Below are 55672 nucleotides of genomic sequence, written 5' to 3' on the forward strand. Positions count from 1 at the left end.
GTCTGCACGTCCAGCGCCGAGAGCGGGTCGTCGAGCACCACGACGCGGGCGCGCCGCTGCTGCCCCGCCCTGGCCAGCACCGCCCGTGCCAGCGCGAGCCGCTGACGCTGGCCACCGGACAGGCTCAGCCCCTGCTCCCCGATCCGGGTGTCCAGCCCCCACGGCAGCGCGTCGACGAACTCGGTCGCCTGGGCGACCTCGAGGGCCGCTCGCACGTCGGCGTCGGTCGCGGCCGGATCGCCGAGCGCGACGTTCTCCCGCACGCTCGCCGAGAACAGCACGGGCTCTTCGAACGCCACGGTCACCAGCGAACGCAGATCCGCCAGCCGCAGCCGCCGGATGTCGATACCGTCGATGCGCACCGCACCGCCGGTCACGTCGTGCAGTCGCGGAATGAGCCCGAGCAGCGCGGTTTTGCCGCTGCCGGTGGCACCCACCAGCGCGACCGTCTCCCCGGGCCGCACCACCAGCGAGATGTCGCGCAGCACCGGCTCCCGCGCGTCCGGGAACGCGAAACGCACGTTCTCCAACCGTAATTCGCCGGTGACGCGTTCGGGCAGCGGCACCGGGTCGACCGTGTCGGTGATGTCGACGGGGGTGTCGATGATCTCCCAGAAGCGGTCGGCGGCGGTGCCCGCGTCGTTGAGTTCGGCGAGCAGGAAGCCGGTCCAGATGATCGGCCACTGCAGGAACGTGGCCAAGGTGACCGTGCCGACCACCGCGCCCAGCGATATCGTGCCCGACACCACCGAATACGCGCCGAACCCGAGCGCGAACACCAGGATCAGCTCCGACAGCGACACCATCGCCGACCACAGGGTCGCATCCAGACGCACCTTCGCCAACTCGGTCTCGCGCAGGGCGCGGGCCTGCGCGGCGAACTTCGCACCGAAGAACGGGCCGCGTCCGAATGCCTTGAGCACGCGGATGCCCTGCGCGGCCTCCTGAGCCGTGGTCGACAGGTCGCCGGCCTGATCCTGCGACCGCCGGGAGGCGACCGAGTAGCGTCGCTCGAAGCGCGCGCAGACCGCGGCGATCGGCACCGCGGCCACGGCGTAGACGAGGCCGATCTGCCAGCTCATCACCGCCAGCACCACCAGCCCGACCGGGATCACCACGGCGTGGATCACCAGAACGGGGCCGGCGAATCCGATGAAGCGGCGCAATCGCGCGAGGTCGTCGACCGCGCGGGAGAGCAGCTGCCCGGCTTCCCAGGCGTCGTGGCGGCCGATCGAGCGCGCCTGCAACGCGGCGAATATCTCGGCGCGCATGGTGGTTTCGAAGCGGGTCGCCGGTTCGGCCAGCAGCCAGCGCCGCCCCCAGATACCGACGGCCTCGATCACCCCGAGCACCAGCACCGCGCTCACCGGCACCAGCACACCGCCCAGGTCGCCCGCGGCGATCGGCCCGTCCACGATGCGGGCGACGACCAGCGGCGTCACCACGGCGGTCAACATCGCCAGCACCGACATCGCGGTGGCCGCGACGAAAGGCACGCGGTACGGCCGCAGGTAGGGCCGGAACCGTAGCAACGAGGTCAGCGCGCCGCGGGAACGCTCCCGCGGCCCGGGTCTGTCGACCTCCGCGGCCTCGGCATTCTCCTCCACCGTGATGGACACGGTGATCCCCCTTTCCGATGACTCTCAGCGCATTTCCCGGCGCTCCCCGCACCGGCGAACCTCAAGCCTGTCACCACCGCCCGCCCGAGCCAACCGATTTTCCACAGGGCGGGCCGCGGCGACCGCCCTGTGCACCACCGGCCACGACCCCGGCCGCCACCGTTTCGACGCCGTGCCGCCGGGTATCTGCGGATCGACCCCGGCCGCGCCCGACGCGCCGGGCCCGCACGGATGAGAAGGCATAATGGTTTTCGGCAACACTTCGGCGGCGTCCAGCACGGACCGCATCGCCCAGCACCCCACCTTCGAGCGATTCGCTCGCGCCGGCTTCGTCATGACCGGCATCGTCCACCTGATCGTCGCCTATCTCGCCCTGCGCGTGGCGTTCGGTGGTGGCGGCACGGCCGACCAGTCCGGCGCCATGGCGCAGATCGCCGCCGCCCCGGGCGGACGGGTCGTGCTGTGGATCGCGGTCGCGGCGTTCCTGCTGATGGCGCTGTGGCGGCTGGCCGAGGCGGTGTTCGGCAGCGCGTCCAAACCCGACCACGACAACCGTCGCAAGGAGGCGATGCGGCGCGGCAAGGCACTCGCGGTCGCCGTCGTCTACGCGGCGCTGGCGCTGACCGCCTTCACCTTCGCGCGCGGCGGCGGCAAGTCGAGCAGTGGCGAGAGCCAGAGCCTCACGGCGCGGTTGCTGGCGAACACCGCGGGCAAAGCGGTCCTGATCGCCGCCGGGCTGGTCGTGCTCGGGGTCGGCGCCTACTACGTCTACAAGGGCGTCACCGGAAAGTTCCTGAAGGATCTCGACACCGCGGGCCCCGCCATCCGCCGCCTCGGCACCGCGGGCCACATCGCCAAGGGCCTGGCCATCGGCGCGATCGGCGCCCTGCTGATCCTCGCGGTCGCCCAGTCGGACCCGAGCAGGTCGGCCGGGCTGGACGGCGCCCTCAAGACATTGCTCGCCCAGCCCTACGGCGTGGTGCTGCTGGTGCTCGCGGCGATCGGCATCGCCACCTACGGTCTGTTCAGCTTCGTGCAGGCCCGCCACGCCAAGATGTAAGCGGCCGAACGGGTTCGGACGCCGACATACCCGAGCCGCATGGTCTTCGGACGCCGGCCGGACGCTCCCTGGAGCGGACCGGCCGTCGGCTACTCTCGGGGCATCCGCCGTCCGAGGAGTCGCACCGTGTCCCAGTCGCCCGTTCGGAACCCCTACGGCACGCCGTCCACGTCCGGCCCTCGCCCCATCAGCCGGTTCCAGCAAGTCGTCAACGCGGTCGTGCGCACGCTGCTGCGCGCGCCCGTCCTCGGCCCGGTGGTCGGTCGTCGCCTGCTGATCCTGCATGTGGTAGGTCGCAAGACCGGCCGGGTGTTCGACATCCCGCTGGCCTACACCCGCCATGACGGTGCGCTGCTGATCGGGACCGCGGTGCGGCCGTGGGTGCGCAACCTCCGCCCGGGCACCCCGGTGCAGGTGTCGATGGGCGGGCCCCGCCGCACCGCCGAGGCCGAGGTGTTCACCGACGAGGCCGAGGTGATGCGGCTGTTCGAGATCATCGCGCGCGACAATCCGCGCAATGCCGAGTACAACGGCATCGGTTTCGCCTCGGACGGCTCCCCGAACAAGGCCGACATCTACCAGATTTGGCGGGCGGGCGGCGCGGTCATCCGCCTCACCCCGCGCTGACCGCCGGTCGGCGCCCTCGTGCGGTCAGTTGCCCAACGCGCGGAATCGGCGCACCGCCAGGGGCAGGAACACCGCGGTGATCAGCAGCGGCCAGAGCACCGCCGCCGCCACCGAGTGCGCCGAGATCCACGACGCGCCACTCCACCCGGGATTGCCACACAGCGCGCGGACCGCGGACGCGGTGGCGGACAAGGGATTCCAGTCGGCGATCGTGCCGAGCCAGCGCGGCATCGTCGCGGTGTCGACGAAGGCGTTGGACAGGAACAGCAGCGGCCAGACCAGCACCTGCACGACGGCCACCGATTCCGGCCCGGCGACGACGAGCCCCAGGTAGATGCCCACCCAGAGCAGGGCGAACCGCAACATGAGCAGCAATGCCACCGCCGCGAGCGCGTCACCGAGGCCGTGATGCCACTGCCAGCCGACCGCGAGCCCGGTGCCGACCACGACGGCCAGCGCGATCACGGTGTTGAGCAGGTCGGCGGCGCACCGGCCCGCGACCACCGCGGCGCTGCTCATCGGCAGGGAGCGGAACCGGTCGGTGACGCCCTTGGCGGCGTCGGCGGCGACGGCCGCCATGGTCGACTCCAGCCCGAACAGCATGGTCATCGCGAACATGCCCGGCATCAGGTACTCGTAATAGCGTCCATTCCCCGGTGTTTCGATCGCCCCGCCGAAGAGTGTGCCGAACATCAGGATGACCATGACCGGGAAGAGCCAGCCGACCACCACGGTGGCGGGCCGATTGACCCAGTGCGTCAGGTTGCGGCGGGTGATCGTGCGGATGTCGTCGATCATCCCGGAGGTGCGGGGGGCCAGGCTGGTCATGCGGGAACCTTTCCGTGCCGGGTCAGGTGAAGGAACACCTCGTCGAGCGACGGGGTGCGGACGTCGAGATCGCGCGGGGCGAGGTCGGCGCGGCGCAGCACGTCGGCCAGCGCGAGCACACCCTCGGCGCGATCGAGGACGGGGATGCGCACGGTATGGGTGGCCGGGTCGGTGGTCACCTCGCCGCACGCGAGGGGCCGGGCGAGTTCCGCCGCGTGCTCGGCGGCGGACGTGTCGTCGAAGGTGGTTTCCACCCAGTCGGATCCGACGCGCGACTTCAGCTCGGCAGGTGTCCCGGCGGCGATCACCCGTCCCTGGTCGAGCAGCGTGATGTGGTCGGCCAGCCGGTCGGCCTCCTCCAGGTACTGGGTGGTCAGCAGCACGGTGGTGCCCGCGGCGACGAGTTCGGTCACCGCCGCCCACACCTGCAGCCGCGCGGCGGGGTCGAGCCCGGTGGTCGGTTCGTCGACGAACAGCACCGGCGGAGTGACGATCAGCGCGGCAGCCAGGTCGAGACGGCGGCGCATGCCACCGGAGTAGTCCCCGACCGGCCGCTTCTCGGCCGCCGCGAGGTCGAAGCGGTCGAGCAACTCCGCGGCGCGCCGGGCGGCCGCGCGCGGGCCGAGGCCGTTGAGCCGGCCGAACATCACCAGGTTCTGCCGCCCCGAGAGGATCTCGTCGACCGCGGCGTTCTGGCCGACCAGCCCGATGCGCTCGCGGACCCGCACCGGATCGCGTACTACGTCGTACCCGGCCACCCGCGCGGTCCCGGCGTCGGGCCGCAGCAGCGTCGCGAGGATGCGCACCGCCGTGGTCTTGCCCGCGCCGTTGGGTCCGAGCAGCGCGCACACCGTGCCCGCCGCCACAGTCAGGTCGATGCCGTTCAGTCCGGTGCCCGCGTCGGCGCCCCGGTAGTTCTTGCGCAACCGGCTGATCTCGATCGCCGGATCGGGATTCTGCATTCCATCACTCCTTCGAACGGTACTTTGTACCGTACTAAGTACGGTACAGCCTGTCGAGGGGTGGCGCGCAGGGAATGGAGAATGTGTTCCGTGGCAGCACCGAAGAACTCGTCCGATCCGGCCCGCACCCTCACCCTGTTGTGGGGGCTGCATCCGAAACCGGGTCGCAAAGGGCTGACGGTGGCGACCATCGTGGCCGCGGGGATCGAGGTCGCCGACGCGGAAGGTTTGGACGCGGTGACCATGCGCCGGGTCTCCGAACGACTCGGTGTCGGCGCGATGTCGCTGTACACGCACGTGCCGGGCAAGACCGATCTGGTGGAACTCATGCACGACGCGGTGCTGGCCGACCTCTACCGCGATCCCGGCGAACCCGCGGCGGCCGGGGACTGGCGCGCCGGGCTGACCCTCGTCGCCCAGCGCAATTGGCAGCTCTACCAGCGGCATCCGTGGCTGTTGGGCCTGATCGGCACCCGTCCGGTGCCCGGACCGCATTCGATCGCCAAGTACGAGGCCGAGCTGCGGCCGCTCGACGGCCTCGGCCTCGGTGACATCGAAATGGACGCGGTGCTCACCTTGGTGCTCACCCACGTACAGGGCACCGCCCGGCTCGCCGCCACGTCCGCGGCCACCGCCGCGGACTCCCAGCTCACCGATCCGCAGTGGTGGGACATCACCGGCCCGATCCTGGACCGCCTGTTCGACCCGGCGAAGTTCCCGGTCGCCGCGCGCGTCGGCGCCGCGGCGGGTTCGGAACACAACGCCGCGGTGGACCCCGACCACGCGCTCGGTTTCGGCCTGGAGCGAATCCTCGACGGCATCGCCGAGCTGATCGAGCGGCGGCGGGAACAGCCGTAGCCGCGCGGCGGCGGGTCACGAACGACCGACGCCCCCGGCGCGCGCGGCGTCGGGGGCGTCGGTCATGTCGAGTCAGCCTTTGACCAGTTCGACGGTCGGCTCCTCGATCTCCTCGGGCTCGTCCGGCGCCTCGGCCCGGTTGGGCAGCAGCACCGCCATGACGATGACGATCAGCGCCAGCACCGCCGAGACCAGGAACGCCAGCCGCATGCCGTCGAGGTGGGCCAGCGTCTCCTCGGTGCCGTTCTCGATCAGCGTGGTGCTGCGCGCCGACATCACCGTGACGACCAGCGCGGTGCCGAACGCGGCCGCGACCTGCTGCAGGGTGCCGAGCATCGAGCTGCCGTGCGAGTACAGGTGCTGGGTGAGCGACCCCAGGCCGAGGGTGAACACGGGCGTGAACGTCGCCGCCAGCGCGACCATCAGCAGGATGTGCAGGGCCAGCAGCTGCCAGTACGGCATGGTCATCGAGATCTGGGTGAAGCCGGCGAGCGAGGCGGCGATGCCGAGCGCACCCGGGATGACCAGCGGGCGTCCACCGAACCGGTCGTACAGGCGGCCGATCGTCGGGCCGAGCAGGCCCATCGCCAGACCACCCGGCATCACCAGCAGGCCGGTGGCCAGCGGGCTCAACCCGCGCAGGTTCTGCAGGTACAGCGGGAGCAGCATCATCGAGCCGAGCATCGCCATGAACGCGATCGACATCAGCACCAGCGACTTGGTGTAGGTACCCGACCGCAGCACCCGCAGATCGAGCAGCGGGCCGCCGCGCCGCTGCAGGCGCAGCTGGCGCAACACGAAGGCGGCGATCAGGGCCGAGCCGACGGCGACGATCAGCGCGGGGGTGGCCAGGCTACCGGCCTCGAACCGGCTGAGCCCGAACACGAGTCCGCCGAACCCGAGCGCGGCCAGCACCACGCTCACCACGTCGATGCTGCCCGCCTCGGGCTCGCCGACGTTCTCCAGTCGCCGCAGGCCCAGCCAGGTGATGATGACCGCGATCGGCAGCACGAGCACGAAGAGCCAGCGCCACGAAGCGATCTGGAGCACCAGGCCGGAGATCACCGGACCCATCGCCGGCGCCACCGAGATGGCCAGGGTGACGTTGCCCATGACGCGGCCACGGTCGTGCTCGGGCACCACCGTCATCAACGTGGTCATCAGCAGCGGCATCATCACCGCGGTGCCGACGGCCTGGATGATGCGGCCGAGCAGCAGCACCGCGAAGGTGGGAGCCACCGCCGACAGCGCGGTGCCGAACAGGAACACCCCCATCGCCGTCGTGTAGGCGACGCGGGTGGGCACCCGTTGCAGGAACCAGCCGGTCGTCGGAATGACCGCGGCCATGGTGAGCATGAACGCCGTGGACACCCACTGCGCCGCCCGCTCGGTGACCCCGAGATCGGCCATCAGCCGCGGGATCGCGTTGATCATGATGGTCTCGTTGAGAATCACCACGAACGTCGCGAGCACGAGCACCCGGATGACCGTCGGTGTCCGTCCTCCCGTGACGGGTGCGGATGGATGGGCGGACATCGGTTACCTCCGGGGCAGGGTCGTGGGCAGGACTGCGTCGGCCGATGCCGAGCCGCCGCGTCGCGCTCCCGGCATCACAGGGATTGAGACGGGGACTACTGCTCGAACTCATCGGGCGCGCGTCAGTATTCCGCGCGGCACCGACACAGTTCACGTGGTTTTTCCGGGTTCCGGCACTGCCCTAGGGCACGAATCCACTGGTCAGATGCTTCTCAGCGCCAGCGCGTCGGTTCAATCGTGACCTCGGTCACTGCTGGGACACGGCCGGACCCGGCCACCGGAAGGTGCGCATGTCGTCGGCCACGCCGAGATCGAGCCAGCCCCGGCGGCGGAAGAAGGCGAGGGCGGGCAGGTTCGCCAGGTCGACGTAGGCGCGCCACCCCGCGGCCGGCGGGTGACCTGGCCAGCCGAGCGCGGCCTCGAGCGCGAGGGTGGCCAGGCCCTGGCGGCGACGGCCGGGGTCGACGGCGAGCGCGGTGACGGTGTGGTCGTTTTCGGCGTGGCCGTCGGCCCACACGCAGCCGATCGAGGCGACGGGGGCGCCGTCGAGTGCCACGACGAGTTCGACGCCGGTGTCGTCGGCGAGCACGTGGTCGAGCCACTCCTGATCGAGGGGGCCGAGCTGTTCGTTCAGTGTCTCGTCCGCGTACCACGCCGACAGCCACGGCCAGTCGGCGCGGGTGAACTCTCGCACGGTCGGATGCGCTGCCCGCATGCCTCGTACTCTATGTGCCGCCCTGCCCGGGCGGAGATTCGGCGGCGAGCAGATCGGCCAGCAGGGGCGTCGTCGGCTGCGCGAGCAGGCGGGCGGGCGGGCCGAGATCGACCAGGCGGCCCGCGTCGACGAGCGCGACACGGTCGGCGCGGTCGAGTTGGCCGGGGAGGTCGTGGCCGATCGCGACGATCGCGGCGCCGGTGCGTCGGCGGTAGGCGTCGAGGTGGCGGTGGATGCGCGCCGCGGTGGGTTCGTCCAGCGCGGTGGTGATCTCGTCGCACAGCAGGACGCGGGGCCGGGCCAGCAGGGCGCGGGCCAGGGCGGCGCGCTGGAGTTGACCGCCGGACAGTCCGGCCGGGCGGCGCAGCAGCTGCTCGGGGCGAGGCCGAGGTCGGCGAGGGTGTCGGCGGCCTCGGCGCGGGCGGCGTCGCGGGCGAGCCCGCGCAGGCGGACCGCGGTCGCGGCGACCTGGTCGAGCACCGGGCGGCGGGGGTCGAAGGAGGACGCCGACTCCTGCCACACGTACTGCACCTGCGCGATCTGCGCCCGAGAGCGCCTGCGCAGCACCGGCAACGGCTGGTCGTCGAGCAGCACCGCGCCGTGCCGCGGGGCGACCAGCCCGGCCATGCAGCGGGCGATGGTGGATTTGCCCGCACCGGAGACGCCGAGGATCGCCAGCAGTTCCCCGGCCCGCACCGCGAGGTCGATCTCGTGCAGGATCCGGCGCCGATGCAGGGTCACCGTGACTCCGCGCAGCCGCAGCACCGGGGCGGACGGCGCCGCCGTGGGCTTCCCGCCGGGCTCGGACGCCACCGGCTCGGGCGGCAGCTCCTCGACGATCCGGCCGCCGTGCACATACAGCGTCCGGTCCCCCGCCCGCTCGGCCACCGGATCGTGGGTGACGAGCAGGATCGCCGCGCCCTGCCCGCGCAGGGTCGCCAGGCTGCGGAGCAACGCCGCCCGCGCGAGCGGGTCGAGCCCGACGGTCGGCTCGTCGATCACCAGCACGTCCGGCCGCACCGCCAGCACCTGGGCCAATGCCAGGCGCGCCCGCTCGCCGCCGGAGAACTCGAACGGGTAGCGCCGCAAGACGGCGTCACGATCGGCATCGGCCACGTCGAAGGCGGCGGTCGCCAGGATCTGCGCGACGCGGGCGCGCCGCTGCGCCCGGGGCAGGCGCGGCCGTTCCAACCCGACGAGTTCGTGCAGTGCCGCGCCGACCCGGCGCGCCGGGTTGAGCGTGGCGGCGGCGTTCTGCGGGAGATACCCGACGCGGATCTCGCCGCGGTGCCGGATGTCCCCGGTGAGCTGCACGCCGGGCTGCCGCACCCCGGCCACCGCCGCGGCGATCGTCGTCTTGCCGGCGCCCGAGGGCCCGAACAGGGTGACGATCCGGCCCGCGGGCAGGGCGAAGCCGATGTCGTCGAGGATCGTCGCCGCCCCCGCGCGGGCGCCGAGCCCACGCACCTCGATCAACGGTTCGGCGACGCGGGTCATGCCGATTTCCCCGTTCGCACGGCGGCGCGCACCGCGAGCGTGCGCGGATCGGCCAGCAGGTCGTCGCACAGCAGGTTGATGCCGACGATCAACGCCACGATCAGCCCGGCGGGCAGCGCCACCGCCCACGGCGCGGTGGTGAGCGCGTCCTTGTTCGCCGCCACCGACACCGCCCAGTCGGTGGAGGTGGTGTCGAACCCGAGACCGAGGAAGTTCGCGGACGCGAGGAAGTAGACCGCGACGGTGAACCGCAACGCCATATCGGCGGCCACCGGCCTGGCCATCTCGCGCGCGGCGTAGCGGCCGTAGCGGTACGCGCGGGATTCGCCCTGCATCCGCAGCGCGTCCATGACGGGGCCGTGCACCACCGAGCGGGCGGCCATCCGCACGAACCGGGCCGTCGGGGCGACCAGTGCCAGTGCCACCGCCGCCGCGATGGCGATCTCGGATCCGCGGGTTCGGATGGCGGCCACCATGATGATCAGCAACGAGGGCAGGCACAGCAGCACGTCGATCGGCCGCATCAGCAGCTCGTCCAGCCAGGTCCGGTCGGTCGCCGCGGCGGCCACGCCGATCAGGAAGCCCACCAGGTAGGCGAGCAACACCGTCGACACCGCGACCAGCAGGAAGGTGCGCCCGCCGGACAGCGCCGCGGCGAGCACGTCCCGGCCGAGACGGTCGGTGCCGAACGGCGACCACACCGACGGCCCGAACGGCGCCTGCCGGGTGCGCGGCGCGCGGTCGGCCAGCACCGGCCCGGCCAGGGCGACCAGCACCGGAATCGCCACCAGCGTGCCGGCGAGAGCGCGACGCGGGCTCATCCGCGCCTGCCCTCGGCCGACCGCGGCACCATCCGCTCCCCGAGCACGTCGATCACCAGGTTCAGCACGATCGCCGCCGTGCCGGTGATCGCCACGATCGCCAGGACCACCGGCTCGTCCCGGTTGCCGATCGCCCCGATCAGCTCCGACGCCAGACCGGGCACCACGAACACCGCCTCGACGATCAGCACGCCCGACAGCAGCCCGTCGCCGGTGCGGCCGAGCTCCTGCATCGCCGGCGCCAGCGCGTTCGGCGCGATGTGGCGGGCCAGCAGCGACAGCCGCCCCACGCCGAGCCGCCGGGCCTGCGCGATGTAGGGCTCGTGCAGCACGTCGATCACCCCGGCCCGCACCAACCGCACGAGCGGGGCGGCCACCCGCGCGACGATCACGATCAACGGCAACACCAGGTACTCCGGGTGCCGGAGCACGGTGTCGGCATCGGCGCCGAGAAACGTCGCGGGCAGCAGATCCAGATCGATGGCCACGTAGCTCACCAGCAGCACCGCGAGCACGAAATCCGGAACGGAGTCGAAGCCGATGCTGACCGTGGTGATCGCGCGGTCCCGTCGCGAGCCGGGATGCAGCCCGGCGGCGAATCCGGCGACGACGACCACCGGCACCAGCACGGCCAGTGCCAGCACGGCCAGCACGGCGGAGGTGCGCAGCGGCCCGGCGACGAGGTCGCTCACGCGCGCACCGCTGGCGTAGGAGGTGCCGAAATCGCCGGTGGCGGCGTTACCCAGCCAGGTCAGGAAGCGCTGCACCGGCGCGACGTCGAGGCCGAGCAGTTCCCGCGCCACCGCCCGCTGATCCTCGCCGAGGACGTCGTTGCTCTGCACGTCGGCGGCGTCGCCGGGCATCAGCAACGACAGCCCGAACACCAGGGCCAGCAGGATGCCCAGCTGAAGCACCCCGATCCCGGTGCGGCGCAGGACGAATCGGGCGAACGGCGGCACCGGCTACCGGATCCCGACGACGACACGGTCGTCGCCGTACTGCCACACGATGCCCGCCTCGGCGAAACCCTCCGCCCGCGCGAACTCGACGTAGTCGTGCACGCTCGGCCGGTCGTGCACGGTGTGCTCGAATCCGCCGTCGCGCAGCCGCACCAGCTCGGCCAGTTCCGGCGCCGCCGCCACCGCCGCCCACCATGCCGCCCAGTCCTCGGCGGCGGCCGTCCCGACCCGCTCGGCGCGCCGCCGCGTCAGCGCCGCCCCCAGCGTGTCCAGGCGGGGGCCGCGTTCGCCTTCGTAGAGGTGGTCGCCGTTGACGAACACCCCGCCCGGGGCCAGCATGTCCGCGCAGGCACCGATCAGCGCGCGCAGCGGTTCCCGGTTCATCCAGTGCAGCGCGGTGGTGCTGACGAACGCGTCCGGTGCCCGGTCCAGCTCCAGCCGGGCGGGCCAATCCGGTTCCCGCAGATCGGCATCGACGGTGCGGAACCGCGACGAGCCCAGGGTGCGTTCGGCCAGCGCCAACAGCAGCGGGTCGGCGTCCACGCCCACGACCGTCGCCTCGGGGAAGCGGACGAGCAGCCGATCCGACAGCGTGCCCGGCCCGACACCGAGATCGACGATCAGCGGATCCGGCCGCCGCACGATCTCGGCGAGCACATCGCCGATCACCTCGAACCGCTGCTCGCGGTCGGGCATGTAGTGCTCCTGCTGACGGTCCCAGCGCCGCACCCAGTACCGGGCCCGCTCGATGTCCAGTTCGCTGGTGGTCATCGCGCGGTCACCCCGTCGAACCTGGCCCAGCCGTGCGAGTTCGGCACGGCGGCGGGAACGTCGCGGAAGCCGGACCTGGCCGCGCTGTGCCACAGGGTACTGGCGAAGAACACGAATCCTCCTCGGTCGTGCACTATCTCGTGCATCGTGCGATAGATCGCCGCGCGACCTTCGGTGGCCGCGGTGGCCTGGGCGCGGACGTAGAGGGCGTCGAACTCGGGATCGGCGAACCGGGTGCGGTTCTGGGGCGCGTCGGTCAGCAGGCGCGAGGCGAAATGGTTGGGGATCGGCAGCGGGCCGGACTGGCCCATGGTGAGCGCACCGGTCTGCATCGAGTCGGTGTAGTAGGTGTCCTTGGAACCGATCACCACCTCGACGTGCACCCCGCACGCGGCGGCCTGCTCGGCGAACAACCGGGCCGCTTCCACGAATCCGTGCGCGACCGGTGCGGTGAACAGATCGAACCGCAGGTCACGAACCCCGGCGCGGTCGAGCAGCCTGCGCGCTTCGTCGGGATCGTAGCGGTGCGGCTCCAGTTCGGCGTAGTACTGGTAGCCCCGGCCGAAGACGTCGCCGGCCACCTCGCCCTGCCCTTCCAGCGCGACCTTCACCATCTCCTCGCGGTCCACCATCCGCATCAGCGCGCGCCGCACGTCGGGATTGTCGAACGGCGGCCGGTCGGTCTTCATGGCGAAGAAGTAGATACCGCTGCCGGGTGTCGAGGTGAGCTCCACGCCGCGGTCACCGCTCAGCACACGGGAGGCGGCGGGGCCGAGATTGTCGGCGAAATCGACCTGTCCGCTGCGCAGCGCGTTGAGCCGCGCGTCCGCCTCCGCGCTGACGATGCGCAGCTCACCGATGGCGGGCGCGCCGTCCCAGTAGTGCTCGTTGCGGGTCGCGACGAATTGCCGTCCCGGCTCGAAGGATCGGAACACGAACGGCCCGGTGCCCACCGGCCGGTCGAAATCCTGCGCGCCCGCGGGCACGATCTTGGTCCCGTACGCGGACAGGGCGATCAGGAAGTCGAAGGCGGGGCGGCGCAACGCGATCTCGACGGTGCGGTCGTCCACCGCGCGGCACGCGGGCAGGTCCACCTCCGTCAGCGAGGACGCCGCCACGAACGGGCGGCGTTGCGGCGGGCCGAGCACCCGCGCCAGCGTGGACAGCACATCGTCGGCGACGAACGCCCGCCCGTCGTGCCACCGCGCCTCGCGCAGGGTGATCCGCCAGCGGGTGCCGTCGGCGTTCGGTTCGGCCCCGGCGGCCAGGCGCGGGATCGGCGTCATCGTCTCGTCGACCTCGAACAAGCCGTCGTAGACCGACTTCATCCGCGCCTCGTCGATGAACAGCGTGTTCACCCCGGGATCGATGCCCTCCCCCGCCCCCGACCCCTGGAACGCGGCGGTGAACACGTCGGTGTCGACGCCGGCCGTCGATCGCCCACCACACCCGGCCACCAGCGCCCCCGCGCCCAACGCGCTGCCCACCAGGAAGGCGCGCCGCCCCAACCTGCCCCGCGGTGGTTCGTGCTCCATCCTCGCCTCCCATCCCGTGCGACGCACGCGATGCGGACGCGAAACAAGCCTTTGCCAGGCTCATTCGGCGCGCCGACCAAAACCCACGTGGCCACGACCGTTTCGTCGAACAGCGGCACCGCGGGTATCTGGCTTCGGCTCACCACGAGCCTCACAGTTGCGGGACAGCCCCGGACTCCCACCGGTCTTCCCCACGGGCCGCCGCCAATCATAAGCACGACGGGGGGCTCGGTGGTGAGCTACGAATTCCCGCCCCGTCCGCCCTCGTAGCGCCCGCTGGGCCTGCCGCGGTCGCCACCTCACCCGGATGAGCGGCCCACCGGCACGACGAGGTGGTCCGGACGGAGCGCGACCGCCCCGGCGACGCCGGGATCGACGCACCCCTCCGCTCGAATGTCAGGGAATGTGCAGTGGCGGGCAGGAGGGGAAGACGACGGGCAGGGCGGCGAGGGCGCGGTGGAAGGGGCCGGGGCGCCGGCGGAGGTCCTCGGCGGGGACGGCGAGCTGGATTTCGGGGAGGGCGTCGAAGAGTTGGTCGATGGCGTTCTGGACGGTGACATAGGCGACGGAGCGGGCGGGGCAGGCGTGCGGGCCGGTGCTCCACGCCAGGTGGGAGCGGTTGCCGTGGCTGCTGCCGCCGGGGGTGTCGGCGCCGCGGATCTCGGGGTCGTTGTTACAGGCGGCCAGGCTGATGACGACGGGCTGGTCGGCCGGTAGCCAGACGCCGTCGACGGTGATCGGCTGGCGCGGGTAGGTGGTGCAGAAGTTGGCCATCGGCGGGTCGTCGAAGAGCACTTCGTCGAGGGCATCGATGGTGGACAGGTTGGTGAGCACGTCGCCGAAGCGGAACCGGTCGTCGGTGATCATCAGCAGCAGCGCGTTGGTGATGAGGTTGCGCTGCGCCTCGAAACCCGCACCGTAGAAGCTCATCAGCTGGGCGAAGACCTCCACGTCGTCGAGCTGGGCCGGGTGCTGGACCAGCCGCGAGGTGACGTCGTCGCCGGGGTGTTCCCGTTTGAGCCGGATGAGTTCGAGCAGTGCCTCTTTCAGCATCGGCATCGCCTGGGCGCTCTTGACGGTGTCGAAGCGCGCGGCCATGCCCGCCGCGACCCGGCGGCCGATGTCCTCGGGGCAGCCGACGATCTGGTTGAGCACCTCGAGCACCAGCGGGAAGGCGTACTGGGTCACCAGGTCGGCCTGCCCGGCCCGGCAGAAGGTGTTGATCAGGGTGATGGCGATCTTCTCGACCATCGGGTAGATCGATTGGACGTCGATGGCGTCGATGGCGGCCGCGGACGCGCTGCGGTAGCGCGCGTGCACGGGCCCGTCGTTGTTGCGGGCGGCGGGGAGCCAGGCCATCATCGGTAGCACGGGGCAGTTCTCCGGCACGGTCTTCTGCCAGGCGCGCGGATCGGCCGGGAAATGATTGGGGTCGTTGAGGATTCGCACCGCGGTGGAGTAGCCGATCACCAGGGTGGCCGGCACGCCGGGGGCCAGCTCGACCGGCGCCAGCGAGCCGTACCGGCGGCGCATCTCGCGGTAGGCCAGGTGCGGGTCGGCGACGAATTCCGCGGTGTAGAGCGGGATCCGCTCCTCGGTGTGGCCGGCCGGGCCGTGTTGGACGGGGCATACCCCCGGCGCCGCGGCGCCGGTCGGGAAGTGCGGTGTAGCCAAAGACGTGACTCCAGACGATGGAACAGTGTTCGACAAGGGGTGACGCATGCAGCTGTGAGCGCGTGCCACGGTGCGCACATGCCACGGTGCACACGCAACGGTGCACACCCAACGGTGCGCATGACGTGCCTGTGACATGACCCGCCTGTGACATGACCCTGATGGCCTACGTGCCCACCGTGGATCGTAGCCACACCGCTGCCCGCTCGCGCGCGGAACGACCACGGGGGCGCGGACTTCCGGCGGCGACGGACGTGTCCGTCCGTCGCCTGCCGACCCTACGTCGTGGCCGACGGAGCGGTGTCGGCGGGCTCCCGGACCGGAGGCTGTTCTCCGTTGGGCCCGAACACCATTCCGCGTTTCCACGCCCCGCGTTCGAACAGTCGTTGCAGCGGTGTGGCGAGCACGGTGGTGACGGTGGTCATCAGGGCCAGCACGGTGTAGAGCGCGGGGGTGATCAGCCCACTGGACAGGCCGATGCCGAGCAGGACCAGTTCCATCAATCCGCGGGCGTTGGCGAGGGCGCCCATCGCTCCCGCCTCCCGCCAGCCCATGCCCTGTGCGCGCGCGACCAGCCCGACCGCGCCGAACTTGCTCGCGAACGACACCACCAGCACCAGCGCGGTGACCGCGAGCACGTTCGGTGTGAAGATCAGGCTCAGCTCGGTGCTGAGGCCGGTGTGGATGAAGAAGGCGGGCAGCAGCAGATACGCCACCAGCGGCTCGAAGGCGCGGCGCAGCCCGGCCAGCAGCTCACCGCGGGGCATCACGACCCCGGCGACGAACGCGCCGAGCACCGAGTGGATGCCGACGAAGTCGGTGAACGCCGCCGCGGCCAGGACCACGAGCAGCACCGCCACCACGGGCGCCACCGGGAGCCCGCCGGTGGTCTCGTGGTCGCCGCGCCGAGGTGTCCAGGTCTCCAGCCGGGTCAGCAAACGACGGCCCGCGGTTGCCATGACGGCCAGATACAGCGCCCCACCGGCCAGCGCCAGGTACGCACCACCCGCGGAGTCCTGCGCGGTGGCCACGACGACGGCCAGCAGCAGCCACGCGCACAGGTCGTCCACGGCCGCGCAGGCCAGCGCCATGGTGCCGAGCCGGGTGCCGGTCAGCCCCGAGTCGTGGACGATCCAGGCCAGGATCGGGAACGCGGTGACCGCGACGGCCGCCGCCAGAAACAACGCGCCCTGCCAGGGCGAGACCGCGTCGGTGAAGTAGCCGCCCGCACCGACCAGCCACCAGCCGACCGACCCGCCGAGCACCATCGGCACCAGCACGCCGGTGGCCGAGGTGAGCCCGGCCTGGCGCAGATGGCCGCCGAGGATGGCGCGATCGAACGATGCGCCGACCAGGAACATGTACAGCACCAGCCCGAGCTGGCCGACGACCTGGATGGCCGTGGCGTTCGGATGCGGGACGGTGACGCCGTCGAGCACCACGTCGGTCGGGAAGAGCCGCTGCTGGAGCTCCGGCCACGCCGCGCCGAGCAGCGAGGGCCCGAGCAGGAACCCGGCGATCATGATCGCGACCACCTGCACCTGGCCGAGCCTGCGCAGCACCGGCCACAGCAACCGGTAGGCCAGCAGGATCACGACCAGTTGCAGGAAGAACAGCGTCGAGATCGCCAACGGTGAAGGCATGCGTGACTCCCGAACATCAGGGACGAGACCCGGCCCCGGGTGTCAGGACCGGGGCTCGAGCAGGTGATCCGGCGGAACGAGGTCGGGATCGAAGGACTCCCGGACGAAGCACAGCGGCCGGTCCTGCACCACCATGAGGTAGCTGCGGGCCGCGCACGGCCGTCCGTCCGGCCACCGCCGCAGACCCGCCCACAGGATGCGCCTGCGCTGGGCGACGCCGCGGGCGATCAGTCCCGCGCCGATGGGCACCCGCACGTCGTCGAGGCCGGTCGCCGCGGCCGGGCCGCGCACCGCGACGACGTGGTTCACCGAGGCCAGGCGCTGGTCGGCGGTGACCAGCGCCGAGCGCCGCAGCAGCACACGCTCGGCGCCGGGCACCCGCAGCGCGTCGGTGACGTGCTCGGGCAGCCGCCGCGCAGGCACCTCGATCTGGCGGCGCACCCGCACCAGCAGCGGAGCGCCGAGGATCGCCTCCAACGACGACATGGTGAAGCCGTCGCCGGCCAGCAGCACCCGGGTGAGCGGGTCGGCGAAACCGGCGATGGCGCCGGCCGCGCTCACCGCCCGGCCACACCCGCCGCTTTGGGCGGGATGACCGGCCGTGCGACCGCCGCGATCTCCTCGGCGGTGCGCGGGCGCCCGGTGAGGCCCAACACCGGTTCGGTGGTGATCCGCACGCCGTCCATCACCGTGTCGGCCAGTGGGTCGCGCCAGTGGTCCCAGACCACGGACATGTCCAGGTGCCCCATGTATTCGAGGTTGGCCGACTCGTCGTGCAGGCGTTCGGCTTCGGCGACGATGGCCTGGGTCGAGGTGCGCTGCTGCGAGCCCGCGGACTCCTCGACATCGGTCAGGCCGGCCATGATCCGGGTGAACGACACCTCCGGGGTGTCGCCCTCGTGCACCTCGGTGAGCTTTGCGGCGTGCGCGAAGTACTCCTCGGAGCCGATGTACTGCTCGTACATCCGCGACACCAGCACCAGGAACCGCGAGTACGCCCGGCGGGCGGTGTGCTCGTAGAAGGCCAGCGCGTCCTGCTCGCTCATCTCGCCGCGCAGACTCGTGGCGATGGCGGCCGCGGCGACGAGTCCCCCGTAGGTCGCCAGGTGCACACCGGTGGACAGCAGCGGGTCGAGGAAGGCCGCGGCGTCGCCGACGATGACGTAGCCGGGCCCGGCGAAGCGGTCCGACACGTACGAGTAGTCCTGCTCGGCCCGCACCTCGGCGACCTGCTCGGCGCCCGCGAGCAGCTCGCTCATGGCCTTGCTCGCGGCGATCGTGTCGCGGTAATAGGTGTCACGGCCCTTGGTGCGCAGTGCCTCGCCCGCCGTGCGCGCCGAGATCACGTAGCCGACGCTGAACCGGCCGTCGGACAACGGGATGTGCCAGAACCAGCCGCCCTCGGGCGTGGAGACGACGTTGATCGCGCCCTCGGGACTGTCCGGATGCAGATGGGCGCCGCGCCAGTACGACCAGACGGCGACGTTGCGAAACGCCGGGTGCTGCCTGCGCATCCCGAATCGCCGGTTGGCCAGCAGGCCGTAGCGTCCCGAGGCGTCGACGAGGAAATCGCAGGGGATGGTGCGGATCTCGTCCTCCCCGGCGGCTTTCCACTCCACCGCCACCGGGCGGTCGCCCTCGAACACGACGTCGGTGACGGTCGCGCCTTCGATCACGGTGGCGCCCTGCTCGGCGGCGTTGCGCAGCAGGATCTCGTCGAAGGCGGCGCGCTCGACCTGATAGGACCAGGCTTCGGCATCCACCAACTGCGACCAGTCCAGTAGCCAGTTGTCGTCCTGCCACTGGAAATAGCCGCCGCGCTTGATCTGGAAGCCGTGCGCGGCGACCTTGTCGTACGCCCCCGACAGACGCAACGTGGACAGGCAGGAGGCCAGCAGCGATTCACCGATGTGATAGCGCGGGAACCGATCCCGTTCCAGCAAGGTCACCCGGATACCCGCCCGGGCGAGCAGGGCGGCGGTGGTGGACCCGCCCGGCCCTCCACCGACGACGACGACGTGCGGATTGTTCCCCATAGCACTCTCCCTGACCTTGCCGACGAACGAACGTGCGCAGTCCACTTCCGGCCGCCGCGCTGCGCGGACCGCGCCGGAAACACCCCTTGCCACTCAGTAGCTGAGCGGTTTGCGCACGAGTAGAAGTGTAGCCATCCATACCGAAAGCTCAAGGCGTAGAACGCATTTGGTTGTGCATCTGCAAGCACACCGAAGGATAGCCGCGCGACAGCGCGAAACGCCCGGGCGCGAGCGGCGAGAGCACCGGCTCCGGCGTCGGACATCAGATTGTCGGCCGATCGAGGACACCCCCGTCGGCGTCATCGGCGCGCAGGAGCGGCGCACCGGAATCCTCGGTGTCGGATGAGCATCACCCCCGCTCACTCGCCTCCAGGGTACGGCCTCGGCCACGGCCGCACCGGCACATCACGGGGATCGGCGGTGGCTTCGCCGCGCCGCTCCCCGTGGAGTCGCGGCGGTGTAAAGCCGTGGACGACGGCCGCGCCGGCCGCCGCCACCGTGGCGGCCACCGCGCGCTCCGCGTCGGATACCGAGCACCGGCCCAGACCGCACGCGGTCGCCACACCGAACGCCGTGCGTCCCGCGCCCTCCTCGAACAGCGCCAGGGCGCGAACACTGTCGGGCTCCGACTGCGGCGACGCCACCCCGGCGATCAGCCGCCAGGCGGGATCGAGCCGCCGCAGCGGCGCATAGAAGCCGGGGTCGAGCGGCGCGGGCGCGGCGCCGTACGCGCACGGTACGTGGACGGCGGGCAGGCCGACCTCCCGCTGCGTCAGCAGCCGTCCGAGCCGGTCGAGCAGTCGCGCCGCGGGCGCGAGACTCCGTGGGGCCAGCAGGCTTTCGTGCTTGTAGTCGCCGTAGCACAGGTGCACGACCACCGCGGCGCCGAGCTCGTGCAGCCGCCCCAGCAGGTGCGCGAGCTGCCGGGCCACCGGCCCCGCGGCGGCCCATCCCAGGCCCAGCTCGTCGGCTTTGACGACGCTCAGCAGCGCGAACGGTGATTCCAGCTGCCACACCACGCGATCTCCGTAGCGTTCGGTGATCGTGGTGACCTCGCTCAGCGCCGCGTCGGTGAACACCGGCAGCTGCCGCAGAGCGGTCGCCAGCAGCGGTGCGCGGCGCAGGGCGCGGCCGACCGGAATCCCGGTGCCCACCGCCGCGCCCGCGAAGACGAACATCGCCAGATCCAGCGGATTGGGCAGGCTGATCTGCAATTTGGTGCCCGCGAGTTCCGGGCGGCGCGCCCGCACCGCGTCGAAGGCCGCCACCACCTGCCCGATCCGCTCCACCCGATCCATCGCGACGTGCCGGGGCTCCAGCCGGGCGCCGGGTTTCAGCCCGTAGCTGGGAAAGTCGCCGTAGTCGTCGTACCCGCCCGGCCGGACCACCGTGAGGACGTCGGTGTGACGGGCACGGTCGAGGAGATAGCCGAGGATCCAGTCCGGATCGAGGTCGCACGGCAGCGCGGTCACCGGCCGTCCCGCGCTGTGGTCGGCGAACCAGTCGAGGACGGCGGCATCGCCGGTGGTCAGTTCGGCGGGCAGACTGCCGACGTGATGCACGTATCTGGTCATGCGTGTCCTCCATATCCGCTGCACACTCCCCCACCATCATCGCAACGGCAGCCGAAACGCACTGCCGGGAACGCGAATTCGCAATCTCGGCCACAGAACCGTTGACACCGAGCGGATTTCCGTGCTCCGCAGCGGCCGAACCGCCACGAGGCGACGCGGGACAGGGGGCGGTGGACAGCCGGGTACGGCCCGGGCGGAGTCCGCACCGACCGCACTCCCGATGTGAACCAGCTAACATTCAGCACCGAATCGCGATAGGGTATGCGCATCCGGCGATACGTACCGCTCACGCGGGTACTCGAGAACGGAGGAACCGATGACCGCTGCCGCGCACCAGGAGCACACCGATCACGGCCACGTCCACGGCGAGGGCTGCGGACACGTGGCCTTCCCGCACGCCGACCACATCGACTACGCCCACGACGGACACATCCACCGCGCCCACGACGGCCACTTCGACGAGTGCGAACCCACCGGTCACCGCACCCACGAGGCCCACGACCACCGGCACGGCGAGGGCTGCGGTCACGTCGCGGTCCCGCACGGCGACCACGTCGACTATCTGCACGACGGCTGCCGCCACGCCGCCCACGACGACCACTACGACGAACACTGATCGCTCGCCGAGCGCGCGCGCGGGCCGCCCGGCCGGCCCGCGCGCACCCGCGCACGACTCCGGCCGGGCGCTCCCTCGCGCGGCGCGGCGCTACCGGCCCAGCAATCCCTCGGCGAGCGCGCGACCGAGGCGCAGCGGCTCCACCGAGTGCTCGAGCTTGGAGCCCGCGAGCGCGCCGTCGTAGATCAGCTGGATGCGCCGGGCCAGCTCGTCCGGCTCCGCCGCGCCACACTCGGCCAGCAGGGCGGTGAGGGTCGCACGGACCCACCGGCGGTGCTCGATCACCGGCGCGAGCGCCTGCTCGGGAAACTCGGTCGCCGCATTGGCGTATTGACAGCCACGGAAGCCCTTGCCCGGCGCGGAGGCCAGCGCGAGATCGAAGAAGGCCAGCACCCGGTCGGCCGGGTCGGCGAGGTCGGCCACCGCCGCGTGCCACCGCTCGCGGTCGCGGTGGTCCAGGTGCTCGAGATAGGCGAGCACCAGCCCGTCCTTGGATCCGTAGCTGGAGTACAGGCTGGCCCGCGCCACCCCCGCCTCGGCGAGCACCCGGTCGATCCCCACCGCCCGGATGCCGTGTCGGGCGAACAACGTGGTGGCGGTGTCGAGCAGGCGTTGCGCGGGACTCGGCCTGGTCCGTCGGTCCGCGCTCGTCGCCACGGTTTCGGTCGACGTGGTCACCGCTCCACGATAACGCACCCCGCCCGGTAGACAGACCGGTCTATCTGTGTTTAGGGTGGGGGCGTGACCCGCAGCCTCCTCACCCGCCGCCTGCACGTGGACCTCGTGCGCGTGGCCGGCGCAGGCTGTCCCGCCACACGCTGACCGTCCATCGACGACGTCGCCTCCCGGTTCTCGCGCGCGGTTCGCCGAGGCCGGTTCCCCTTCGCACGCCAATCCTGTTTCTGTGAAAGGCATTTCCCCATGTCGCTGTACCTGTATGAACTCGTGCCCGCCATCGATCCCGGCAAAGCCGTCGACGAACTGGCCCGTCGTTTCGGCGAGGCGGGCGGTGAGCTGATCGAAGCCCAGGTGACCGGTGACGCCGGGCGGATCTTCGCGATCGCGGAGTTCGAGTCCTGTCGCGGGACCCGGCTCGAGCCCGACGGCGCACTCGGCGACATCGACGGACCGCACGAGGTCCGGCTCGTCGGTGCCGAACTGGCGCAGCTCAAGGCCGCCCGGCCGGCGGCGGGCTACCTGGTGGAGTGGGACATCCCCGCCGAGATCGACATGGAGACCTACCTGGCGCGCAAGAAGGCCAACTCACCCAAGTACGCCGACGTGCCCGAGGTCGATTTCCTGCGCACCTACGTTCGCGAGGACATGGACAAGTGCCTGTGCTTCTACGACGCCCCCGACGAGGCGGCGGTGCGGCGGGCCCGCGCGGCCGTGAGCACCCCGGTCGACCGCCTGCACGCGCTCACGGACCCCAGGACATGACCGCCGTGCTCACCGCCCGCACCGAAGCCGCGGCGTTCGTGCGCGACCGGGCCGCCGCCCTCGACCGCGGCGTAACCGACGTGCGCACCGATCTCGCCGCACTCGGCGGCCTCGGTCTGCTCGGAATCGGATTGGGCGAGCGGGGAATCGGCGAGATCGTCGCGGTGATCGAGGACGTGGCGGCCGAGAGCCTGACCGTCGCGTTCTCGCTGTGGGCGCAGCGGATGACCATCGAGTACGTCGCCCGCGCCCCCGAGCCGGTGCGCAGGGCACATCTCGGTGGGCTGGTCAGCGGTCGCACCGTCGGCGTCACCGCCATGGCCGCGGCGCTCAAGCATCTGGCCGGGCTCGGTGAACTGCCGCTGGCGGGGGCCCGCGACGGCGACCGATACCGGGTGACCGGGCCGATCGCCTGGGCGTCCAACGTGTTTCCCGACGCGCTGATCGTGTTTCCGTTCCGGGACGAACAGGGGTGCGGGCGCGTCGCCTGCACCCGCGCCGACGCGGCCGGAGTCGAGGTGCGTCCCTGCCCGGAGCTGCTCGCCCTGGGCGCGACCGCCTCCACCTCGCTGCGGTTCACCGACGTGACGGTACCGGCGGCACAGTGCCTCACCGCGGATCTGCCCGCCTTCGGCGCCGCCATCCGGCCGACGTTCCTGCTGTTGCAGTCGGCGTTCTGCACCGGCATCGCCCGCACCGCGCTGGCCGAGTCCGCCGGGCTGCTCGACGGGATCGGCGCGCAGTTCCGGACCGATCACGACGCGCTGGCGACCCGGCACGCCGACGTGCGCGCCCGGCTGCACGACTATGCCGCCGATCCGGCCGTGCCCGACGGCGCGGCACTGCTCACGGTGCGCCTGGACGCGGCGCGCCTGGCCGTGGACGCGACCCGGCTCGAGTTCGCCCTTCGGGGCGGGGCCGGGTACGCGACCGCGGGCGCCACGAACCGGCGGTTCCGGGAAGCGGCCTTCCTGCCGATCCAATCTCCTTCGGAAGGGCAATTGCGATGGGAACTCTCGCGGTACAGGTGAGCGGCGGCCGCAAGTCCTACCCCGGCCGCCCGACGCCGGTACTCGACGGGATCGACCTCGCGGTCGCCGCGGGCGAGACCCTGGCCGTGCTCGGCGCCAGCGGTAGCGGCAAGTCGACGTTGCTGCGGGTTCTGGCCGGGCTGGACCGCCTCGACGGCGGCACTGTCGACTGGTCCGGGTCGCCGGTGCCGCCCGCCACCGGCACGGTGTTCCAGCAGCCGCTGCTGATGCCCTGGCTCACGGTGGGCGACAACATCCTCTTCGGCGGCCGGTTCGCCCGGCACCGCGAGGGTTTCGACGCCGCGCACGCACGCGACCTGCTCGGCCGCTTCGGGCTCGGTGCGCTGGCGGAGCGGTATCCCGATGAGTTGTCGGGCGGGCAGGCGCAGCGGGTCGCGGTGATCCGCGCTGCCGCGGTGCGGCCCCGGCTGCTGCTGCTCGACGAGCCGTTCAGCGCGCTCGACCCGGCCGTGCGCGCCGATCTGCAGGACTGGCTGCGCGGGTTGGTGCGCGAATTGTCCTGCGCCACCGTGCTGGTCACACACGATGTGGACGAGGCCCTGCGGGTGGCCGACCGGATCGTGCTCATCGGGCCCGGCGCCGCGGTCCGCGAGGACCTGCGGGTGACCGGCGAGGACCCGGCGCACGTGCGCGAGCGCATCGTCGCCGGTTACCGGGAGACGGTGGTGCCGGCATGAGCGGACTGTCCCGGCGGGCGCTGCTGTGCGGGTGCGCCGGACTGGTGGCGGCGGGCGGTGTGGCCGGCCTGACCGACCTGGCCCGGGCCGCGGGGGGCGACCGCGTCGACACCACCGGCCCGCTGCGCATCGGCTACCTGCCGATCACCGACGCCGCCCCGCTGCTGGTCGCGCACGGCGCGGGCACCGTCGCGCCCGGCACGGTGGCGGCGGCGAAACCGGTGCTGTTCCGCAGCTGGGCCGCGCTGGCCGAGGCCTTCCTGAGCAGGCAGGTGGACGTGGTGCACCTGTTGATGCCGATGGCGGTGCAGCTGCGCTACGGGCTCGGCGCCGACGTGCGGGTGCTGGGCTGGAACCACACCAACGGCTCGGCGCTCACCGTCGCACCGCACATCACCGAACCGGAGCAGCTGGCGGGCACGCAGGTGGCGATCCCGTTCTGGTGGTCGATCCACAACATCCTGATCCAGCGGTACCTGCGGGCGCACGGCCTGCGTCCGGTGATCCGGCGCGCGGCGTCGCGGGCCGATCGCAGTGTCGAGCTGATCGTGATGAGCCCGTCGGACATGGTGCCCGCGCTGGCCAACGGCTCGATCGCCGGCTACACCGTCGCCGACCCGTTCAACGCCGCGGCGCAGGTGCGCGGGATCGGCCGGATCCACCGCTACCTCGGCGACCTGTGGCGCGACCATGCCTGCTGCGCGCTGGTGGTGCATCAGGATCTGCTCGACCGGCGGCCCGAGGTCGCCCAAGCGCTCACCGACGGCATCGTCGCCGCGCAACGCCGCATCGACACCGACCGTGCCGCGACCGCGAAACTCCTCGCGGGCACCTATCTTCCGCAGCCGCTGCCCGCGATCACCACCGCCCTCACCTATCCGCAGCCGCCGCCGCTGCGGCACCCGGACTGGCAGCCGCAGCGCATCGGGTTCCAGGCGTTCCCGTTCCCGAGCTTCACCGCGGCGCTGGTCGCGGCCATGCCCGACACCGTCGTGGACGGCGACACCCGGTTCCTGTCCCGCCTCGACCCCGACCGCGTGCACGGCGAGCTGGTCGACGACCGATTCGTCCGCACCACCCTGGCCCGGGCAGGCGGCCCCGCCGCCGTCGGCCTGCCGGATTCGCTGACCCGCACCGAGGAGATCGACCCGTCGTGACCATCACCACCGCTCCCGACACCGCGCCCGCCGTGGCACGGCGCCCCTCGGTCCTGCCGCGCCTGCTCGCCATCGCCGCCGCGCTGGCGCTGTGGTGGCTGGTCACCGGCGTGCTGGCCGGGCCCGAATCGCTGCTGCGCGACTTCGGGCCCCAGCACGTCCCCGGCGCGCTGCACGCCCTCCACGAGCGGGGTGTACTGCTGCCCGACATCGGCGTCAGCCTGTGGCGGCTGGTGCTCGGCCTGCTGATCGCCGTGACCGTCGGCGTGCCGCTGGGACTGCTGCTCGGCCTGCACGCGGCCACCGAGCACGCGCTCGCCCCGGTCGTGCAGTTCCTGCGGATGATCTCGCCGCTGTCCTGGGCACCGATCGCGGTGGCGCTGTTCGGCATCGGCAATCAGCCGGTGGTGTTCCTGGTCGCGGCGGCCGCGGTGTGGCCGATCGTGCTCGACACCGCCGCGGGCGTGCGCGCGATCGACCCGGGACTGTTGCTGGTGGCCCGGTCGTTCGGCGCCACCCGGCGCGAGCAACTCACCGCGGTCGTGCTGCCCGCGGTGCGCGGACCGGTGCAGTCGGGCCTGCGCATCGCGCTCGGGATCGCCTGGGTGGTGCTGGTCCCCGCCGAGATGCTCGGTGTGCGTTCGGGATTGGGCTATCAGATCCTCAACGCGCGGGACCAGCTGGCCTACGACCAGGTCATGGCCGTGATCGTCGTCATCGGCGCCCTCGGCTTCGTGCTCGACGGCCTGGCCAGGGCCCTGCTGGACCGCAGGCAGCCCGGCTGAGCCGCGCCCGTCACCCGACCACGGGCCTCCCGCGGAGCAGCCCGCCCAGCCGACGGGCATCGGCCGGGCGGGCTGCGGTCCGGTTCACCCGCGGCGATCGCCGGGGTCGGTTTCGGGGTTGTCGGGGTCGTCGGACGGGGGCACCGAGTAGCCGGTGACGTCCACGTCGAGGTTCTCCGGGGGAATGGGCTCGCCGGTCTCGGTCTGCTGGGGTGTGTTCTCCGGTGTGGTCACGTTCGGGGTGCTACCCGCTTTCGGCCACCTCACGCGCCGCCGATCCGGGTGCCGCGCCTCAGGGCTCACCCACCGCGCGGCGCAGGGCGGCGGCGAACTCCTCGTTCTGCCGCTGCGACACCGCCGCGGACACGATGGCCTGCGAGCCGTGGAATGTCCCCGGCCACTGGTGCAGTTCCACCGGGACACCGGCCCACAGCAGCCGCAGCGCGTAGTCGATGTCCTCGTCGCGGTTGGGGCAGTACTCGGCGGTGGCGATGTAGGCGGGCGGCAGGCCGGACAGGTCGGTGGCCCGCGCCGGCGCCGCGTAGGGCGTGGCGGGCGTGCCCTGGAGGTAGTACTCCCACATCTGGGTGACCTTCGACCGGTTCAGGAAGGGGGTATCGGTGAAGTTGCGGGCCGACCAGCTGCGCTGGCGGTCGTCGAGTCCGGGCTGGTTGAGCAGTTGCAGGCAGATCGGCGGCCCCTGTTCGTCCCGCGCCCGCAGCGCCACCGAGGCCGCGATACCCGCCCCGGAGCTGTGCCCGCCGACCGCGATGCGGGCCGGGTCGATGCCGAGTTCGTCGGCGTGTGCGGCGGCCCAGGTGAGCACGGCGTACATGTCGTCGTGGGCGGCGGGGAACGGATGCTCGGGGGCCAGGCGGTAGCCGACCGAGATCACCGTCGCGCCCGAGCCGTCCGCCAGCCGGGTGGCCCAGGGGTGCTCGGTGTCGAGGTCGCCCATCACGAAGCCGCCGCCGTGCGCCCACACGATCGCCCCGCGCGCGTGCTGGGGCCGGTAGATCCGCACCGGGACGGCGGGCTCGCCGGGCACGGTGCGGTCCTCGATGTCGAGGTGCGCGGCGATGTCGGCCGGTACCGCCGCGGCCAATTCGGCCAGTTGCCTGCGCGCCTGGGGGATATCCGACAGGTCCGACGGCGGGAACAGCGGGAGGAAGGGTTCGAGTTCGGGGTCCATGCCGATCATCGTCGCGAGTCCGGCGTCGCGAATCAGCCGCCGGGCGTCGCGCATTCGCGGCTCCCGGCGCGACGGATGCCGCGTACCCTGCCTGGCATGGATGCTCTCGTCGTCCGGCTCGCGCAACTCGACGTGGATGCCGCGGGCGCACTGCGTGTCGTCATGTTCTACGACACCCTCATGCGCCGCCGGGTCGATCTGCCCGCGCTCGCCCGCGCCTCGGCCGCGCTCGCCGAATGCGTGGCGGGCATCCGCTTGCACGGCACCGGCCGGGTCATCCGATTCGGGCCGGACGGCCGGTCCGCGCAGACCCCGCCGCCCGCCGCGGCCGGTACGCCCGTCACCCTCGACGACGAGGAGATCGGCACGGTGTGGCTCGAACGCACCGGCGCGTCCCGTGCGCTCGACGAGATGCTGTTGGACCGGTTCGCCCTGGCCGTCGCGACGGTGGTCGAACGTTACGGGCCGGCGCGCACGACGATGGCCGATCCGGCGCTGGTCGAGCTGGTGATCGGCGCCGACAGCGACGAGGCGGCACGGGCGCGGGCGCTGCGACTGCTCGGTTTCGCCGCCGACCTGCCGGTGCGGGTGGCCGCGGTGCGCTCGCCGCAACCGCTGGACCGGATCGGCGGGTCGGTCTGCCCGGGCAGACCGGTGAAGGCGGCGACGGTCGGCGGCGTGGGCGTCCTGCTCGCCACCACCTTCGACGCGACCGGGTTCCCACCAGACACCCTGGCCGGTCTCGGTACCGCCGCCGAGCTCGGCCGCGCCTGGTGGGAGGCCCGCACGGCATTGCGCTTCGCCACCGCGCGCAGGCCGGTGGTCGACTTCGGCGATCTCGGCTCGCTGGCGCTGCTGGCGCAGGTGCCCCGGGACGCGTTGCGGGACAATGCCGATGTGGCCGCGGTGGCCGCGATCGCGGCCGACCGGGACGCCCTCGACACCCTGGACGCCTATTGCGCCACGGGGTCGGTGCGGCGGGCCGCCGATCTGCTGCACCTGCACCACAGCAGCGTCGCCCGCCGGGTCGAGGCGCTCGGCCGCGGGCTCGGCATCGACCTCACCGAGCCCACCGGCCTGCTCCGCGCCCGGCTCGCCCTGGCCGCCTGGCGGCTGCTGGCGGACTGAGCGCGGCCGGTCAGGCGGGTTCGATCAGCTGGATGTCCAGCTCGATCCGCACGGAGTTGGCGAGCAGGCCCGGCGCGGTGGGACCCACGCCGAGGGCGGTGCGGTCGATCACGCCGGTGGCCGAGAAGCCGGCGTGCCGGTTGCCGGTGCCGGGGAATTCCTGGACGCCGCCCCACTCGACCTCGAGTTCGACCGGGGTGCTGCGCTCGCCGAGGGTGGCGACGCCGGCCACGGTGAACGTCTCGGCCACGCGCACCGGGCTGTCGGCACGGAAGGTGAGGGTGGGCCGGTTGGCGACGTCGAGGAAGTCGGCGGCGCGCACGTGGGCGTCCCGGTCGGGGTTGCCGGTGTCGAAGGAGTCGAGGTGGATGGTGGCGCCGACGGTCGCCGCGCCGGTCTCGTCGACGACGAACTCGGTCTCGAAGCGGGTGAAGCGGCCGCGCACCTTGGCGATGCCGAGATGCCGGATGGTGAAACCGACCGCGGAGTGGGCCGTGTCGAGTGCCCAGGAACCGGTCTTCAGCAGGGTGTCGTTCGTGCTCGTGGTCATGGCTACCACCGTGGCCCCGGCGGGACCGGCCACCAAGGCCGCCGTTTTCCTGGACCTGACAGGGCCAGGATCACGGTGCCGGGAGCGGGCATGATGGAGCCGTGACCGCGAACAGGTTCGCCGAGTTCCTCGTCGCCCGCCGCGCCGAGCTGCGGCCCGCCGATGTGGGCCTGCCGGAGGCGGGCAGGCGGCGCACGCCCGGACTGCGCCGCGAGGAGGTGGCGGTGCGCGCCGGAGTGAGCGTGGACTATCTCGCCCGGCTCGAGCAGGGCCGCGACACCAACCCCTCCCTCGCGGTCGTCGACGCGCTGGCGGACGCGCTGCTGCTCGACGAGGCCCAGCGCCGGCATTTCGGCCTGCTCGCGCTGACCGCGGGCAAAGAGGACCGCTGCCCGGGCGCGGCGGCAGCCACGACCGCGGTTCCCGAGACCGTCCGCACCGTGGTCCGCGCCCTCGATCCCACCCCCGCGTTCGTACTCGGCCGCGGCCTCGACGTCCTCGGCCACAACGACGCCTGGGCCGAGCTGGTCGCACCGCTCGGGCTGCTCGATCCGCCGAACAATCTGGCGCACTGGGTCTTCCGGCACGAGGATGCCCGCCTAGTGCTGCGCAACCGGGCCGCGGTCGCCGACGGCGTCGCCGCTGCCCTCTACCGGGCGACGATGCGCTGGCCCGCCGACGAGCGACTGCGGCGCGCGGTCACCGAACTGCGTGCCGTGCCGGAGTTCGCCCGGCGCTGGCAGCCCCGCCTGGCCGCCGACCAGCCGCCCGCGCCCCTGCGGCTGGACCACCCGGTGCACGGGGCGCTCACCCTCACGGCGGAGACGCTGGAGACCCAGCGGGACCAGACCGTCGTGGTGTGGCTGCCGGACCGCGCGCTGCCCCGCGAGCCCGGCCTGCGCCTGATCCGCACCGCCGGTGAGGCCAGCGCCTGAGGCATCGAATCCGATTGCCGCCGACCGGGTGTCGCTGCGCCGGAATCGCGGTCCGGCCGATTAGAGTCGAGGCGGCCGCGCGCGTGGCGGCGTTGTCGCGGCCAACGGGGAAGGATCCGCCCTCCCTCTCGACCTGGGGAGGGCGGATCATCCGATTCTTCCGGGGGAAACCATCCGTTAGCCCAATGGTAACCAGACGCAATGAAGGATAGCCTGACCTGGCTATTCAGGGGGCGCCAAGAGTTCTACCATCGGCCTCGAACACCCCCGTCGGCCAGTCGGCCGCGGGATCTTCGACGGGCACGGAGGAATTCATGACCACGATGGAAATGCCTCACGTCAGCGAATGCACGGTCAGCGACTGTTCGTACAACCACGACGGCTGCCATGCCTACGCGATCAACGTCGCCGGGCAGAACGGTTCCGCCGACTGCACCACCTTCATCCCTCTCTCGGCCAAGGGCGGACTGGACCGCGTCACCTCGATGGTCGGCGCCTGCCAGCGCGTCGACTGCACCCACAACCAGAACCTCGAGTGCACCGCTCCAGAGATCCGTGTCGGCCTCGGCGCGAGCGACCACTCCGCCAACTGCCTGACCTACTCCCCCGCCTGACCTCTTCCCCTCTCGGCCTCCGGTACCGGACGGGCAGCCCGCGATCGGGCTGCCCGTCCGTCGTCTCCGGGCCGGTATCGTCGAGAGCCCAAGCGGCGGACGGGGGGCCGTGCGCTCCGCCGAGTCACCGAGGATCCCGTTGAAGTACCTCCCCCGCGTCATCCTGTTCCTCGCGGTTCCCGCGCTGCTGTTCGTGTTTCCGTGGTGGACGCTGGTCGCCGCCCCGTCCGGTGGCACCGGTGCGCTGTTCGCCCTCGGCACCGCCGCGTGCGTCCTCGGTGCGCTGACCCTGCCCGCCGCGATGGTGCTCGGGCACGGTCCGCGTCAGTCCGACGCCGCGGCCCTCCTCGGCGACACGCTGCTCGGCGTCGCGTGGGTGTTCTTCACCTGGTCGGCGCTCGGCGCGGTGGTGAATGTCGCGCTCGGCGCGGCCGGGATCGCGGGCCACGCCGGTCCGGTCGCGCTCGCCGTGCTGGTGATCGCGTCGGCGCTGATGTGCTACGGGCTCGCCGAGGCGGCGCGGGTGCCGCGGGTGCGCACCCGCGAGGTCCCCATCGCGGGGCTCGGGCGCGGGCTGGACGGCGTGCGGCTGGTGGTGATCACCGACACCCACTTCGATGCGCGCAACCGGGTCCGCTGGTCGCGGCGCGTGGTCGAACTGATCAACGCGCAGCAGCCCGACATCGTCTGTCACGCCGGTGATCTCGCCGACGGCTCGGTCGAGCGGCGCCACCCGCAGGTGGACCCGTTGGAGAAGGTCGCCGCGCCGCTCGGGCGTTTCTACATCACGGGCAACCACGAGTACTTCGGCGACGCGGCGGGCTGGATCGCGCACATGAGCTCACTGGGCTGGCAGCCGCTGCGCAACGCGCACGAGGTCCTCACCCGCGCCGGGGACAGCCTGGTGCTGGCGGGCATCGACGACCCGACCGGCGTCGTGCTGCCCGGCCACGGGCCGGATCTGCGCGCGGCGCTCGACGGCGCCGACCCGGCGTTGCCGGTGGTCCTGCTGGCCCATCAGCCCCGCCAGGTCGCCGACGCGGCGGCCGCCGGGGTGGCCCTGCAGATCTCCGGGCACACCCACGGCGGCCAGATCTGGCCGTTCCACTATCTGGTCCGGTTGGAGCAGCCGGTGGTGGCCGGGCTGAGCAGGCACGGCGAACACACCTGGCTCTACACCAGCCGCGGCACCGGGTACTGGGGACCGCCGCTGCGGGTGTTCGCGCCGAGTGAGATCACCGTGCTCGTCCTGCGCACGCACCCGGCCGTCACCCCGCGACGGGCACCTCGACCGCCCGCGGCGCGGTGACCGCGTCGGCCCTGGCTCGCCGCGCGGTCGAGGCGGCGAACCCCATCACCGCCAGCGCCGCCAGGGTGATCCCGGCGCCGACCCAGATCGGCGAGGTGTAGCCGAAGCCCGCGCTGATCGCCAGACCGCCGGCCCAGGCGCCCAGCGCGTTACCGAGATTGAAGGCGCCGATGTTCGCCCCGGAGGCCAGCGTCGGCGCGCCGGCGGCGTAGTGCATGATGCGCGTCTGCAAGCCGGGTACGGTCCCGAAACTGAAGCCGCCCATCAGGATCAGCGCCGCGACGGTCGGCACCGGATGGGCGGCGACCGACGCGAACACCACCAGCACGACGGTCAGGGCGGCGACGAAGCCGAGCAGGGTGCCATCCAGGGACCGGTCGGCCAGCCGCCCGCCCGCCCAGTTGCCCACGAACAGCCCGAGCCCGAACAGCACCAGCAGCCACGGCACGGTGCTCGCGGCGAACCCGCTGACCTCGGTGAGCGTGTAGGCGATATAGGTGAACGCGCCGAACATGCCGCCGTAGCCGAGCACCGTGACGATCAGCGACAACCACACCTGCCCGGAGGTGAAGGCGCGCAGTTCGGCGCGCAACCCCGGTGCCGCGCCCGCCGCCCGCGCTCCCGCCGTGGCGGGCACCAGCACCGCGATGCCGATCAGCGCGAGCACGCCGATGGCGGTGATGGCCCAGAACGTCGCCCGCCAGCCGTGTTCCTGGCCGAGGAAGGTGCCGAACGGGACGCCGAGCACGTTGGCGACGGTGAGACCGGTGAACATGACGGCCACCGCACCGGCCTTCTTCGCGGGGGCGACCAGGCTCGCGGCGACCACCGCACCGATGCCGAAGAACGCGCCGTGGCACAGTGCGGCCACCACGCGTCCGGCCATCATCGTCTCGTAGGTCGGCGCGAGTGCGGAGAGCGCGTTGCCGAGGATGAACAGCCCGAGCAGCCCGAGCAGTACCGCTTTGCGCGGCAGCCGGGTGGTGGCGGCCGTGAGCCCGAGCGCACCGACCACCACGCTCAGCGCGTAGCCGGAGATCAGCCATCCGGCCGCGGCCTCGGTGACCCCGAAGTCGGCGGCGACCTCGGGCAACAATCCCATGATCACGAACTCGGTGAGCCCGATTCCGAAGCTACCGATCACGAGAGCGACAAGCCCGATGGGCATGATGCGACTCCTGTAGAGTGGAAGAACTTAGTTGCAAACGCCGCTTACTTGCAGACGCCTTAATTTGCGGAAGCAAGCTCAATAGTTGCACGCGCTGGATACTTGCGCAAGCAACGATCGTGTGGAGGAGGTCACCGTGGGCATCGGCGACGACGCGGTCGAGGTGCGGGCGCAGGGGTGGCGCACGCTCGCGGCCCTGCACGCCCTCATCGAGTCGGCGCTCGAACGCGAACTCGCCGCGGTCGAGTTGTCGGTGGTCGAGTACACCGTGCTCGACGCGCTCAGCAGGCAGGACGGCTGGCACATGCGCATGCAGCAGCTCGCCCGCGCGACCGCGCTGAGCCCGAGCGCCACCACCCGCCTGGTGAACCGCCTGGAGAATCGCCACCTGCTCCAGCGGGTGCTGTGCGCCGACGACCGCCGCGGCATCTACACCGAACTCACCGCGCCCGGCCGCGCTCTCTACGAACGCGCCAGACCCCTGCACGACGCCGCCCTGGAACGCGCCCTCGACGACGCCGCCGCCCAGCCCGAGCTGGCCCCGGTGGTGGCGGCGCTGCACGACCTGGCGCTGCCACGGGCTACGGCAACACCCGACTGAGCGTGTCCAGCGCTCCCGACCAGGCGTGGTCGGGCGGCGTGCCGTACCCGACCACGACCGCGTCGAGCTGTTCGGCGACCGCGTCCGGATGCCGGAACAGCGACAAGCCCAACAGCGCGAGCCCGTGCCAGGCGGCCGAGCGCAACACCTGCTCCTCGGCGCCCGGGGGCAACCGGACCACCGCGTGCAGACCCGCCGCGATACCGGTGACCCGGACGTCGGGCGCGTGCGTGGCCAGCGCGGCGACCAGGGCGTCGCGGCGTCGTCGATAGCGCAGGCGGGCGGTGCGCACGTGCCGGTCGTAGGCGCCCGAGCGCAGGAATTCCGCGAGCGTCAGCTGATCGAGCACCCCGCAGACGTCGTGCCCGCCGCGCGCGGCCACCACGTCGTCGACGAGGTCGCCGGGCAGCACCGCCCACGACAGCCGAAGCCCCGGCGCCAGTGACTTGCTGGCGGTGCCGAGATAGACCACCCGATCGGGGTCCAAGCCCTGGAGTGCGCCGACGGGTCTGCGGTCGTACCGGAACTCACCGTCGTAGTCGTCCTCGATCACCAGGCCGCCGGTGCGCCGCGCCCAGTCCACGACCGCCGTCCGGCGCTCGGGCGGCAGCGCCTCGCCCATCGGGAACTGGTGGGCGGGCGTCAGCAGCACCGCGCCCGCGCCGGTCACCGGCAGCGGACCCGGATCGGTGCCGCGGTCGTCGTAGGGCAGGGCGACGGTCCGCAGACCGGTGGCCGCCAACAGGTTCCGGTGTGCGCGCAGCCCGTAGGACTCGACGGCCACGGTGTGCACGCCGCGGGCGCGCAGCACCGCGCCGAGCACGGTCAGCGTGTGCGCGAATCCGCCGTCGATCACCACCCGCCGCGACTCGGCACGCACGCCGCGAGCCCGGGCCAGGTACCCGGCGAGCGCGGCGCGCAGGTCGGGCCGACCGCCCGGATCGCCGTAGCCGAAGGACTCGTGCGGCGCCGCCGCGACCGCGCGGCGGGCCGCCTTCAGCCAGTCCCCGCGCGGGAAGGCGGACACGTCCGGGCGGCCCGGCCGCAGGTCGTAGCGCGGCCGGGGGTGGGTCCGCGGGGGCGGCACCGCGCCGTCCGGTGCGGACACGCGGCGTTCGGCGACCCGGGTCCCGGCGCCCTGACGAGCGGTCAACCAGCCCTCGGCGACCAGGTCGGCGTACACGGCCGCGACGGTGTTGCGCGCGATGCCGAGGTCGGCCGCGAGCGTGCGGGAAGACGGCAGCCGGGTGCCCGCACCGAGCCGTCCGGTTCGCACCGCCTCGCGCAACGCGTCGGTCAACCCCCGGCGCAGGCCGGGGCCGGTGCGCTCGAGATGGAGATCGACGCCGGAAATGGCCCATTGTTCTGCCACAGGAATGGACCATATCCCTGGGCCGATTCTTTTCTACCGTCGAGGCATGACCACAGACACCGTCACCACCGAGAACGCCGCCGAACTCCCCGTCCGCCTGCGCTGGGCCGAGCACGTGCCCGACATCTACCGGGCCATGGTCGAGCTCGAGGGCGCGGTGCGCCGCAGCATCGAGCCCACCCTGCACGAGTTGGTGAAGATCCGTGCCTCGCAGCTCAACCACTGCGCCTTCTGCCTGGACATGCACACCAAGGACGCGCTGGCCGCGGGGATGCCGGTCGAGCGGATCATCCAGTTGAGCGCGTGGGAGGAGTCCCGGCACTTCTACACCGAGCGCGAACTGGCGGCGCTGGCGCTGACCGAGGCCGTCACCGTGCTCACCGACGGATTCGTGCCCGACGAGGTGTATGCCGAGGCGGCCGCGCACTTCTCCGAACCCGAACTGGCGACGCTGATCGCGGCCATCGCCACGATCAACGCCTGGAACCGCTTCGGCGTGACCTGCCGGATGACCCCGGGCCACTATCACCCCCGGCCGCACTGACGAGCCGTCTACTGTCAGGAAACGACGGTTAGAATCGGCGGATGGCCGAGCCCACGACTCCCGCCCGGGTGCACCGCGACACCGGCGATCCCGCGCCCGTGCAGCGGGAGGTGGTCGGGGAGCCGCCCACCGGCGGCGACCTGGAGGCCGCGATCGCCCGGCAGGTCCGGGCGTTGCGGCGCGCCGCGGGGCTCTCGGTCGCCGAGATGGCGGCCAAGGTCGGCATCTCCAAGGCGATGCTGTCCAAGATCGAGAACGCGCAGACCTCGTGCAGCCTGTCCACCGTGGCACGGCTGGCCGCGGGTCTGGACGTGCCGGTCACCTCGCTGTTCCGCGGCGCCGACAGCGCGCGGGAGGCGGTGTACGTGCCCGCGGGCAGCGGGGCGGTGATCGTGGGCCGCGGCACCCGGGTCGGCCACCACTACGAGCTGCTCGGCTCGTTGCGGGGGCAGCACAAGCGCCTCGAGCCGGTGCTGGTGACGCTGACCGAGTCCAGCGAGGTGTTCCCCCGCTTCCAGCACGCGGGCACCGAGCTGCTGTACATGCTCGAAGGCGTGATGGTCTACGGCCACGGCGACGCCGAATACACGTTGCGGCCCGGTGATTCGCTGTTGTTGGACGGCGAGGGCATCCACGGCCCGAACGACCTGGTGCGGCTGCCGATCCGCTTCCTGGCGGTGACGGCATACCCGGACAACCACGAGGAGACCTGACCGGGCCGGCCGGGTCCGCGACCCGGCCGGCCCGGCGCGGCAACGAGGTTCAGTCGACGCCCGCCTTGGCGGCATCGGCGGTGATGGACTCGGCCGCGGCCACCGCCTCGGCCGGTACGGGCGCAGGGGTCGCCACGGTCACGCTCTCCACCACGTAGGCGGTCTCGCCGTGGGTGGTCAGGTCGAGGCCGTCGCGTTCGTGCTCGGCGGGCACCCGCAACCCCATGGTCAGGTCGACGGCCTTGGCGATGACGACGGTGACCACGAAGGTGTAGGCCAGCACGGCCAGCACCGCGACGATCTGCCGCCACAGCACGTCCAGCCCGCCACCGTAGAACAGCCCGGCCACCCCGTTCGGCGCGGCCGGATCGGCGAGGAAACCGATCAGCACGGTACCCAGGACGCCCGCGACCAGATGGATGCCCACCACGTCGAGCGAATCGTCCACGCCGAAGCGGTATTTCAGCGACACCGCCAGGCAGCACACGCCGCCCGCGAGCGCGCCGATGAGCAGCGCGCCGATCGGCGCGACGGCGCCGCAGGCGGGCGTGATGCCGACCAACGCCGCGATCAGCCCGGAACTGGCGCCGAGCGAGGTCGCCCGCCCGGTCTCGAGCTTCTCCACCAGCAGCCACGCGCACACACCCGCGCACGCCGCCGCGATCGTGTTCAGCACGACCACCGCGGCGCTGTTGCCCGCGGCCAGCGCCGAACCGCCGTTGAAGCCGAACCAGCCGAAGAACAGGATGCCCGAGCCCAGCATGGTGAGCGGAAGGCTGTGCGGCCGGGGCGGATTCGGGAAGGTGCTGCGCTTGCCGAGTACCAGCACCAGCGCCAGCGCCGCGATGCCCGCGTTGATGTGCACGGCGGTGCCACCGGCGAAGTCGACGGCCTTCAGGGTGTTGGCGATCCAGCCGCCGGCCACCGCGCCGTCGGCGGAGTCGAAGGCGAACACCCAGTGCGCCACCGGGAAGTACACCAGCGCCGCCCACACGCCCGCGAACAGCATCCACGCGCCGAACTTCATCCGGTCGGCCACCGCACCGGAGATCAGCGCCACCGTGATGGCGGCGAACAGCAACTGGAATCCCGACACCAGCGCGGGCGGCAACGCCGGTTCGGCGGGCGCGGCGAGCAACTGCGCCGAGCCGAGGAACTCCAGCGGGTCGCCGAGCAGGCCGAGCCCGCCGAGCGAGTCGCCGAGTACGGCGGAGTAGCCGAACAGGATCCACAACACGCCCACCACGGCGAACGCGCCGAAGGTCATCATGGCCATGTTGAGGGTGTTCTTGATGCTGACCATGCCGCCGTAGAACATGGCCAGACCGGGCACCATCAAGCTCACGGCGGCGAATGCCGCCAGTATCCACGCGGTGTTCGCCGCGGCGATCGCTTCAGTCATCTCGTCCTCATCTCCGGTCGCGGATGGTTTTCAGTAGACGTCGGGCCGGGTTTCCGGCGACGTCGCTCGGGTGACGTTCGTGTGAATGCCGCCGTGTTCGGCCAGCCAGCGCACGCCGGGCTCCCTGGTGCGGGCCAGCCCCTTGTACTCGGCCATGTCGGCGGGTAGTTCGCGTAGCACGGCGTGCAGCCGCGCACCCCATTCGGGCACACTCGCGACCGCGCGGAACGGCAGCAGGTAGGTGCGGATCAGGAACATGATCGCGGCCGAGCAGGGCAGCCGGACCAGGTGCTGGACCTCGGTGCGCAGGAACAGCCGGTCGCCCACCTCGGTGAGCGGCCCCTCAGCCAGGGTCCGGCGGTCGCGTCCCCAGTCGGGATAGGTCTCGGTGGCGGTGTCGAGGCGGCCGTCCACGGTGAGTGTCCAGTTGGTGCGGCGGTAGCTCGCGCCCGGTTCCAGCCGCAGCAGGAAGTCGTGCGCGCGGGTGATCACCCGCTCCCGGTGGATGCGCGGCACCGGCCCGTGCACGCTGAGGAAGTTCATGCCCACGTCGAAGCCGAAGGACCAGTCGGCGGCGAAGGTCACCAGGCCCGCGTCGGCCCACAGTTGTCCTTCGCGCTGGTCCAGCAGCACCACGTCCTCCTGGATCTGGCTGCCGAGATACCGCAGCGGATCGGTCGGCAGGCTCGCCGGATCGCCGTGGACGAAGCGTTGGTCGATGCCGAGTTCGTGGTTGCGCCAGCGGTATTCGTCGCCGTCGCGGTCGAGGATCATCCGGTCCGGGTGGGCGGCGGCCAGATCGGCGAGGACGACCAGCAACGCCTCCCAGGCGGCCGGGACCATGTGCGGCAGCACCGCGTGCCGGGTCGGGTCGTCGGCGAGAATCCGCGCGCGGCAGTCCAGGTCGCGGTGGTAGTGGCGGTCGACGTCGACGCGGTGCGCGCCCCACGTCCCGGCGGCGGTGCGCACCGGCCTCCCGCCGGGTTCGACGTTGGTGCTGTAACGGTAGCGGTCCGCGGGCAGCGGGAACGGGTAGCGGGCGATGTCCTCGGCGGACACCGACAGGGCGGGTGAGGCGGTCATAGATCGAGCTCCAGATGTCCGGCGGCCGCCCGCGACACGCACGCCATCATGCTGTCGCCCGCGGCGCGTTCGTCGTCGGTCAGGTAACTGTCACGGTGGTCGATGGCCCCGGCCCGCACCGGAAGCCGGCATTCCCCGCACACTCCCCGGCGGCACAGGCTCGGCACGCCCGCGCCGTGCGCGTCGAGGACGTCGAGCAGGCCGGCGTCGGCCGGCACCCGCACGGTGGTGCCGCGGCGGCGCAGGTGGGCGGTGAACGGCGCACCACCGGCGGTGACCGGGAGGAAGGCTTCGGTGTGCACCCGCTCCCCCGGCCAGCCGGCCGCGTCCGCCGCGCGGCGGACGGCCTCGATCATCGGTTCGGGGCCGCACACGTACAGGTGGGTGCCCAGTGGGCTGTCGCGCAGCAGGGGGCCCACGGTGTCCCAGAACCGCTCCCGCGAGGTCACCCGGGTCAGCCGGTCACCGCACATCCCCGCCAATTCGGCGGCGTGCGGCGCGGATTCGGGACGGTGCACGTAGACGACCCGGAAGGAGCGGTCCCAGCGCAGTGCCGCGCGAACGTGCGACAAAATCGGGGTCACCCCGATCCCCCCGGCGAGCAGCAGGTGATGGTGGGCCCGGGCGACGGGGGCGAAGTCCCCGCGCGGCGGGCTCACGCGGAGACGTGCCCCGACCGGCAGCCGGTGCAGCCATCGCGATCCGCCGCGCCCGGCCGGGTCGAGCCGCACCGAGATGGTGTAGCGGCTCGGCGCCTCACCCGGTCCGGTGAGCGAGTAGGAGTTGCGCAGGCCCCGGCCCCAGGCGACCGCGATGTGGCCGCCCGGCGGGAAGGCGGGCAGCGGGGCGCCCGCGGGGTCGCGCAGCTCGAGTTCGCGGACGTCGGCGCACAGCATGCGGGCGGCGGCGACGACCAGCTCCAGGTCGGCGGGCATCACAACTCCTCCGCGTGGGGGTGGTATCCGAGGTAGGCGTGCAGCCGCGGCGAGAAGTGGTGGTAGACCGTCAGCGGCACACCGCATGCGGCGCAGCGGGTTTCCGCGCCGACGGCGGCGTCGGTGCGCGAGGTGGTCCGGCAGTGGGCGCAGTAGAGGTCCCGCGCGCCGCCGTCGGCCGGGCCCGCGGTGACGATCTCGGACTCGATCGCGCCCGCGGCCAGGATCGCCGCCCGGCATCGGGACAGGCCCGGCTCGGTGCCGATCACCGCGAACCGCCAGCCCACCCGCGCGAGGGCCAGCACCTCGGTCAGCCGGCGGTCGTCGGTGCCGTCGACCAGGATCGCCGGCTGCCGCCCATCGCGCGCGGGGGTGCGTTCGGCACGGGTGACTCGGTCGGTGAAGCCCCGCGCGTCCGCCAGGGCGGCCGGATCGGTGGCGACAACCACGTAGGTGGTCGCGGCGGTCGCGACGGGCAGTTCGGCGGGATCCCCCGCGGTCCATCGCGGCACGGTGCCGACCGGCCGCGTGATGTCGGTGGCGCTCATCGGTTCAGGGCGCGAACGAACGGTGACCGACGAAGAACGCCAGGGCGCGCGCGGGGGTGGTGAACCGGATGCGCGAGCCCTTCGGGAAGAAGATGGCATCGCGCGGCCCGGCCGTCTCGATCTGGCCGGTGTCGAGGTTCTCCAGGCGGAACTCGCCGTCGAGCACGACCTTCATCTCGTCGTAGGCGTAGTGGTAGTCCAGCGGAGCGTCGGTGTGGCGCAGTTCGAAGTAGCCCGCCGACATCGGTGACCCGTCGGGATTGGCGTAGACGTCGTCGATGTAGGCCGAGGTGCCCGGGTAGTCGGTCGTCGGCATCTGCGGCAGGCTCTGCCAGAAGCCCGAGGTCACGCGGAAGGGCGTCACGGGGGTGTCGACGGTGGGGCCGGGAGAAGTCATCGGGAATCTCCGATCCAGAGTTGGGGATTGAGATGAAACAGAGAGTAACTCCATGAAACGGTCTCGCGAGTTAATAATTCGTTACCCGTAGGCCGGCCGATCGGCCCACCCTCGACATCGCCGAGGTTCAGCCAGGCAATCCGTCACAGGGATCTGATGCGTCGGTAACCTGCGCGTTACGCTCGGGCTGTTTCATCTAGTTCGACAGTAGATCACCACATGAAACAGCGAGGCGCGCAGTGACCGAATCCCACACCTACGTGATCGTCGGCGGCGGCCTGGAAGGGCTCGCCATCGCCTGGTCCCTCGCCGAGCGGGGCGAGACCGATGTCGTGGTGCTCGAGCGCGCGACCCTCTGCTCGGGGATGACCGGCAAATCCAGCGGCGTGGTGCGCTGCCACTACGGCGTGCCCGCGCTCGCGGCGATGTCGTGGTACGGCCTCGACCTGTTCACCCACGCGAGCGAGATCCTCGGCGACGACCTCGGCTTCCAGCAGTGCGGTTACGTCGTCGGCGTGGGCCCGGAGAACATCGATCCGCTGCGGGCCAACGTCGCGATGATGCGCGACCTCGGCATCGACGTGCAGCTGGTCGACCACGACGCGGTGGGTGAACTCTGGCCCGGTCTGCACACCGCGGATTTCGCGGCCTTCGCCTACGAGCCGCTGGGCGGGCGCGGCGACGCCTACCTGGCGGGCATGGCCTTCGCGACCGCCGCCCGCCGCCTGGGGGTGCGCATCCGCCAGTCCACCCCCGTCACGGCCCTGCTGCAGCGCGAATCCGGCGACGTCTACGGCGTCCGGCTGGCCGACGGCGCCGAAATCCACGGCGGCACGGTGGTGCTCGCGGCCGGGCCCTGGTCACCGGCGCTGGCCGCCACCGCGGGCGTCGACCTCGACATCAAGGCCCAGCGCGCCCAGCTGGTGACCGTCGACCAGGGCGCGCCCACCCCGGTGGTACCCGTGCTGTCCGACCTGGCCGGCCTGTCGTATGTCTGCCGCGAGCCCAACGGCGAACTGCTCGTGGGCAATTCCGACCACAGCGCACCGCGGTACATCGACCCGGACCGGTACGTGAACCGGGCCGACGAGTCGACCGTGGGCACGGTCGTCGCCAAGCTGGGGCACCGGCTGCCGGACATGCCGGACCCGCGCATCACCGGCTCCTACGTCGGGGCCTACGACGTCACACCGGACTACAACCCGATCATCGGCCCCGCCCCCGCCGAGGGCCTGTTCCTGGCCGCCGGCTTCTCCGGGCACGGCTACAAGATCTCCCCCGCCGTCGGCCACCTGGTCGCCGACCTGCTCACCAAGGGCACCACCGACCTGCCACACGTCGACCCCCGCGACTTCCGCTACGAGCGCTTCGCCGAGGGCGAGCCGCTGCTGTCCCGCCACCCGTACGCCGGCGCAGGCGAAATGCGCTGAGCCCCACCGTCGTCGATCCCCCACCGATCCTGGAGACCCGCATGGCCATCCACACCGCCCTCGCCCCCGAGACGGCCACCGACACCCTCACCGAACTGGCCCGCGCCACCGGCACCCGCTACATCCTGGCGCTGTTCGTCACCCTGACCGGCAAGCCCTGCGCCAAACTCGTGCCGGTGGAGGCCGCCGACCGGCTCGCCGCCGGTGGCGCCGGATTCGCCGGTTACGCGGCGGGCACCCTGGGCCAGCAGCCCCGCGATCCCGATCTGATCGCCATCCCCGACCCGGCCTCGTTCACCCCGATCCCGTTCGTGCGGCCGGGGCTGGCGCTGGTGCACTGCGATCCGCACGTGGACGGGGCGCCCTGGCCGTACGCGCCGCGCGTGATCCTGGCCGCCACGCTGGCCCGTGCCGCCGCACGGGGCCTCACCGTCAACGTCGGCGCCGAGGTGGAGTACTTCCTCGTCGACCGCGACGGCGACGGGCGGCTGCGCACCGCCGACCGCGCCGACACCAGCAGCCAGCCCTGCTACGACGCCCGCGACGTCACCCGCATGTACGACCACCTCACCGAGGTGTCGGCGGCCATGAACACCCTCGGCTGGGGCAACTACGCCAGCGACCACGAGGACGCCAACGGCCAGTTCGAGCAGAACTTCGACTACGCCGACGCGATGACCACCGCCGACCGCGTGATCACCGCCCGCTACCTGCTGTCGGTGATCGCCGAGAAGCGCGGCATGCGCGCCACTTTCATGCCCAAGCCGTTCACCGACCGCACCGGCTCCGGCATGCACCTGCACATGTCGCTGTGGAACGCGACGGGCCCGCTGTTCCCCGACCCCGCCGACGGCCGTGGTCTCGGCATGTCGGCGACCGCCTACGCGTTCATCGCGGGCATCCTCGAACACGCCTGTGCGTTGCAGGGCGTGCTCGCGCCGACGGTGAACTCCTACAAGCGCCTCGGCGCCACCGCCACCGCCAGCGGTGCCACCTGGTCACCGCGCTACGCCAGTTACGGCGGCAACGACCGCACCCACTACCTGCGGGTGCCCGACCCGCACCGGGTGGAACTGCGCGGCGGCGACGGCTCCGCCAACCCCTACCTCGCCGTCGCCGCCGCACTGGCCGCCGGTCTCGACGGCGTCGACCGCGCGCTCGATCCCGGTGCGCCGGGCGCAGGCGCACGCCACGGCGACATGCTGCCGATGACCCTGCTGCACGCGATGGACGCCCTCGACGCCGACCCGGTGATCAGCGCCGCGCTCGACGGCGCGGGCCCCGGCGTGGCGGCCTATTTCAGCAGGCTCAAGCGCGAGGAGTTCTTCGCCTGGCACAACACGGTCTCGGCCTGGGAGATCGACCACTACCTCACCGCCTTCTGAGGCGAAACACTCGACCCTGCAAGGAGTTCCCATGTGCGGAATAGTCGGGCTGCATCTGCGCGACGCGACCCTCTATCCCCGGCTCGGCGCGCTGCTCACCGGCATGCTCGACCAGCTGTGCGACCGCGGCCCCGATTCGGCGGGCATGGCCGTCTACGGTGACCCCACCTGGTCACCACCCGGCGAGTCGACGGTATCGCTGCTGGACGCGGGCCTGCCCGCCGCCGACCTGGCCGCTCGGCTGACCGCGGCGCTGGGCGTGCCGGTCACCGGTCTCGACCTCGCGCCCACCACGGTGCTGCACGCACCGCTCGACGCCGCCGCGCTGAGCGCGGCCGTGCCGGACATCGCCCCGCACGCCCGGGTGATCGGCTTCGGCACCGATCTGACGGTGCTCAAGGGCGTCGGCCATCCCACCGCGCTGGCGCACCGCTTCGGACTGCCCGCCGCCGCGGGCTGGCAGGGCGTCGCGCACACCAGGATGGCGACCGAATCCGCGGTCACCGCCGCCGGTTCGCACCCCTTCTCGGTCGGGCCGGACCAGTGCCTGGTGCACAACGGCTCGTTCAGCAACCACCGCAGCGTCCAGCACGAACTGCGCCGCGCGGGCGTGGTGTTCGACAGCGACAACGACACCGAGGTCGGCGCGCGGTTCATCGCCGCGCAGCTGGCCCACGGCGTGGACCTGGAGAAGGCGCTGACACTGCTCAACGAACGGTTCGACGGCTTCTACACGCTGCTGGTCGCCGACTCCGAATCCTTCGCCGTCGTGCGCGATCCCATCGCCTGCAAACCCGCCGTGGTCGCCGAGACCGACCGCTGGGTGGCGATGGCCTCGGAGTATCGCGCGCTGGCCGATCTCCCCGGCGTCGCCGACGCCCACATCTTCGAACCCGAACCGGAAGAGGTCTACCTATGGCACCGGCAGTGAGCACCGTCGCCCCCGTCCGTCTCGACGTCACCGCGTCCGGTGTCCGCGAGATCAACGCCCTGCTGCACGGCCCCGACGCGCCGCGGCGGCTCACCCTCACCGAGCCGCGCGGCGCGCACGCCCTGGCCTGCGGGCTCACCGACGACCTCGAGGTCACCGTCGAGGGCCACGTCGGCTACTACTGCGCGGGCATGAACCAGCGCGCGTCGGTGACCGTGCGCGGCAACGCCGGGGTGGGGGTGGCCGAGAACATGATGTCGGGCACCGTCCGGGTCACCGGCGACGCCTCCCAGTCGGCGGGCGCGACCGCGCACGGCGGGCTGCTGGTGATCGAAGGCAACGCCGCGGCCCGCTGCGGTATCTCGATGAAGGGTGTCGACATCGTGGTCGGTGGCGACATCGGGCACATGAGCGCGTTCATGGGGCAGGCCGGACGGTTGGTCGTCTGCGGGGACGCCGGTGAGGCGCTGGGCGATTCGCTCTACGAGGCGCGCCTCTACGTGCGCGGCACGGTCGCTTCGCTCGGCGCGGACTGCGTGGCCAAGCCGATGCGTGCCGAGCACCTGGCCGAACTGCGCGACCTGCTCGCCGCCGCGGGCTTCGACGCCGACCCGGCCGATTTCACCCGCTACGGCTCGGCCCGCACCCTCTACAACTTCCACGTCGACAACGCCGGCGCGTACTGATCAGGAGCAGCCCATGACCACCCTGCCCGACCCCACCCTGCGCGAATCGGCCACCTTCCCGCGCGCCGTCATCGCCGAGATCCAGCGCGCCGCCGAGACCGGTATCTACGACATCCGCGGCTGGGGCGCCAAACGCCCGCTGCCGCACTTCGACGATCTGCTCTTCCTCGGCGCCTCCATGTCCCGCTACCCGCTCGAGGGCTACCGGGAACGCTGCGACACCGACGTGGTGCTCGGCGACCGGCACGCCAAGTTCCCCCTGCACCTCGACATCCCGATCACGATCGCGGGCATGAGCTTCGGTGCGCTCTCCGGCGCGGCCAAGGAGGCACTGGGCCGCGGGGCCAGCGAGGTGGGCACCTCGACCACCACCGGCGACGGCGGCATGACGCCCGAGGAGCGTGGACAGTCCAAACACCTCGTCTACCAATATCTTCCGTCCCGCTACGGCATGAACCCCGACGATCTGCGCAAGGCCGACGCGATCGAGATCGTGCTCGGCCAGGGCGCCAAACCGGGCGGCGGCGGCATGCTGCTCGGCCAGAAGATCACCGAACGGGTGGCGCGCATGCGCACCCTGCCGCAGGGCGTCGACCAGCGCTCGGCCTGCCGCCACCCGGACTGGACCGGGCCCGACGACCTGGCGATCAAGATCGTCGAACTGCGCGAGATCACCGAATGGGAGAAGCCGATCTACGTCAAGGTCGGCGCCACCCGCACCTACTACGACGTCAAGCTCGCGGTGAAGGCGGGCGCGGACGTGATCGTGGTCGACGGCATGCAGGGCGGCACCGCCGCGACCCAGGACGTGTTCATCGAACACGTGGGCATCCCCACCCTGGCCGCCCTCCCGCAGGCGGTTCAGGCGTTGCAGGAACTGGGCGTGCACCGCCGCGTGCAACTGATCGTCTCCGGCGGCATCCGCAGCGGCGCCGACGTGGCCAAGGCGATGGCGCTGGGCGCCGACGCCGTCGCCATCGGCACCGCCGCGCTGATCGCGCTGGGCGACAACAGTCCCCGCTACGCCGACCAGTACGCCGCGCTCGGGTCCGCGGCCGGGTTCTACGACGACTTCCAGGACGGCCGCGACCCGGCGGGCATCACCACCCAGGACCCCGAACTGGCCCGCAACCTCGACCCGGTCGCGGCGGGCCGCCGCCTCGCCAACTATCTGCGGGTCCTCACCATGGAGGCGCAGACGTTGGCCAGGGCCTGCGGCAAATCCCACCTGCGCAATCTCGAACCCGAGGACCTGGTCGCGCTGACCGTGGAGTCGGCGGCGATGGCGCGGGTGCCGCTGGCGGGCACCGGCTGGATTCCCGGCCGGCCCGGACAGCACTGAGGAGTGACGATGACCTTCGACGCGCTCTGGGACTCGATCCGCGAGGTCGGCAGGCACCCGGGCACCGGCGGCTACCGCCGGTTCGCCTGGACCGACGCCGATCTCACGCTGCGGGAGTGGTTCACCGGCTGCGCCACCCAGCGCGGCATGGACGTGGAACAGGACCGCAACGGCAACCTGTGGGCCTGGTGGTTGCCGCCGGGACACACCGGTGAACCGCGCGACGCCTTCGTCACCGGATCGCATCTGGACTCCGTGCCCGACGGCGGCGCCTACGACGGCCCGCTCGGGGTGGTCTCGGCGTTCGCCGCGGTCGACCTGCTGCGCGAACGCGGCATCGTGCCCACCCGGCCGGTCGCGGTCACCGCGTTCTCCGACGAGGAGGGTGCCCGGTTCGGGGTGGCCTGTGTCGGTTCGCAATTGAGCACCGGCGCGCTCGCCCCGGCCCGTGCGCTCGGGTTGCGCGACGCCGACGGCATCACCCTCGCCGAGGCGCTGACCGCGGCGGGCCGCGAGCCACGGCATCTCGGCCCCGACCCCGCGCTCACCGAGCGGGTGGGGGTGTTCGTGGAACTGCATGTCGAGCAGGGCCGCGCGTTGGACCTGGTGGATCGCCCGGTGGCGGTGGCCTCCTCGATCTGGCCGCACGGGCGGTGGCTGTTCCGGTTCACCGGCGAGGCCAACCACGCGGGCGCCACCCGCCTGGCCGACCGCCACGACCCGATGCTCGCCTTCGCCGCCTCGGTGCACAGCGCGCGGCAGGCGGCCCAATTGCACGACGCGGTCGCGACCTTCGGCAAACTGCGCGTGCTGCCCAACGGCGCCAACGCGATTCCCTCGGAGGTGCTGGCCTGGCTCGACGCCCGCGCCGCCGACGAGGTCACCCTCGACGCGCTCGTCGCGCACATCGCCGAGGCGGCGCGCAAGCACGCCGAAGCCGACGGGGTCACCGTCGAGCTGGAGACCGAATCGCTGACCCCGATCGTGGAGTTCCCGGCCGGGCCGCGCGCCCGGATCACCCGCGCGCTGTCCCGGCTCGGTGAGATCCCGGTGCTGCCCACCGCCGCGGGCCACGACGCGGGCATCCTCTCCGCCCGCGTCCCCACCGCCATGCTGTTCGTCCGCAACCCGACCGGCATCTCGCACTCCCCCGCCGAGTACGCCACCCCCGAGGACTGCCGGACCGGTGCGCGGGCGCTGGCGGACGTGATGGGTGAGTGGGTGGCCGCGGGCTGAGCGGCGGGGCACCGGCGAAACCGGCCGGTATGGTGACCCGGGACCGTCGATTGCCTCGGCCGCGACCGGCGCCCGGTTCGCCTCGTCCGATCGAGTGCAGTCGAGCAGACGCATCGATCGGCCGGGAGGACGACGTGGTGGACCGACCGCGCCCACGCTGGGCTCTCATCGGCGCCCCCGGCCGGGCCCGCCGGTCCTTCGCGGCGCCCGCGCCGCACGCGCTGCCCGCCCCTCGGCATCCGGCACGGCTGGTGGTCTGCGGCTTCGCCGCCGCGACCGCGCTCGGCACGCTGCTGCTGATGCTCCCGGTCGCGGCCGAGTCCCGTACGGTGACCGCACCGGTGACCGCGTTGTTCACCGCGGTGTCGGCGGTGTGCGTGACCGGCCTGGTGGTGGTGGACACCGAAAGCCACTGGTCGCTGTTCGGGGAGCTGGTGATCCTGGGACTGGTCCAGGTGGGCGCCCTGGGCATCATGACGGTGGCCTCGCTGTTCGGGCTGCTCGTCGCCCGGCGGATGGGGCTGCGGATGCAGCTGATCGCCCAGACCGAGACCAAGACCGTGCGGCTCGGCGAGATCCGCCGCGTCGTGATCGGCGTCCTGCGGATGAGCCTGCTGGTCGAGGCGGTGGTCGCGACCGCGCTGACCGCACGGTTTCTGTTCGGCTATGACGAGCCGTGGTGGCGCGCGGCCTATCTGGGCATCTTCCACGCGGTCTCGGCCTACACCAACGCCGGATTCGTGCTGTTCACCGACAGCCTGGTCGGCTTCGCCGCCGATCCGTGGATCATGGTCCCGATCACCGTGGCCTTCGTCGTCGGCGGTCTGGGCTTCCCGGTCGTCCTCGAGGTCGGCCGGTCCCTGCGGCGCAGCGCCCGCCGCGGTGTCGCGCACTGGTCGCTGCACACCCGCATCACCCTCGTCACCTACGGGGTGCTGGCGGTGGCGGGCATCCTCGCCATCACCCTGCTCGAATGGACCAACCCCGCCACGCTCGGCCCGCTGGGTCTGCCGGACAAGCTGCTCGTCGGCGGCTTCCACGGCCTGTCCCCGCGCACGTCCGGATTCAACGCCGTCGACGTCGGCGCGATGCATTCCGCGACGCTGTTGATCACCGACGCGCTGATGTTCATCGGCGGCGGCAGCGCGGGCACCGCGGGCGGCATCAAGGTCACCACGTTCGCGCTGCTCGCCTTCGTGATCGTCGCCGAGATCCGGGGCGAGCCGACCGTGCACGTGATGAACCGCAGGCTGGCCGCCGAGGTGCAGCGGCAGGCGATCACGGTGGCACTGCTCGGCGTGGGCACGGTCGTCGCGGGCACGGTCACCCTGCTGACGATCACCGGCATGGCACTGGACGCGGTGCTGTTCGAGGTGGTCTCGGCCTTCGGCACGGTCGGCCTGTCCACCGGCATCACCGCCGAACTCTCCGACCCCGCCCGTATGGTCGTGATCGTGTTGATGTTCATCGGCAGGCTCGGCCCCATCACGTTGGCCACCGCGCTGGCGCTGCGGACCCGGCGCCGCCGCTACGAGCTACCGGAGGAGCGCCCCATTGTCGGGTAGACCACGCAAGCCCGAGACCCGCGTCGTCGTGATCGGGCTGGGCCGGTTCGGCAGCGCGCTGGCCCGCGAACTCGTCACCCACGGCACGGAAGTGCTGGCGCTGGACGCCAATCCGGCGGTGGTGCAGCAGTACGCCGACGAGTTCACCCACGTCTCGGCCGTCGACACCACCGACGCCGAAGCACTCGCCCAGTTGGGGGTGCCCGACTTCCCGCACGCCGTGGTCGGCATCGGCTCGAACATGGAGGCCAGCATCCTCACCACCTCCCTGCTGTCGGACTTCGCGATCCCGCGGATCTGGGCCAAGGCGACCAGCCGCCGACACGGCCAGATCCTCGAACGCGTCGGCGCGCACCATGTGGTGCTGCCCGAACACGACATGGGCGAACGCGTCGCGCACCTGGTGACCGGGCGGATGATCGACTACATCGAGTTCGACGCCGATTACGCGATGGCCAAGACCACCGCCCCGGCGATGAGCATCGGCAAGACCCTCACCGCAAGCGGCCTGCGCAAGCGCTACGACATCACCGTGGTCGCCATCAAACACCGCGGCGGCGAATTCACCTACGCGACACCGGAGACGATCGTCGCGGCCGGCGACGAACTCATCGTCTCCGGCCGCATCGACGAGGTCGAACGCTTCGCCGACCTCACCTGAACCCGGGGGGTTCAGGACCGCAGGTCGCGGCGCTGGAACCGAAGGAATCCGGTCGTCACCAGGACCAGCGCCACCACCACGAGCACCGCGGCGTCGGCCCACGGCATGCCGTTGCGCAGCGGCTCGGCGCCGATGTAGTAGTGGAACGGCGAGAGGTACTTCAGCCAGTCGGCCCCGATGACGCCCGCGAGATTGCCGAGGACATAAGTGAGCACACCCAGTCCGGCGGCCGTCGCCAGCGCGGGCACCCGCTTGCCGAGCGCGGCGCCCAGCCCGATGGCCAACGCGCCGAAAGTGATGCCGAGCAACGCCAGCTGCACGCACTGGGCGGCGAGCCGACCCACCCCGACCTCGTCGAGGTCGGCCGCGGGCCGCACCGCCAGCATGCCGAGGAACACCAGCGCCGCGATGGCGATCGCGCCGGTGACCAGTCCGGCGAACCGCTGCACCGCCAGCGACATCCGCCCCAGCGGGTGGGCCAGCAGCAGATCGAGGTAGCCGGATTCCTCGTCGCCCGCCACCGCGCGGGCCCCGAACGTGACGCCGAAGGCCATCATCAGCAGCGGCAGCAGCAGACCGAACACCGTGGAGCCGAGATAGCCCGCCGCGGAGGCGAAGTCGTCGAGCCGGAGCGCCTCGCGCATGGCCTCCGGGTAACTCTCGACCATCTCGGCTGTTCCGCCCGCGGACACCTGCGGATAGAACGCGGCATACATCAGGCCGATCGCCGCGGTGCCCACCGCCCAGGCGATCAGGCCGCGACGGCTGTCGCCGAGGGTGCGGGTGTAGACGTCAGGCAGCATCGGCTTCTCCGGTGTAGTAGCTGTGGAACAGGTCTTCCAACGCGGGCTCGGTGACCAGCAGGCCCGTCACGTGCAGGCCGGCCAGGGTGCGCAGCAGCGCGTCCGGGCTGCCGGTCACCTGGCAGCGCAGCGTCGTGCCCTCGGTCCGCACCTCGGCCACGCCCGTCAGCCCGCGGAACAGCGCCGGATCGACCGCATGGTCGAAGGTGACCTCGACATCGCGCACCGCGTCGGCGCGCAGCGCGGCGACGGTGCCCAGCGCGACCAGGCGGCCCTCGCGAATGATCCCGACGCGGTCGGCGACCGCCTCGACCTCGCTCATGATGTGGCTGGACATGAACACCGTCTGCCCCGCGGCCTTGGCCTCGGCGACCATCGCCAGGAAGGTCTGCTGGGCCAGCGGGTCGAGCCCGGAGGTCGGTTCGTCCAGGATCAGCAGTTCGGGTTCGTGGGCGAAGGCCTGCACGAGGCCGACCTTCTGCCGGTTGCCCTTCGACAACGTCGAGATCCGTGCCCGCTGATCGAGTTCGAGCCGCTCGCACAGCGCGTCGATTCGCGCGTCGTCCACGCCGCCGCGCAACGCGGCCAGGAACCGCAGCGTGCTGCCGACCCGGCCGCGACCGGGCACGACGAAGTCGCCCGCCAGGTACCCGATCCGGGCGTGCAGGGCGACCGCCTCGGCACGCGGGTCCATGCCGAGTACCGACACACTGCCCGCGGTGGGCCGGATGAGGTCGAGCAGCAACCGGATCGTCGTCGACTTTCCGGCCCCGTTCGGGCCGAGGTAGCCGAAGACCTCGCCGCGCTCGACCGTGAGGGTCAACTCGCTCAGCCCGCGCGCGCCGCCGGTGTATGTCTTCGTGAGCTCGTTCAGCTCGATTGCCTTCACCATACGAGTGAAGGTATCGAGCTTTCAGAGATTTGTAAATATTCAGAACGGTCGAAGTACTGATAACTTGGTGGCATGGGAACGAACGAGCGCTTGCGGGAGGCCGCGGAGAAATTGGCACTGACCCTGTCGGCGGGCGGCGGCATGCAGCGGTCGACCGCCCGGGTGCTGACCGCGTTGCTCTACACCGAGCAGGACAGCATGACCGCCGCCGACCTCTGCGCCGAACTGTCGATCAGCTCCGGCGCGGTGTCGACCGCGATCAAGCACCTGCTGCCGTCGGGCCTGGTCGAGCGCGTACCCGCCCCCGGCAGCCGCCGCGACCACTACCGGTTCCGCCGCGGCGCCTGGGCCGCGCTGATGTCCCAGCAGAACACCCTGCTGGCAACCATGCGTGATGCGGCCGCCGAGGGTCTCGATGCCACCGGGCCCGACACCCCCACCGCCCGGCGCCTGCACGAGATGCAGGATTTCTACACCTTCATGCTCAACGAGCTGGTCCCGCTCATCGACCGCTGGCGCGAGCGCTACGCCGCCGAGCACCCGTAGCCCGGTTTGCGCACTGGGGCGTCTTTACGGCATCTTTACACCCGGTGCGCCGGGAAGTCTGGTCGGCAACCCGGCCCGCAAGCGGTCGGGCCATCGGCGAACGGGCACCAACCATGACTTCACCGCACCACCGACCACGACTGCTGTCCCGAGGCTCTTGGCCCGAGGCACGCCGGATCAGCGGCATCCTGCGCACCGAGACCGCGGGCGGCGCGCTGCTCATCGCCGCCGCCGCCATCGGCCTCATCTGGGCCAACACCCCCTGGTCCGACGCCTACGAACGGCTGCGGGACTTCCAACTCGGCCCGTCCGCGCTGCACCTGAACCTCGCGCTGGAGACCTGGGCGGCCGACGGCCTGCTCGCGGTGTTCTTCTTCGTCGTCGGTCTCGAACTCAAACGCGAGTTCGTCGCGGGCGACCTACGCGATCCGCGGCGGGCCGCCCTACCGGTCGCGGCCGCGGTGGGCGGCATGATCGTGCCCGCGCTGCTGTACTTCGCGGTCAACGTCGGCAACGGCACAGCGGTGAACGGCTGGGCCATCCCCACCGCCACCGACATCGCGTTCGCGCTGGCGATCCTCGCCGTCGTGAGTTCGCACCTGCCGACGGCGCTGCGAACCTTCCTGCTCACCCTGGCGGTCGTGGACGACCTGCTCGCCGTCACGGTGATCGCGGTCTTCTACACCGACGACCTGGACCTGCTCTACCTGGGGCTGGCCCTGCTCCCGCTGGCCGGCTTCGCCGTCGCGGTGCAGCGCGGTGTGCACACGTTCTGGGTGCTGCTGCCGCTGGCTGCGCTCACCTGGTGGCTGGTGCACGAGTCGGGCGTGCACGCCACCGTCGCCGGTGTGCTGCTCGGGTTCACCGTCCCGGTCCTGGCCAAGGCGGGCCGCGACGACAGCGACCACGGCGCGGCCGAGCGGTTCGAGCACCGCATCCGTCCCCTCTCGGCGGGCTTCGCGGTGCCGGTCTTCGCCTTCTTCGCCGCGGGGGTCACGATCGGTGGCCTGGACGGGCTGGTCGATTCGCTCACCGACCGGGTCACCCTCGGCATCGTCGTCGGCCTGGTGGCCGGCAAGGCGCTCGGCATCGTGGCCACCACGTTCCTCACCGCGAAACTGACCCGCGCCGAACTCGACGTCGAACTCAGCTGGCTCGACGTCGCCGGAGTCGCCTTGCTCGGCGGGATCGGTTTCACCGTGTCGCTGCTGATCGGCGAACTCGCCTTCGCCGGCGACCCGACCCGCGAGGACCACGTCCGCATCGGCGTGCTCGTCGGCACGCTCACCGCGGCGTTGCTCGCGACGATCCTGTTGCGCTCGCGCAACCGCGTCTACCGCCGCATCGCCGAGCTGGAGAGTCGCGACGACGACCACGACGGCATCCCCGACGTGTACCAGCATCCGAAGTAACCTCTGCCACCCACCCGGATCACCGCTGCCCCGGCCCGCCGGGACCGGGGCAGCGGCGCCTCGTGATCAGCCCGGCCACCGACAGCTGTAGCGATGGTTCACGCGTGGTGGGCGACCTTGAACGGGGCGGTCAGGCCGCCGTCGACGGGCAGGACGACACCGGTGACGTAGCGGGCCTCGTCGGAGGCCAGCCACAGCAGAGCGTTGCTGATGTCCTCTGGATCGACCCAGGAGATCGGCAGCGCGTGCATGGATTTCATGGCCGCACTCGCCTGTTCGGCGGTGGCGCCGGAGATCCCGCCGGTGAACAACTCGTAGACCGCCGGGTTCTGGATCATCGGGGTGTCGACGTGGCTGGGGCAGATCACGTTGACGCGGATGCGTTCCGGCGCCAGTTCCACGGCCAGCACCTTCATCAGGCCCACGAGACCGTGTTTGGCCGCGGCGTAGTGGGCCAGGTTGGGGAAGGCGATCATGCCCGCCACCGAGCTGGTCAGCACGATCGCCCCGCCGTTGCCCGCCGCGATCATCGACGGTGCCACCGCGCGCACGGTCTTCCACGCGCCGGTGAGATTGATGTCGATCATCTCCTGCCAGTCCGCATCCGAGAGGTGCACCGCCGGTCCGAAGCCGGCGATGCCCGCGTTGACGGACACCACGTCGATCCCGCCGAAGGCATCGAGACCGCGCTGCACGGCCGCCGCCAGCGCGGCGCTGTCGCGGACGTCCGCCTCGGCCGTGACGATCTGTCCCCCAAGGGCTTCCACCAGTTCGACGGTGTGCTGCAGATCGTCGGTGGTGGCACCCGGGTAGGCGGTGGAGTCGAGATCGCGGCAGATGTCGAGGGCGACGATGTTGGCGCCCTCGGCGGCCAGCCGCACCGCGTGCGCACGACCCTGCCCGCGCGCGGCTCCCGTGATGAACGCGGTCTTGCCCGCGAGACGGGCCGTGATCGGCCGCATGCCGGTCACCGGCCGGCCCGCGCGGGCAGGTGCGCGACCGCGCCGTTGGCTTCCGCCAAGTCCCACAGCAGATCCGCGGTGATGATGCCCGCCACCGTCCCGTCGTCGTGGTATCCGACGATCGGTCCGTGGAAGATACCGAACATCAGCGCCTCGTTCTCCTGCTTCGGCAGGTGCACGATGCCCGCGGGTTCGTATACATAGCAATTCGGCCCGATCGGCTCGGCCTCGCCCTCGTAGGCCCAATTGCCGAAAATGTTGTACGCCTCGGCCGCGCCGACGTGCAGATGCAGCGGCGCCTGCGCACCCTCGGAGACGTACAGCAGAATCGAGGTGGCCCCGGTCGTCTCGTTGATGTTGAGCAGTTTGAATGCCGTTCCCGGCATCGGGAACGGCGTCCAGGGAATGCTGTCGCACGGGGTCACGCGCGAGGCGAGGCTGCGGGTGGGGCCCGTCACCGGATTCCCGGCGCGTGCGTGGACCGCGGCAACGGGCGGGTTCTGCGCGGGGTCGAGTCCGGGTCCGTCGTTCGGCACCTGCGGCTGGGCCACGGCCGGCCCGGTGTGGGTGGCGGCATTCGCGGTGAGCGTCATTGTTAGCCTTTCTATGTCGGCTGTCACATCCGCCGACAAATTTGCCCTGGCTCACCGGAGGTGTCCATGTCCTGTTTCGCAAGGACCGTTAGGCGCGGCCTAACATCGCAGCCCGGCGAGGAATGACCGGTGGACTCTCCGCCCGACCTGAACATCCGCGTCCTGCGTTACTTCGTCGCGCTCGTCGAAGCGGGGACCTATACCCGCGCCGCCGCGCAACTGCACGTGGCGACGCCGTCACTGTCCCAGCAGATCAGCAAACTCGAACACGATCTCGGGGTGCGCCTGGTGGAGC

58 protein-coding genes, 1 pseudogene and 1 riboswitch (2 of these 60 cut by a window edge) are annotated in these 55672 nt (G+C 71.9%); of the genes and pseudogenes, 28 read left to right on the forward strand and 31 right to left on the reverse strand.

Annotated elements, in window-relative coordinates; translation table 11 throughout:
• Positions 1 to 1619, reverse strand: partial view of an ABC transporter ATP-binding protein gene (locus tag AMO33_RS09535; protein ID WP_060592074.1) — the 5' portion only. It extends 199 nt beyond the left edge of the window; the window shows 1619 of its 1818 coding nt (coding positions 1–1619); it begins with the start codon at positions 1617 to 1619; its stop codon lies beyond the left edge, outside the window.
• Between the two features lie 244 nt (positions 1620 to 1863).
• Between AMO33_RS09535 and AMO33_RS09540 the strand changes: the two genes are divergently transcribed.
• Together AMO33_RS09540 and AMO33_RS09545 are read left to right on the forward strand one after the other, a co-directional pair.
• Positions 1864 to 2679, forward strand: a complete 816-nt coding sequence (locus AMO33_RS09540) for a DUF1206 domain-containing protein (RefSeq protein WP_060592076.1) — start codon at positions 1864 to 1866, stop codon at positions 2677 to 2679.
• Positions 2680 to 2805: 126 nt separating this feature from the next.
• Positions 2806 to 3306, forward strand: coding sequence for a nitroreductase/quinone reductase family protein (locus AMO33_RS09545; RefSeq protein WP_159005413.1), 501 nt, complete (start codon positions 2806 to 2808; stop codon positions 3304 to 3306).
• A gap of 24 nt (positions 3307 to 3330) precedes the next feature.
• On the opposite strand, the gene AMO33_RS09550 is transcribed toward AMO33_RS09545, so the two are convergent.
• Positions 3331 to 4134: an ABC transporter permease gene (locus AMO33_RS09550; RefSeq protein ID WP_011208675.1), complete on the reverse strand. Its 804-nt coding sequence runs from the start codon at positions 4132 to 4134 to the stop codon at positions 3331 to 3333.
• Positions 4131 to 5096 (reverse strand): ATP-binding cassette domain-containing protein, encoded by a 966-nt coding sequence (locus AMO33_RS09555; protein ID WP_060592079.1) that lies wholly within the window; start codon positions 5094 to 5096, stop codon positions 4131 to 4133. Before AMO33_RS09555 ends, AMO33_RS09550 begins: the two co-directional genes overlap by 4 nt.
• Before the next feature lie 81 nt (positions 5097 to 5177).
• Between AMO33_RS09555 and AMO33_RS09560 the strand changes: the two genes are divergently transcribed.
• On the forward strand, positions 5178 to 5954 hold the full coding sequence (locus tag AMO33_RS09560) for a TetR/AcrR family transcriptional regulator (protein WP_060592081.1): 777 nt from the start codon (positions 5178 to 5180) through the stop codon (positions 5952 to 5954).
• A gap of 72 nt (positions 5955 to 6026) precedes the next feature.
• Here AMO33_RS09560 and AMO33_RS09565 read toward each other — a convergent pair whose 3' ends face one another.
• From AMO33_RS09565 to AMO33_RS09615, 13 genes and pseudogenes are all read right to left on the reverse strand, one after another.
• The gene (locus tag AMO33_RS09565; protein ID WP_060592083.1) at positions 6027 to 7490 is read right to left on the reverse strand and encodes an MDR family MFS transporter; all 1464 of its coding nucleotides are present in this window, start codon (positions 7488 to 7490) and stop codon (positions 6027 to 6029) included.
• A 247-nt stretch (positions 7491 to 7737) separates the two neighbouring features.
• Positions 7738 to 8205 carry a GNAT family N-acetyltransferase gene (locus AMO33_RS32960; protein ID WP_062954122.1) on the reverse strand — a complete coding sequence of 156 codons (468 nt, stop codon included), beginning with the start codon at positions 8203 to 8205 and terminating at the stop codon, positions 7738 to 7740.
• A gap of 10 nt (positions 8206 to 8215) precedes the next feature.
• A complete protein-coding gene (locus tag AMO33_RS32965; RefSeq protein WP_390502223.1) occupies positions 8216 to 8725 on the reverse strand; it encodes an ATP-binding cassette domain-containing protein in 510 nt (169 codons plus the stop codon).
• Positions 8647 to 9702 (reverse strand): annotated as a pseudogene (locus AMO33_RS32970) (ATP-binding cassette domain-containing protein); the annotation flags it as partial. The gene AMO33_RS32965 and the pseudogene AMO33_RS32970, both read right to left, overlap by 79 nt.
• Positions 9699 to 10523, reverse strand: a complete 825-nt coding sequence (locus AMO33_RS09575; protein WP_060592086.1) for an ABC transporter permease — start codon at positions 10521 to 10523, stop codon at positions 9699 to 9701. The pseudogene AMO33_RS32970 and the gene AMO33_RS09575, both read right to left, overlap by 4 nt.
• Positions 10520 to 11482, reverse strand: coding sequence for an ABC transporter permease (locus AMO33_RS09580; RefSeq protein ID WP_060592088.1), 963 nt, complete (start codon positions 11480 to 11482; stop codon positions 10520 to 10522). The genes AMO33_RS09575 and AMO33_RS09580 overlap by 4 nt, the downstream gene beginning before the upstream one ends.
• Before the next feature lie 3 nt (positions 11483 to 11485).
• Positions 11486 to 12253: a class I SAM-dependent methyltransferase gene (locus AMO33_RS09585; RefSeq protein WP_060592090.1), complete on the reverse strand. Its 768-nt coding sequence runs from the start codon at positions 12251 to 12253 to the stop codon at positions 11486 to 11488.
• Positions 12250 to 13788 (reverse strand): ABC transporter substrate-binding protein, encoded by a 1539-nt coding sequence (locus tag AMO33_RS09590; RefSeq protein WP_060592092.1) that lies wholly within the window; start codon positions 13786 to 13788, stop codon positions 12250 to 12252. The genes AMO33_RS09585 and AMO33_RS09590 overlap by 4 nt, the downstream gene beginning before the upstream one ends.
• Before the next feature lie 101 nt (positions 13789 to 13889).
• Positions 13890 to 14002, reverse strand: a riboswitch (cobalamin riboswitch).
• Between the two features lie 182 nt (positions 14003 to 14184).
• On the reverse strand, positions 14185 to 15462 hold the full coding sequence (locus AMO33_RS09595) for a cytochrome P450 family protein (RefSeq protein WP_011208665.1): 1278 nt from the start codon (positions 15460 to 15462) through the stop codon (positions 14185 to 14187).
• A gap of 278 nt (positions 15463 to 15740) precedes the next feature.
• Complete coding sequence (locus AMO33_RS09600) at positions 15741 to 17105, reverse strand: cation:proton antiporter (protein ID WP_060592094.1); 1365 nt, start codon at positions 17103 to 17105, stop codon at positions 15741 to 15743.
• A gap of 42 nt (positions 17106 to 17147) precedes the next feature.
• Positions 17148 to 17666 (reverse strand): hypothetical protein, encoded by a 519-nt coding sequence (locus AMO33_RS09605; RefSeq protein ID WP_060592096.1) that lies wholly within the window; start codon positions 17664 to 17666, stop codon positions 17148 to 17150.
• The gene (locus AMO33_RS09610) at positions 17663 to 19141 is read right to left on the reverse strand and encodes an NAD(P)/FAD-dependent oxidoreductase (RefSeq protein ID WP_011208662.1); all 1479 of its coding nucleotides are present in this window, start codon (positions 19139 to 19141) and stop codon (positions 17663 to 17665) included. Before AMO33_RS09610 ends, AMO33_RS09605 begins: the two co-directional genes overlap by 4 nt.
• A gap of 359 nt (positions 19142 to 19500) precedes the next feature.
• Positions 19501 to 20715 (reverse strand): hypothetical protein, encoded by a 1215-nt coding sequence (locus AMO33_RS09615; protein WP_060592098.1) that lies wholly within the window; start codon positions 20713 to 20715, stop codon positions 19501 to 19503.
• Positions 20716 to 21031: 316 nt separating this feature from the next.
• On the opposite strand from AMO33_RS09615, the gene AMO33_RS09620 reads away from it, so the two are divergent.
• Positions 21032 to 21331, forward strand: a complete 300-nt coding sequence (locus AMO33_RS09620; protein ID WP_011208660.1) for a hypothetical protein — start codon at positions 21032 to 21034, stop codon at positions 21329 to 21331.
• A 90-nt stretch (positions 21332 to 21421) separates the two neighbouring features.
• Here AMO33_RS09620 and AMO33_RS09625 read toward each other — a convergent pair whose 3' ends face one another.
• Positions 21422 to 22009, reverse strand: a complete 588-nt coding sequence (locus tag AMO33_RS09625; RefSeq protein WP_231857970.1) for a TetR/AcrR family transcriptional regulator — start codon at positions 22007 to 22009, stop codon at positions 21422 to 21424.
• A gap of 96 nt (positions 22010 to 22105) precedes the next feature.
• Here AMO33_RS09625 and AMO33_RS32975 point away from each other — a divergent pair, with 96 nt between their 5' ends.
• The 6 genes from AMO33_RS32975 (at position 22106) to AMO33_RS09650 (ending at position 26442) form a co-directional block, all read left to right on the forward strand.
• Complete coding sequence (locus tag AMO33_RS32975; protein WP_373368872.1) at positions 22106 to 22153, forward strand: hypothetical protein; 48 nt, start codon at positions 22106 to 22108, stop codon at positions 22151 to 22153.
• Between the two features lie 99 nt (positions 22154 to 22252).
• Positions 22253 to 22771 carry a DUF4242 domain-containing protein gene (locus AMO33_RS09630; protein WP_060592099.1) on the forward strand — a complete coding sequence of 173 codons (519 nt, stop codon included), beginning with the start codon at positions 22253 to 22255 and terminating at the stop codon, positions 22769 to 22771.
• Positions 22768 to 23802 (forward strand): acyl-CoA dehydrogenase family protein, encoded by a 1035-nt coding sequence (locus tag AMO33_RS09635; RefSeq protein ID WP_060592101.1) that lies wholly within the window; start codon positions 22768 to 22770, stop codon positions 23800 to 23802. Before AMO33_RS09630 ends, AMO33_RS09635 begins: the two co-directional genes overlap by 4 nt.
• Positions 23778 to 24500 (forward strand): ABC transporter ATP-binding protein, encoded by a 723-nt coding sequence (locus AMO33_RS09640; RefSeq protein WP_060592104.1) that lies wholly within the window; start codon positions 23778 to 23780, stop codon positions 24498 to 24500. Before AMO33_RS09635 ends, AMO33_RS09640 begins: the two co-directional genes overlap by 25 nt.
• Positions 24497 to 25657, forward strand: a complete 1161-nt coding sequence (locus AMO33_RS09645) for an ABC transporter substrate-binding protein (RefSeq protein WP_011208654.1) — start codon at positions 24497 to 24499, stop codon at positions 25655 to 25657. Before AMO33_RS09640 ends, AMO33_RS09645 begins: the two co-directional genes overlap by 4 nt.
• Complete coding sequence (locus tag AMO33_RS09650) at positions 25654 to 26442, forward strand: ABC transporter permease (RefSeq protein ID WP_060592106.1); 789 nt, start codon at positions 25654 to 25656, stop codon at positions 26440 to 26442. The genes AMO33_RS09645 and AMO33_RS09650 overlap by 4 nt, the downstream gene beginning before the upstream one ends.
• Before the next feature lie 84 nt (positions 26443 to 26526).
• Here AMO33_RS09650 and AMO33_RS31420 read toward each other — a convergent pair whose 3' ends face one another.
• Positions 26527 to 26676: a hypothetical protein gene (locus AMO33_RS31420; protein WP_159005404.1), complete on the reverse strand. Its 150-nt coding sequence runs from the start codon at positions 26674 to 26676 to the stop codon at positions 26527 to 26529.
• A 58-nt stretch (positions 26677 to 26734) separates the two neighbouring features.
• Entirely contained in the window at positions 26735 to 27688 is a 954-nt protein-coding gene (locus AMO33_RS09655) for an alpha/beta hydrolase (RefSeq protein WP_011208652.1), read from the reverse strand.
• Positions 27689 to 27730: 42 nt separating this feature from the next.
• Here AMO33_RS09655 and AMO33_RS09660 point away from each other — a divergent pair, with 42 nt between their 5' ends.
• Positions 27731 to 28762, forward strand: coding sequence for a helix-turn-helix domain-containing protein (locus AMO33_RS09660; protein ID WP_060592108.1), 1032 nt, complete (start codon positions 27731 to 27733; stop codon positions 28760 to 28762).
• A gap of 10 nt (positions 28763 to 28772) precedes the next feature.
• Here AMO33_RS09660 and AMO33_RS09665 read toward each other — a convergent pair whose 3' ends face one another.
• Positions 28773 to 29312 (reverse strand): YceI family protein, encoded by a 540-nt coding sequence (locus tag AMO33_RS09665; protein WP_011208650.1) that lies wholly within the window; start codon positions 29310 to 29312, stop codon positions 28773 to 28775.
• Between the two features lie 101 nt (positions 29313 to 29413).
• Between AMO33_RS09665 and AMO33_RS09670 the strand changes: the two genes are divergently transcribed.
• The 3 genes from AMO33_RS09670 (at position 29414) to AMO33_RS09680 (ending at position 32170) form a co-directional block, all read left to right on the forward strand.
• A complete protein-coding gene (locus tag AMO33_RS09670) occupies positions 29414 to 30247 on the forward strand; it encodes a helix-turn-helix domain-containing protein (protein ID WP_060592110.1) in 834 nt (277 codons plus the stop codon).
• Between the two features lie 314 nt (positions 30248 to 30561).
• A complete protein-coding gene (locus tag AMO33_RS09675; RefSeq protein WP_011208648.1) occupies positions 30562 to 30861 on the forward strand; it encodes a DUF1540 domain-containing protein in 300 nt (99 codons plus the stop codon).
• A 139-nt stretch (positions 30862 to 31000) separates the two neighbouring features.
• Positions 31001 to 32170: a metallophosphoesterase gene (locus tag AMO33_RS09680; RefSeq protein WP_060593403.1), complete on the forward strand. Its 1170-nt coding sequence runs from the start codon at positions 31001 to 31003 to the stop codon at positions 32168 to 32170.
• On the opposite strand, the gene AMO33_RS09685 is transcribed toward AMO33_RS09680, so the two are convergent.
• Positions 32130 to 33338, reverse strand: a complete 1209-nt coding sequence (locus AMO33_RS09685) for an MFS transporter (protein WP_060592112.1) — start codon at positions 33336 to 33338, stop codon at positions 32130 to 32132. The two genes, AMO33_RS09680 and AMO33_RS09685, sit on opposite strands and share 41 nt — an antisense overlap.
• A gap of 136 nt (positions 33339 to 33474) precedes the next feature.
• On the opposite strand from AMO33_RS09685, the gene AMO33_RS09690 reads away from it, so the two are divergent.
• A complete protein-coding gene (locus AMO33_RS09690; RefSeq protein WP_060593404.1) occupies positions 33475 to 33939 on the forward strand; it encodes a MarR family winged helix-turn-helix transcriptional regulator in 465 nt (154 codons plus the stop codon).
• Here the strand turns inward: AMO33_RS09690 and pdxR are convergent.
• Positions 33920 to 35311, reverse strand: a complete 1392-nt coding sequence (gene pdxR / locus AMO33_RS09695; protein WP_060592114.1) for a MocR-like pyridoxine biosynthesis transcription factor PdxR — start codon at positions 35309 to 35311, stop codon at positions 33920 to 33922. The two genes, AMO33_RS09690 and pdxR, sit on opposite strands and share 20 nt — an antisense overlap.
• Before the next feature lie 46 nt (positions 35312 to 35357).
• On the opposite strand from pdxR, the gene AMO33_RS09700 reads away from it, so the two are divergent.
• Complete coding sequence (locus tag AMO33_RS09700; protein WP_011208643.1) at positions 35358 to 35855, forward strand: carboxymuconolactone decarboxylase family protein; 498 nt, start codon at positions 35358 to 35360, stop codon at positions 35853 to 35855.
• 41 nt (positions 35856 to 35896) lie between these two features.
• A complete protein-coding gene (locus tag AMO33_RS09705; protein WP_041560055.1) occupies positions 35897 to 36568 on the forward strand; it encodes a helix-turn-helix domain-containing protein in 672 nt (223 codons plus the stop codon).
• Between the two features lie 49 nt (positions 36569 to 36617).
• On the opposite strand, the gene AMO33_RS09710 is transcribed toward AMO33_RS09705, so the two are convergent.
• From AMO33_RS09710 to AMO33_RS09730, 5 genes are read right to left on the reverse strand one after another with little or no spacing between them, the layout of a single operon-like run.
• Entirely contained in the window at positions 36618 to 37970 is a 1353-nt protein-coding gene (locus AMO33_RS09710) for an ammonium transporter (protein ID WP_060592116.1), read from the reverse strand.
• A 30-nt stretch (positions 37971 to 38000) separates the two neighbouring features.
• Entirely contained in the window at positions 38001 to 39053 is a 1053-nt protein-coding gene (locus AMO33_RS09715) for a heme-dependent oxidative N-demethylase family protein (RefSeq protein WP_060592119.1), read from the reverse strand.
• Positions 39050 to 39988, reverse strand: a complete 939-nt coding sequence (locus AMO33_RS09720) for a PDR/VanB family oxidoreductase (protein WP_060592121.1) — start codon at positions 39986 to 39988, stop codon at positions 39050 to 39052. The genes AMO33_RS09715 and AMO33_RS09720 overlap by 4 nt, the downstream gene beginning before the upstream one ends.
• Positions 39988 to 40536 carry a dimethylamine monooxygenase subunit DmmA family protein gene (locus AMO33_RS09725; RefSeq protein ID WP_060592123.1) on the reverse strand — a complete coding sequence of 183 codons (549 nt, stop codon included), beginning with the start codon at positions 40534 to 40536 and terminating at the stop codon, positions 39988 to 39990. The genes AMO33_RS09720 and AMO33_RS09725 overlap by 1 nt, the downstream gene beginning before the upstream one ends.
• A gap of 4 nt (positions 40537 to 40540) precedes the next feature.
• Complete coding sequence (locus AMO33_RS09730; RefSeq protein ID WP_060592125.1) at positions 40541 to 40933, reverse strand: cupin domain-containing protein; 393 nt, start codon at positions 40931 to 40933, stop codon at positions 40541 to 40543.
• A 239-nt stretch (positions 40934 to 41172) separates the two neighbouring features.
• Between AMO33_RS09730 and AMO33_RS09735 the strand changes: the two genes are divergently transcribed.
• The 8 genes from AMO33_RS09735 (at position 41173) to AMO33_RS09770 (ending at position 50169) form a co-directional block, all read left to right on the forward strand.
• The gene (locus tag AMO33_RS09735) at positions 41173 to 42363 is read left to right on the forward strand and encodes an NAD(P)/FAD-dependent oxidoreductase (protein WP_060592127.1); all 1191 of its coding nucleotides are present in this window, start codon (positions 41173 to 41175) and stop codon (positions 42361 to 42363) included.
• Positions 42364 to 42404: 41 nt separating this feature from the next.
• Positions 42405 to 43748 carry a type III glutamate--ammonia ligase gene (gene glnT / locus AMO33_RS09740; protein ID WP_060592129.1) on the forward strand — a complete coding sequence of 448 codons (1344 nt, stop codon included), beginning with the start codon at positions 42405 to 42407 and terminating at the stop codon, positions 43746 to 43748.
• Positions 43749 to 43779: 31 nt separating this feature from the next.
• On the forward strand, positions 43780 to 44679 hold the full coding sequence (locus tag AMO33_RS09745) for a class II glutamine amidotransferase (RefSeq protein WP_060592131.1): 900 nt from the start codon (positions 43780 to 43782) through the stop codon (positions 44677 to 44679).
• The gene (locus AMO33_RS09750; RefSeq protein ID WP_060592133.1) at positions 44664 to 45365 is read left to right on the forward strand and encodes a GltB/FmdC/FwdC-like GXGXG domain-containing protein; all 702 of its coding nucleotides are present in this window, start codon (positions 44664 to 44666) and stop codon (positions 45363 to 45365) included. Before AMO33_RS09745 ends, AMO33_RS09750 begins: the two co-directional genes overlap by 16 nt.
• A gap of 13 nt (positions 45366 to 45378) precedes the next feature.
• On the forward strand, positions 45379 to 46707 hold the full coding sequence (locus AMO33_RS09755; RefSeq protein WP_060592135.1) for an FMN-binding glutamate synthase family protein: 1329 nt from the start codon (positions 45379 to 45381) through the stop codon (positions 46705 to 46707).
• A 9-nt stretch (positions 46708 to 46716) separates the two neighbouring features.
• Positions 46717 to 47943 carry an allantoate amidohydrolase gene (locus tag AMO33_RS09760; RefSeq protein ID WP_060593405.1) on the forward strand — a complete coding sequence of 409 codons (1227 nt, stop codon included), beginning with the start codon at positions 46717 to 46719 and terminating at the stop codon, positions 47941 to 47943.
• A 134-nt stretch (positions 47944 to 48077) separates the two neighbouring features.
• Entirely contained in the window at positions 48078 to 49508 is a 1431-nt protein-coding gene (locus tag AMO33_RS09765; protein WP_197657685.1) for a TrkH family potassium uptake protein, read from the forward strand.
• Complete coding sequence (locus AMO33_RS09770; RefSeq protein ID WP_060592137.1) at positions 49498 to 50169, forward strand: potassium channel family protein; 672 nt, start codon at positions 49498 to 49500, stop codon at positions 50167 to 50169. The genes AMO33_RS09765 and AMO33_RS09770 overlap by 11 nt, the downstream gene beginning before the upstream one ends.
• Before the next feature lie 11 nt (positions 50170 to 50180).
• Here AMO33_RS09770 and AMO33_RS09775 read toward each other — a convergent pair whose 3' ends face one another.
• A complete protein-coding gene (locus AMO33_RS09775) occupies positions 50181 to 50972 on the reverse strand; it encodes an ABC transporter permease subunit (protein ID WP_060592139.1) in 792 nt (263 codons plus the stop codon).
• Positions 50962 to 51864: an ABC transporter ATP-binding protein gene (locus tag AMO33_RS09780; RefSeq protein ID WP_060592141.1), complete on the reverse strand. Its 903-nt coding sequence runs from the start codon at positions 51862 to 51864 to the stop codon at positions 50962 to 50964. The genes AMO33_RS09775 and AMO33_RS09780 overlap by 11 nt, the downstream gene beginning before the upstream one ends.
• Positions 51865 to 51936: 72 nt before the next feature.
• On the opposite strand from AMO33_RS09780, the gene AMO33_RS09785 reads away from it, so the two are divergent.
• The gene (locus AMO33_RS09785; RefSeq protein WP_060592143.1) at positions 51937 to 52410 is read left to right on the forward strand and encodes a GbsR/MarR family transcriptional regulator; all 474 of its coding nucleotides are present in this window, start codon (positions 51937 to 51939) and stop codon (positions 52408 to 52410) included.
• A gap of 113 nt (positions 52411 to 52523) precedes the next feature.
• Entirely contained in the window at positions 52524 to 53822 is a 1299-nt protein-coding gene (nhaA, locus tag AMO33_RS09790; RefSeq protein WP_076573503.1) for a Na+/H+ antiporter NhaA, read from the forward strand.
• A gap of 98 nt (positions 53823 to 53920) precedes the next feature.
• Here nhaA and AMO33_RS09795 read toward each other — a convergent pair whose 3' ends face one another.
• On the reverse strand, positions 53921 to 54775 hold the full coding sequence (locus tag AMO33_RS09795) for a mycofactocin-coupled SDR family oxidoreductase (protein WP_269947524.1): 855 nt from the start codon (positions 54773 to 54775) through the stop codon (positions 53921 to 53923).
• Positions 54776 to 54789: 14 nt separating this feature from the next.
• Positions 54790 to 55377: a cupin domain-containing protein gene (locus AMO33_RS09800; protein ID WP_060592145.1), complete on the reverse strand. Its 588-nt coding sequence runs from the start codon at positions 55375 to 55377 to the stop codon at positions 54790 to 54792.
• Between the two features lie 129 nt (positions 55378 to 55506).
• Here AMO33_RS09800 and AMO33_RS09805 point away from each other — a divergent pair, with 129 nt between their 5' ends.
• Positions 55507 to 55672, forward strand: the start of a protein-coding gene (locus tag AMO33_RS09805) for a LysR family transcriptional regulator (protein WP_060592147.1). 722 nt of this gene lie beyond the right edge of the window; 166 of the gene's 888 nt are visible here — the first part of the coding sequence; the start codon lies at positions 55507 to 55509; its stop codon lies off the right edge, out of view.

The sequence above is a fragment of the Nocardia farcinica genome (genome assembly GCF_001182745.1).
Taxonomy (GTDB): domain Bacteria; phylum Actinomycetota; class Actinomycetes; order Mycobacteriales; family Mycobacteriaceae; genus Nocardia; species Nocardia farcinica.

Bases quoted from the DNA above. Each gene is read 5' to 3' on its own strand.
- AMO33_RS09540 (WP_060592076.1), top strand. From the start codon at position 1,864: ATGGTTTTCGGCAACACTTCGGCGGCGTCCAGCACGGACCGCATCGCC.
- AMO33_RS09550 (WP_011208675.1), bottom strand. From the start codon at position 4,134: ATGACCAGCCTGGCCCCCCGCACCTCCGGGATGATCGACGACATCCGC.
- AMO33_RS09555 (WP_060592079.1), bottom strand. From the start codon at position 5,096: ATGCAGAATCCCGATCCGGCGATCGAGATCAGCCGGTTGCGCAAGAAC.
- AMO33_RS09560 (WP_060592081.1), top strand. From the start codon at position 5,178: ATGTGTTCCGTGGCAGCACCGAAGAACTCGTCCGATCCGGCCCGCACC.
- AMO33_RS09565 (WP_060592083.1), bottom strand. From the start codon at position 7,490: ATGTCCGCCCATCCATCCGCACCCGTCACGGGAGGACGGACACCGACG.
- AMO33_RS32960 (WP_062954122.1), bottom strand. From the start codon at position 8,205: ATGCGGGCAGCGCATCCGACCGTGCGAGAGTTCACCCGCGCCGACTGG.
- AMO33_RS09575 (WP_060592086.1), bottom strand. From the start codon at position 10,523: ATGAGCCCGCGTCGCGCTCTCGCCGGCACGCTGGTGGCGATTCCGGTG.
- AMO33_RS09585 (WP_060592090.1), bottom strand. From the start codon at position 12,253: ATGACCACCAGCGAACTGGACATCGAGCGGGCCCGGTACTGGGTGCGG.
- AMO33_RS09590 (WP_060592092.1), bottom strand. From the start codon at position 13,788: ATGGAGCACGAACCACCGCGGGGCAGGTTGGGGCGGCGCGCCTTCCTG.
- AMO33_RS09600 (WP_060592094.1), bottom strand. From the start codon at position 17,105: ATGCCTTCACCGTTGGCGATCTCGACGCTGTTCTTCCTGCAACTGGTC.
- AMO33_RS09610 (WP_011208662.1), bottom strand. From the start codon at position 19,141: ATGGGGAACAATCCGCACGTCGTCGTCGTCGGTGGAGGGCCGGGCGGG.
- AMO33_RS09615 (WP_060592098.1), bottom strand. From the start codon at position 20,715: ATGACCAGATACGTGCATCACGTCGGCAGTCTGCCCGCCGAACTGACC.
- AMO33_RS09620 (WP_011208660.1), top strand. From the start codon at position 21,032: ATGACCGCTGCCGCGCACCAGGAGCACACCGATCACGGCCACGTCCAC.
- AMO33_RS09630 (WP_060592099.1), top strand. From the start codon at position 22,253: ATGTCGCTGTACCTGTATGAACTCGTGCCCGCCATCGATCCCGGCAAA.
- AMO33_RS09635 (WP_060592101.1), top strand. From the start codon at position 22,768: ATGACCGCCGTGCTCACCGCCCGCACCGAAGCCGCGGCGTTCGTGCGC.
- AMO33_RS09640 (WP_060592104.1), top strand. From the start codon at position 23,778: ATGGGAACTCTCGCGGTACAGGTGAGCGGCGGCCGCAAGTCCTACCCC.
- AMO33_RS09645 (WP_011208654.1), top strand. From the start codon at position 24,497: ATGAGCGGACTGTCCCGGCGGGCGCTGCTGTGCGGGTGCGCCGGACTG.
- AMO33_RS09655 (WP_011208652.1), bottom strand. From the start codon at position 27,688: ATGCGCGACGCCCGGCGGCTGATTCGCGACGCCGGACTCGCGACGATG.
- AMO33_RS09660 (WP_060592108.1), top strand. From the start codon at position 27,731: ATGGATGCTCTCGTCGTCCGGCTCGCGCAACTCGACGTGGATGCCGCG.
- AMO33_RS09665 (WP_011208650.1), bottom strand. From the start codon at position 29,312: ATGACCACGAGCACGAACGACACCCTGCTGAAGACCGGTTCCTGGGCA.
- AMO33_RS09675 (WP_011208648.1), top strand. From the start codon at position 30,562: ATGACCACGATGGAAATGCCTCACGTCAGCGAATGCACGGTCAGCGAC.
- AMO33_RS09685 (WP_060592112.1), bottom strand. From the start codon at position 33,338: ATGCCCATCGGGCTTGTCGCTCTCGTGATCGGTAGCTTCGGAATCGGG.
- AMO33_RS09700 (WP_011208643.1), top strand. From the start codon at position 35,358: ATGACCACAGACACCGTCACCACCGAGAACGCCGCCGAACTCCCCGTC.
- AMO33_RS09705 (WP_041560055.1), top strand. From the start codon at position 35,897: ATGGCCGAGCCCACGACTCCCGCCCGGGTGCACCGCGACACCGGCGAT.
- AMO33_RS09710 (WP_060592116.1), bottom strand. From the start codon at position 37,970: ATGACTGAAGCGATCGCCGCGGCGAACACCGCGTGGATACTGGCGGCA.
- AMO33_RS09715 (WP_060592119.1), bottom strand. From the start codon at position 39,053: ATGACCGCCTCACCCGCCCTGTCGGTGTCCGCCGAGGACATCGCCCGC.
- AMO33_RS09720 (WP_060592121.1), bottom strand. From the start codon at position 39,988: ATGCCCGCCGACCTGGAGCTGGTCGTCGCCGCCGCCCGCATGCTGTGC.
- AMO33_RS09725 (WP_060592123.1), bottom strand. From the start codon at position 40,536: ATGAGCGCCACCGACATCACGCGGCCGGTCGGCACCGTGCCGCGATGG.
- AMO33_RS09730 (WP_060592125.1), bottom strand. From the start codon at position 40,933: ATGACTTCTCCCGGCCCCACCGTCGACACCCCCGTGACGCCCTTCCGC.
- glnT (WP_060592129.1), top strand. From the start codon at position 42,405: ATGGCCATCCACACCGCCCTCGCCCCCGAGACGGCCACCGACACCCTC.
- AMO33_RS09745 (WP_060592131.1), top strand. From the start codon at position 43,780: ATGTGCGGAATAGTCGGGCTGCATCTGCGCGACGCGACCCTCTATCCC.
- AMO33_RS09750 (WP_060592133.1), top strand. From the start codon at position 44,664: ATGGCACCGGCAGTGAGCACCGTCGCCCCCGTCCGTCTCGACGTCACC.
- AMO33_RS09755 (WP_060592135.1), top strand. From the start codon at position 45,379: ATGACCACCCTGCCCGACCCCACCCTGCGCGAATCGGCCACCTTCCCG.
- AMO33_RS09760 (WP_060593405.1), top strand. From the start codon at position 46,717: ATGACCTTCGACGCGCTCTGGGACTCGATCCGCGAGGTCGGCAGGCAC.
- AMO33_RS09775 (WP_060592139.1), bottom strand. From the start codon at position 50,972: ATGCTGCCTGACGTCTACACCCGCACCCTCGGCGACAGCCGTCGCGGC.
- AMO33_RS09780 (WP_060592141.1), bottom strand. From the start codon at position 51,864: ATGGTGAAGGCAATCGAGCTGAACGAGCTCACGAAGACATACACCGGC.
- AMO33_RS09785 (WP_060592143.1), top strand. From the start codon at position 51,937: ATGGGAACGAACGAGCGCTTGCGGGAGGCCGCGGAGAAATTGGCACTG.
- nhaA (WP_076573503.1), top strand. From the start codon at position 52,524: ATGACTTCACCGCACCACCGACCACGACTGCTGTCCCGAGGCTCTTGG.
- AMO33_RS09800 (WP_060592145.1), bottom strand. From the start codon at position 55,377: ATGACGCTCACCGCGAATGCCGCCACCCACACCGGGCCGGCCGTGGCC.